This window comes from Streptomyces sp. SudanB52_2052, assembly GCF_964272415.1.
Taxonomy (GTDB): Bacteria; Actinomycetota; Actinomycetes; order Streptomycetales; family Streptomycetaceae; genus Streptomyces; species Streptomyces olindensis.
On sequence record NZ_OZ186796.1, the window covers coordinates 5,854,400 to 5,911,882 of the forward strand.

A 57,483-nucleotide genomic window follows, 5' to 3' on the forward strand; every position below is an offset into this window, starting at 1 on the left:
CGCAGTCCCGCTTCGGGCCCCCGTATCCGGCTGCCGGGTGCGGGGGCTTTCGCGTGCGCCGACAGCCTCCGGGGCGGGCGCGGGAAACGTAGAAGGCGCCCCGGAGCGCCGGTCCCCCCACGGGCCGACGACCAGGGCGCCTTCCCAGTCCCGGTTCGGATTCCCCCCACGGGATCCGGCCGGGCGTCTGTGAGGACAGCGCCTGAATCGCTGTGTGAGCACAACGAGCAAAACTCGCCGTACTCCTGTGTTGTGCGATCTGCCGGGACAGCGCACGCCCGGGAGGGCCGCTCAAAGCTTCCCGGTGTACGTGCCCCGGCAACGCATCTCTGGAGAAGTCCCCCAAGACATCTCCAGATGCCAGGTGGCGCCCCCCAAGACGCTCCCTGACATCGTCAACTTAGACCTTCGAACCCCTTGAATGGTTACGTTCACGTCACTGTGATCTGCGTCTCTTGCGTATGTCCGTTAGATACGCAAGAGCCCGGATATGGCGACCGGGGCTCAAGCGTAAGGATGATGCGCGAGCCTTGTGAAGAGCTTATGTGAGCCGGGCCCGGGACTCCAGAGGGGCTCAAATCACGTTCGCCGCGAACTTGGGGCGAATTCGGGCGATTTCACCGGAATGTCCGCAGTCGCAGACTGTTCGTGACGACGAAAACGGACGAGAAGGCCATCGCGGCCCCCGCGATCATCGGGTTGAGCAGGCCGGCGGCGGCCAGCGGCAGCGCCGCCACGTTGTAGCCGAAGGCCCACACGAGGTTGCCCTTGATCGTGGCCAGCGTCCGGCGGGACAGCCGGATCGCGTCCGCGGCCACCCGCAAGTCCCCGCGCACCAGCGTCAGATCGCCCGCCTCGATCGCCGCGTCCGTGCCGGTGCCCAGGGCCAGGCCCAGGTCGGCGGTGGCCAGCGCGGCCGCGTCGTTGACGCCGTCGCCCACCATGGCGACGACCCGGCCCTCGGCCTGCAGCCGCCGTACGGCGTCCACCTTGTCCTCGGGCAGGACCTCCGCCACCACCCGGTCGATCCCGACCGTGGCGGCCACCGCCTCGGCCACCGCCCGGTTGTCCCCGGTCAGCAGCACCGGCGTGAGCCCCAGCGCGCGCAGCTCGCGCACCGCCTCCGCGCTGGTCTCCTTCACCGCGTCCGCCACGGCCAGCACGGCCCGCGCCGCCCCGTCCCAGCCGACCAGCACCGCCGTACGCCCGGCGCGCTCCGCCTCGTCCCGCGCGCGGGCCAGCTCCGGCGGTACGACGTCGAAGAGCCGCCCCACGGCGACCTCACGGCCCTCCACACGCCCGCGTACGCCCCGCCCGGGGACGTTCCGGAACTCCTCGACCTCCGGGAGCCGCCCGGCCCTCTCCTCGGCGCCCAGGGCGATCGCGCGGGCCACCGGGTGCTCGGAGGCGTGCTCGACGGCGCCCGCGAGCCGCAGCGCCTGCTTCTCGTCCACGCCCTCGGCGACGTGGACCTCCTGGAGGGTCATCCGGCCGGTGGTGACCGTGCCGGTCTTGTCCAGGACGACCGTGTCGATCCGGCGCGTGGACTCCAGGACCTCCGGGCCCTTGATGAGGATGCCGAGCTGGGCGCCCCGGCCCGTGCCGACCATCAGCGCGGTCGGCGTGGCCAGGCCCAGGGCGCACGGGCAGGCGATGATCAGCACGGCGACGGCCGCGGTGAACGCGGCGACGCCGTCGCCGGTCAGTCCGAGCCACACCCCGGCCGTGGCGGCGGCGATCAGCAGCACGACCGGCACGAAGATCCCGGAGATCCGGTCGGCGAGCCGCTGCACCTCGGCCTTGCCGTTCTGCGCGTCCTCCACCAGCTTCGCCATCCGCGCGAGCTGCGTGTCGGCGCCGACCCGGGTCGCCTCGACGACGAGCCGGCCGCCCGCGTTGACCGTCGCGCCGGTGACCGTGTCCCCGGCCGTCACGTCCACCGGCACCGACTCGCCGGTCAGCATCGAGGCGTCCACCGCGGAGGCCCCCTCGACGACCGTGCCGTCGGTGGCGATCTTCTCGCCGGGCCGGACGACGAACCGGTCGCCGACGGCCAGCCGCTGCGCCGGGATCAGCACCTCGCGGCCGTCGCGGAGGACGGCCACTTCCTTGGCGCCCAGTTCCATCAGCGCCTTCAGGGCCGCCCCGGCGCGGCGCTTGGAGCGGGCCTCCAGGTAGCGGCCCAGCAGGATGAAGGCCGTGACGCCGGAGGCGACCTCCAGGTAGATCGAGGAGGCGCCGTCCCCGCGCGAGACGGTGAGCTCGAAGGGGTGCCGCATGCCGGGCATGCCCGCGTCACCCAGGAACAGCGCCCACAGGGACCAGCCGAACGCGGCCAGCGTGCCGAGGGAGACCAGCGTGTCCATGGTGGCGGCGCCGTGCCGGGCGTTCGTCCAGGCCGCACGGTGGAACGGCAGTCCGCCCCAGACGACGACCGGGGCGGCCAGGGTGAGCGAGAGCCACTGCCAGTTGTCGAACTGCAGCGCCGGGGCCATGGCCAGCAGGACCACCGGGACGGCCAGGGCGGCGGAGACGACGAGACGCCGGCGCAGCGCCGACAGCTCGGGATCCGCCTCCTCGGCCGCGGGCGCCTCCTCGCGCGGCGGCGCGGGCTCCTCGGCGGTGTACCCGGTCTTCACGACGGTGGCGATCAGGTCGGCGACCTCGGTGCCCGCGGGGTAGGTGACGCGGGCCTTCTCCGTCGCGTAGTTCACCGTGGCCGTGACGCCGTCCATGCGGTTGAGCTTCTTCTCGACGCGGGCCGCGCAGGAGGCGCAGGTCATCCCGCCGATGAGCAGCTCGACCTCGGCGAGGGCGGGCTCGGGGTCCGTCGGCGCCTTGGCGGTGGTGCTGGTCATGTCCGTACTCCAGGAGGTGCGGGGCGCCCGGGGAGCGGAACGGGCCGTACGGGCCGGGGCGGCGGCGTGTACGGCCCGTACCCGGGTACGAGTGCCAGGACTGGTGGCTCTCAGACCTGGCTGGTCGCCGGACCCGGCCGGCTCAGGCCCGGCCGGCCAGTTCGTAGCCGGCCTCGTCGACGGCGGCGCGTACGGCCTCGTCGTCGAGCGGGGCCGCCGAGACGACGGTGACCTCGCCGGTCGAGGCGACGGCCGTCACGGAACTGACGCCGGAGAGCTGGGAGAGCTCGCCGGACACGGCGCCCTCGCAGTGGCCGCAGCTCATGCCGCTCACCTTGTAGACGGTGGTGACGGAGCCCGTGGTATCGGTCTGGGCGGTCATGTCGTAACTCCTCGTCGAGGCAAGTGGGGCTGTGGGGGCCTGTGAGACCCCACCTCTCCAACTGTACCCCTAGGGGGTATCACTGCACGACGTCGCCACCACACCGGTTAGCGTCTGACTGCCCGGGAGCGAAGACGTCCAGCGGCCCGGGCGCGACAACGAACGGAAGGCGGGTGGGCCATGCGGGCCGTGGTGTTCGAGCGGTACGGCGAGACGGCCGAGGTGCGGGAGGTCGCCGATCCGGAGCCGGCGGAGCACGGGGTCGTCGTGCGGGTCGAGGCCACGGGGCTGTGCCGCAGCGACTGGCACGGCTGGCAGGGGCACGACCCCGACATCGCCCTGCCGCACGTGCCCGGGCACGAACTCGCCGGGATCGTCGAGGCGGTGGGCGCCCGGGTGGGACGGTGGCGGCCCGGCGACCGGGTCACCGTGCCGTTCATCTGCGCCTGCGGTACCTGTCCGTCCTGCGCGGCCGGGGACCACCAGGTGTGCGAGCGGCAGACCCAGCCCGGTTTCACGCACTGGGGCTCCTTCGCCCAGTACGTGGCGCTGGACCACGCCGACGTGAACCTCGTGGCGCTGCCCGAGGACCTGTCCTTCACGACGGCGGCCTCCCTCGGCTGCCGGTTCGCCACGGCGTACCGGGCGGTGGTGCGGCAGGGCCGGGTCGCGGCGGGGGAGTGGGTCGCGGTGCACGGCTGCGGCGGGGTCGGGCTGTCGGCGGTGATGATCGCGGCGGCGTCGGGCGCCCGGGTCGTGGCCGTCGACGTGTCGGCCGGGGCCCTGGACCTGGCGCGGAAGTTCGGCGCGGCGCGGTGCGTGGACGCGCGAGCCGTGCCGGACACCGCGGCGGCGGTCCGCGACCTCACCGGCGGTGGCGCCCACCTCTCGCTCGACGCCCTCGGTTCGCCCGCCACCTGCGCGGCCTCCGTGAACGGCCTGCGCCGCCGCGGCCGGCACGTCCAGGTCGGCCTGCTGCCCTCGCCGGACGGTACGACCCCCGTGCCGATGGCCCGCGCGATCGCCCTGGAGCTCGAACTCCTCGGCAGCCACGGTATGGCCGCGCACGCCTACCCGCCGATGCTGGAGCTGGTCCGCAGCGGTGTGCTGCGCCCCGACCTGCTCGTGACGTCCACGATCCCGCTGCACGAGGCCCCGTCCGCGCTGGCCGCGATGGGAACGGCGCCGGGAGCGGGGGCGACGGTCATCGAGCCGTGGAGCTGATGCGCCGGCGGACAACCGTGCCCCACGCGATGGTGGGGCACGAGGTCGGAGCGGGGGCGGATCAGTCGGCTCTTCGGGTGCGGTTGCCGGACCGAGCGGCGACCCAGGCCCGGACGGTGTCGGCGTACCAGTAGGGCTTGCCGCCCTCGACGTGGTCGGGCGGGGGCAGCAGGCCGTGCTTGCGGTAGGAGGGCGCCTTGACGCGGGAACACGGACCAGGTCGCGTCGAAAGCGCTGTCATGATCTGGTCCGAATGTCCGGACAAAACATTGACAGGGCTTCGTGAAGGGGGCTACAAAGCCGGGGAGAGCCGACACCGAGGGGACACCGATGGCGTACGACCTGATCACCATGGGGCGGATCGGAGTGGATCTGTACCCGCTCCAGACGGGCGTCCCGCTGCCGCAGGTCACGTCCTTCGGCAAGTTCCTCGGCGGCTCGGCGAGCAACGTCGCGGTCGCCGCGGCCCGCCTGGGACGGCGGACCGCGCTGATCACCCGCACCGGCGACGACCCCTTCGGCGCCTACCTCCACGAAGCCCTGAAGGACTTCGGCGTGGACGACCGCTGGGTCACCCCGGTGCCCGGCCTGCCCACCCCGGTCACCTTCTGCGAGATCTTCCCGCCGGACGACTTCCCGCTGTACTTCTACCGGCAGCCCAAGGCCCCCGACCTGGAGATCGACGCCCACGAGCTCGACCTCGACGCCATCCGCGAGGCCCGCGTCTTCTGGATCACCGGCACCGGCCTGAGCGAGGAACCCAGCCGCACGGCGACCCTCGCGGCCCTCGCCCACCGCGCCAAGTCCGGCACGACGGTCTTCGACCTCGACTGGCGCCCCATGTTCTGGACCGACCCGGAGGCGGCCCGCCCCTTCTACGAGGAGGCCCTGCGCCACACCACCGTCGCCGTCGGCAACCTCGACGAGGTGGAGGTCGCCACGGGCGTGCGCGAACCCCACGCCGCCGCCCGCGCCCTCCTGGACGCCGGGGTCGAACTGGCCGTCGTCAAGCAGGGCCCCAAGGGCGTCCTCGCGGTGAACAGCGCCGGGGAGAGCGCCGAGGTCCCGCCGCTGCCGGTGAACGTCCTCAACGGCCTCGGCGCCGGCGACGCCTTCGGCGGCTGTCTCGTCCACGGCCTGCTGGCCGGCTGGGACCTGGAGAAGACCATGCGGCACGCCAACGCCGCCGGCGCCATCGTCGCCTCCCGCCTGGAGTGCTCCTCCGCGATGCCCACCCCGGCCGAGATCGAGGCGGCCGTCACCGCGGGGGCCGTCCAGTGACCGTCGACGTCTTGGAACTCGTCCGCCTGCGCAGCCACCGCCCGGAGGCGATCGCCGAGGCCGCCGCCCGCCGCACCCGGCGCCCGCTGCTGAACGACAACGGCCGGCTGATGATCGTCGCCGCCGACCACCCGGCCCGCGGCGCCCTGGGCGTCGGCGGCCGCAGCATGGCCATGGCCAACCGCGCCGACCTCCTCGAACGCCTCTGCCTGGCCCTGTCCCGGCCCGGCGTGGACGGCGTCCTCGCCACCGCCGACATCCTCGACGACCTGCTGCTGCTCGGCGCGCTCGACGGCAAGGTCGTCATGGGCTCGATGAACCGCGGCGGCCTCCAGGGCGCCCGCTTCGAACTCGACGACCGCTTCACCGGCCACCGCCCCGAGGACATCGAGCGCCTCGGCTTCGACGCGGGCAAGCTGCTGCTGCGCATCGACTACGACGACCCGGGCTCGCTGACCACCCTGGAGTCCACCGCCCGGGCCGTCGACGCCATGGCCGCCCGCAAGCTCCCCGTGTTCGTCGAGCCGTTCATCAGCCGCCGCGACGAGACGGGCCGGCTGCGCAACGACCTGTCCGCCGAGGCCGTCACCCGGTCGATCGCCATCGCCTCGGGCCTCGGCGGCAGCTCCGCCTACACGTGGCTGAAGGTGCCGGTCACCGACAACCCCGACGACATGGCCGAGGTCATGGCCGCCTCCACACTGCCCGCCGTGCTGCTCGGCGGCGAGGTCGGAGGCTCCGCCGAGGAGCAGGCCGGGGCGTACGAGAAGTGGCGCGGCGCCCTCCAACTGCCCACCGTGCGCGGGCTGGTGGTGGGCCGCTCGTTGCTGTACCCGGCGGACGGTGACGTGGCCGCCGCCGTGGACACCGCCGTAGGACTGCTGTGAGGGCCGCTTCATGACCAGTGAGCTGTACGTCCCCAAGGGCACCACCGCCGACGTGAACTACGTCCTGGACATCGACCCCAAGCGGGCCGGCTGGACGCACAGCAGTCTGCGGATCGTGGAGCTGACACCCGGCGGCACGCACACCTTCACCACCGGGGACAGCGAGTGGATCGTGCTGCCCCTGTCCGGCGCGTGCACCGTGCGCGTCGAGGACGAGGAGTTCCCCCTCTCGGGCCGGGAGAACGTGTTCGCGTCGGTCACCGACTTCGCGTACGCGCCCCGTGACGCCCGGGTCCAGATCGCCTCCGGCGCGGGAGGCCGCTTTGCTTTGGCAGGAGCGAAGTGCGAGCGACAACTCCCCGCCCGCTACGGCCCCGCGCCGGAGGTCCCCGTCGAGGAACGCGGCAGCGGCACCTGCCTGCGCCGCGTCCGCAACTTCGCCTCGGCCGACGCCTTCGACTGCGACAGGCTCATCGCGGTCGAGGTGATCACGCCCGGCGGCAACTGGTCCTCGTACCCGCCGCACAAGCACGACGAGCACCGGCCCGGCGAGGAGTCGGAGCTGGAGGAGATCTACTACTTCGAGATCGACGGCCCGAACGGTTTCGGCTACCAGCGCGTATTCCCCTCGCGTGAGGGCGGATCCGACGTCCTCACGGAGGTCCGCTCCGGCGACGCCGTCCTCGTCCCCGACGGCTGGCACGGCCCGTCGATCGCCCAGCCCGGCCACGACATGTACTACCTGAACGTCATGGCCGGTCCGGGGGAGACGAGGGAGTGGCGGATCTGCTTCCACCCGGACCACACGGAGGGGTACCGATGACCACCCGCCTGACCGTCGCACAAGCGCTGGTCCGTTTCCTCGCCGCCCAGTACACCGAGCGCGACGGCGTCCGGCGGCGGCTCATCGGCGCCACCTGGGGCATCTTCGGCCACGGCAACGTCGCCGGCCTCGGCCAGGCGCTGCTGGAGCACGCCGCGGAGATGCCCTACCACCAGGGCCGCAACGAACAGGCCATGGTGCACGCGGCGGTCGGCTACGCCCGCCAGTCGAACCGCCTCTCCACCCACGCGGTGACGACCTCCATCGGCCCGGGCGCCACCAACCTGGTCACCGGCGCGGCCCTCGCGACCATCAACCACCTGCCGGTGCTCCTCCTGCCCGGCGACATCTTCGCCACCCGCCCCGCGGACCCGGTCCTGCAGCAACTCGAAGTGCCGTACGCCGGCGACGTGTCGGTCAACGACTGCCTGCGCCCGGTGTCGAGGTACTTCGACCGGATCACCCGCCCCGAGGCCCTGATCCCGTCGGCGCTGAACGCGATGCGCGTGCTCACCGACCCCGTCGAGACCGGCGCCGTGACGCTCGCCCTGCCGCAGGACGTGCAGGCCGAGGCGTACGACTGGCCGGAGGAGTTCTTCGCCGAGCGCACCTGGACCGTACGGCGTCCCGGCGCCGACCCGACCGAACTCCTGGACGCCGTGCACACGATCCGCGCGGCGAAGCGGCCGTTGGTCGTCGCGGGCGGCGGCGTCCACCACAGCCGCGCCGAGGAGGCGCTCGCCGAGTTCGCCGAGACCACCGGCATCCCGGTCGCCTCCACCCAGGCCGGCAAGGGCTCCCTGCGCCACGACCACCCCCAGGACGTCGGCGGCATCGGCCACACCGGCACGGCCACGGCGGACGAACTGGCCCGCACCGCCGACCTGGTGATCGGCGTCGGCACCCGCTACACCGACTTCACCACCGCCTCCGGCACCCTCTTCGCCCACCCGGACGTGCGGTTCCTGAACCTCAACATCGCCCCCTTCGACGGCCACAAGCTCGCCGGTCAGCCCCTGATCGCGGACGCCCGCAGCGGCCTCCAGGAGCTCACCGACGCCCTGCGCCTGCACGCGTACCGGGTCGCCGGCACCTACGCGACCGAGTACACCGAGGACAAGGAGCGCTGGGAGCAGCGCGTCGACGCCTGCTACGAGGTGGACGAGCCGGACACCCGCCCCACCCAGCCGCAGGTCCTCGGCGCCCTGGACGCCCTCGTCGACGAGTCGGACATCCTGATCAACGCGGCCGGCTCCCTCCCCGGCGACCTGCACAAGCTCTGGCGGACCCGGTCCCGCGACCAGTACCACCTGGAGTACGGCTACTCCTGCATGGGCTACGAGATCCCGGCCGCCATCGGCGTGAAGCTGGCCGCCCCGGACCGGCCCGTGTGGGCGCTGGTCGGTGACGGCACGTACCTGATGATGCCGACGGAGATCGTGACGGCCGTGCAGGAGGGCGTCGCGATCAAGGTGCTGATCATCCAGAACCACGGCTACGCGTCCATCGGCGGCCTGTCCGAGTCGGTGGGCGGCGAGCGCTTCGGCACCGCGTACCGCTACCCCTCCGAGGACGGCTCGTACACCGGCCCGCCGCTGCCCGTGGACCTCGCCGCCAACGCGGCCAGCCTCGGCATGCGCGTGCTGCGCGCGAAGACCGTGCGGGACCTGCGCGAGGCCCTCGCCGAGGCCCGGGCCGCCGACACTCCCACATGTGTCTACGTGGAGACCCAAACGGCAGACACAGTGTCGGGCGCGCCTCCCGCGCAGGCCTGGTGGGATGTACCCGTGGCCGAGACCGCGACACGGCCGTCCGCGGTCAAGGCACGTGAGCTGTACGAACGGCACGTCTCCACCCGACGCCGCCATCTGTGAAGGAGTTCCCGGCCATGACGAAGATCGTCAACCACTGGATCGGCGGCAAGACCGTCGAAGGCGCCTCGGGCACGCACGGGCCGGTGACCAACCCGGCGACCGGTGAGGTCACGACGAAGGTCGCGTTCGCCTCGGTCGACGAGGTGGACGCGGCGGTCGCCGCCGCCAAGGAGGCCTTCGCCACCTGGGGCCAGTCCTCGCTGGCCCAGCGGACCTCGATCCTCTTCAGGTTCCGGGCGCTGCTCGACGCCCACCGCGACGAGATCGCCGAGCTGATCACCGCCGAGCACGGCAAGGTCCACTCCGACGCCCTCGGCGAGGTCGCCCGCGGCCTGGAGATCGTCGACCTGGCCTGCGGCATCAACGTGCAGCTGAAGGGCGAGTTGTCCACGCAGGTCGCGAGCCGCGTCGACGTCTCCTCGATTCGCCAGCCGCTCGGTGTCGTCGCGGGCATCACGCCGTTCAACTTCCCGGCGATGGTGCCGATGTGGATGTTCCCCATCGCCATCGCGTGCGGCAACACGTTCGTGCTGAAGCCGTCGGAGAAGGACCCGTCGGCCTCGATCCGCCTCGCCGAGCTGCTGGCGGAAGCCGGTGTCCCGGAGGGTGTCTTCAACGTCGTCCACGGTGACAAGGTGGCCGTCGACCGCCTCCTGGAGCACCCGGACGTCAAGGCCGTCTCCTTCGTCGGCTCGACCCCGATCGCCCGCTACATCCACACCACCGCCTCCGCCAACGGCAAGCGCGTCCAGGCGCTCGGCGGCGCCAAGAACCACATGCTGGTCCTGCCGGACGCCGACCTGGACGCGGCCGCCGATGCGGCGGTGAGCGCGGCCTACGGCTCGGCGGGCGAGCGCTGCATGGCCATCTCCGCGGTCGTCGCGGTCGGCGCCATCGGCGACGAGTTGGTGGGGAAGATCCGCGAGCGCGCCGAGAAGATCAAGATCGGCCCCGGCGACGACCCGACGTCGGAGATGGGCCCGCTGATCACCAAGGTCCACCGCGACAAGGTGGCGTCCTACGTCGAGGGCGCGGCGGCCGAGGGCTGCGAGGTCGTCCTGGACGGCACCGGCTACACCGTCGACGGCTTCGAGGACGGCCACTGGATCGGCATCTCACTCCTCGACAAGGTCCCCACGAGCGCCAAGGCCTACCAGGACGAGATCTTCGGCCCGGTCCTGTGCGTGCTGCGCACGGAGACCTACGAGGAGGCCCTGGACCTCATCAACAACTCGCCGTTCGGCAACGGCACGGCGATCTTCACGCGGGACGGCGGCGCGGCCCGCCGCTTCCAGTTGGAGGTCGAGGCCGGCATGGTCGGCGTGAACGTCCCGATCCCGGTCCCCGTGGGCTACCACAGCTTCGGCGGCTGGAAGGACTCGCTCTTCGGCGACCACCACATCTACGGCAACGACGGCACGCACTTCTACACCCGCGGCAAGGTCGTCACCACCCGCTGGCCGGACCCGGCCGACGCCCCGGCGGGCGTGGACCTGGGCTTCCCGCGCAACCACTGAGGTTCTCCGGGGACTGCCCGCGGTTCCCGCAGGCGCCCCCGTCTTGGGGGCGCGGGGAACTGCGCGAGCAACCACGACGTACCCGCGCCCGGCAACGCAGAGGCCGAACCGAGCTCGACGCCGTACACCACCCGCAGTACGCCGAAGACCCCTCGTAGTCCCCTGGAAGGTCTCCCACTTCGGTCTCCGGTCGACAACTGTTCGACAGGTTCACCCCGTACCGTTGACGCATGGATCTTCGACTGCCCGGGCTGAACGGGCTGCTTCGGAGGCCCCGGAGGCTCCTCGCCGCCGGGGCCGCCGTCGTCGTGCTCGCGGGAGCGGGAACGTGGACGGCCGTCGCGTCCGACGAGGTGCCCCCGGTCGACCGCGCCGACCGGGTCCTGGACACGGGGAACGGGGTGCGCATCGACACCTCGTACTTCACCTCCGGCTCGGGCGGCCGCCGCCCCGCCGTCCTGCTCGGGCACGGCTTCGGCGGCAGCAAGAACGACGTACGGCAGCAGGCCGAGGATCTCGCCCGGGACGGCTACGCGGTCCTTACCTGGTCGGCCCGCGGCTTCGGCAAGTCGACCGGGAAGATCGGCCTGAACGACCCGAAGGGCGAGGTCGCCGACGTCTCGAAGCTCATCGATTGGCTGGCCGAGCAGCCCCAGGTCGAGCTCGACAAGAAGGGCGACCCCCGCGTCGGCATGGCCGGCGGCTCCTACGGCGGCGCCATTGCCCTGCTCACCGCGGGCCACGACCAGCGCGTGGACGCCATCGCCCCGGCGATCACGTACTGGAACCTCGCCGACGGGCTGTTCCCGAACGGCGTGTTCAAGAAGCTGTGGGCCGGCATCTTCGTCAACTCCGGCGGCGGCTGTGAGCGGTTCGAGCCCGTGCTGTGCCGGATGTACGAGCGGGTCGCCGAGTCGGGCACGCCGGACGCCGAGGCGCGCAAGCTGCTGGAGGAGCGTTCGCCGTCCGCGGTCGGCAAGGACATCAAGGTGCCGACGCTGCTGATGCAGGGCCAGTCCGACTCCCTGTTCCCGCTCGGCCAGGCCGACCAGGCCGCGAAGGCGATCCGCGCCAACGGCGCCCCCGTCGACGTCGACTGGATCGCGGGCGGCCACGACGGCGGCGACATGGAGACCAGCCGCCTCCATGACCGCGTGCAGAGCTGGTTCGACCGCTACCTGAAGGACGACAAGGGCGTCGACACCGGTCCAGCCTTCCGCGTCACCCGCACCCTCGGCCTCGGCTCCGGCGATGGCGAACCCCGCCTGACCGGCGTCACCTCGGACCGCTACCCGGGCCTGGAGAGCAAGCAGCGCTCCCTCGCCCTGGCCGGCCGCGAGCAGAGCTTCGACAACCCTCCCGGCGCCAGCCCGCCCGGCGTCTCCGCCCTGCCCGGCCTCGGCGGCGCCGGCGGCCTCAGCCAGCTGTCCACGCTCGGTATCGGCGTCTCCCTCGACTTCCCCGGCCAGTTCGCCGCGTTCGAGTCGGCACCGTTCCACGAGGACCTTCAGATCACCGGCTCGCCCACGGCCACCGTCCACGTCAAGTCCACCACCGACGACGCCGTGCTCTTCGCCAAGCTCTACGACGTCGGCCCGGGCGGCACCCAGCCGGTCCTGCCCTCCCAGCTCGTCACGCCCGTGCGCGTCGAGGGCGCCAAGGCCGGCAAGGACGTCACCATCACCCTCCCGGCGATCGACCACGAGATCGACGACGGCCACCGGCTGCGCCTGGTGCTCGCCTCCACGGACCTGGGCTACGCCTCCCCGACGGCCCCGGCGACGTACACCGTCTCCCTCAAGGGCGACCTGAAGGTCCCCTCGGGCCTCGGCCAGAGCAACACCCAGGGCCCGCTGCCCGCGTGGGTGTGGTGGCTGCCACTGGCCGGCGCCGGCATCGCGTTGGCGCTCGTCCTCACGGGCCGCCGCCGTACGGTGGCGGCGGCCCCGCCGGACCCCGCCCTGGCCGAAGTCCCGCTCCAGATCACCGACCTGACCAAGCGGTACGCGAAGTCCGCCGACCGGTACGCGGTCAAGGACCTGTCCTTCCGCGTGGAGAAGGGCCAGGTGCTGGGCCTGCTCGGCCCCAACGGAGCGGGGAAGACGACCACCCTGCGCATGCTGATGGGCCTGATCAAGCCGGACGGCGGCGAGATCCGCGTCTTCGGCCACGCCATCAGCCCGGGCGCCCCGGTGCTCTCCCGGGTCGGCGCCTTCGTCGAGGGCGCGGGCTTCCTGCCGCACCTGTCCGGCCGCGAGAACCTGGAGCTGTACTGGCGCGCCACCGGCCGCCCGCCCGAGGACGCCCACCTCGACGAGGCCCTGGAGATCGCGGGCCTGGGCGAGGCGCTTGCCCGCGCGGTGCGCACCTACTCGCAGGGCATGCGCCAGCGCCTCGCCATCGCCCAGGCCATGCTGGGCCTGCCGGACCTGCTCATCCTCGACGAACCGACCAACGGCCTGGACCCGCCCCAGATCCGCGAGATGCGCGAGGTGATGATCCGCTATGCCGCCGCCGGCCGCACGGTCATCGTCTCCAGCCACCTCCTCGCCGAGGTGGAGCAGACCTGCACCCACCTGGTCGTGATGGACCACGGACAGCTCGTGCAGGCGGGCCCGGTCGAGGACATCGTCGGCTCGGGCGACACGCTCCTGGTGGGCACGGCCACGCCCGTCGACGAGCCCGTCGTCGAGAAGGTCGCCGCCCTGCCGGGCGTCGCCTCGGCCGTCCGCGCCGACGAGGGCCTCCTCGTCCAGCTGGACGCCGACGGCACCCCGCAGCGCCTGGTCGCCGACCTCGTACGGCTGGACGTGGCAGTCCGGTCAGTCGGCCCGCACCGCCGCCTGGAGGACGCCTTCCTCACCCTGATCGGAGCCGAAGCATGAGCAAGCTCGCCGAGCCGCCCGTCGAGGTCGCCGACGGCTACCGCGCGGGCCGCACCCTGCCCTTCCGCGTCGAGCTGGTCCGGCAACTGAAGCGGCGCCGCACCCAGGTCATGGGCGGCGTCCTGTTCGCCCTGCCGCTCATCCTGCTCATCGCCTTCCAGGTCGGCGGCGAGCCGGGCGGCGGCAACCAGCGGGTGAACCTCATGGACACGGCGACCGCGTCCGGAGCCAACTTCGCCGCCGTCAACCTCTTCGCCTCCGCCGGCTTCCTGCTCGTCATCCCCGTGGCGCTGTTCTGCGGGGACACGGTCGCCTCCGAGGCGAGCTGGTCCTCCCTGCGATACCTGCTCGCGGCACCCGTGCCCCGGGCCAGGCTGCTGTGGTCCAAGCTCGTCGTCGGACTCACGCTCAGCCTGGCCGCGCTGGTCCTGCTCCCGGTCGTCGCGCTCATCGTCGGCACGGCCGCCTACGGCTGGGGCCCGCTCCAGCTGCCCACCGGCGGCACCCTCCCCACCGGCACGGCGGCCCAGCGCCTGCTGATCGTCGTCGTGTACATCATGGTGTCCCAACTGGTCACCGCCGCCCTGGCGTTCTGGCTGTCGACCCGGACCGACGCACCCCTCGGCGCGGTCGGCGGCGCGGTGTTCCTCACCATCATCGGCAGCGTCCTGGACGAGGTGACGGCCCTCGGCGACTGGCGCCACTTCCTGCCCGCGCACTGGCAGTACGCCTGGCTCGACGCCGTCCAGCCGCAGTTGCAGTGGACGGAAATGATCCAGGGCACGTCGATTTCCGTAACGTACGCGCTCGTGCTGTTCGCCCTGGCCTTCCGCGGTTTCGCCCGCAAGGACGTGGTGTCCTAACGAGCTCGTGCACGGTAACGGTGAGGCGTCGAGGATGGCGGCGGGACTCGGTTTCACCTCCGCCGCGCCGACGTCAGGTCCGCGGTCTGCTGATGGGACAGCAAACCGGCGACGGCCTGCACGGGGTGACTCATGCGCTCGCGGCGGCCGAGGCGGCGGGTCGGCGCCCGCCAGTTCTTCAGATGGGCGTTGCCGTGTTCGACCCGGATACGGCGTGATGAGTGTGCCTTGCGCTGGCGCTGCCGGTCTGCGCGCCCAGGCCCTGACAGCCGGCATCGGCGAGGATCTCCACGGCGGTGATGCCCGCGCGGCTTCCGGGCCTGGTCGGGCTGCAGAAGAGCACCCGGCCGTCCCCGTCCGTGACCACCATGGACTTGACGGCGTTCTGCTTGCTCTTACCGGAGGTGAGGTGCACGAGGGTGGTTCAGGAGCCGGTCGACGCAGACCCGGCTCACCGGCGCTGGACAGCACCGTCGCTTCCGGAGGGTCACCCACCGGTCTCGACGGGCCGCCTCCGTAGCCGCTTCGAGACGCTTCTGCAACTCTCCGTACCGCACGTTCCGGCCCCCTGCGCCGTCACAGTCGGAAGAAGCCGACGTCAACGGACCGAGGGGGCACGGACGATGGACCGGCACGAGGAGTACGGGCGGCACCAGCGGTTCCGGACACGGAAGCTGAGTGGCGCACTGCTGGCGCTCACGACGGTGGGCGGCCTGCTGCTCACCGGCTGCGGCGAGGGCGGCGCAGGCGAGGGCACCAGCGCCTCGGACAGTAGCGGCCACAACTCCGGCTTCCCGGCCCCGGCACAGCCCGAGGACCTGGACCGCGACCACGAGCACTCTTCACGGCAGCCGGCAGAGGACCACCTCTCCACCTTCGCCCTGGACGTGGACACCGCCTCCTATGCCTACGCCCGCCGCACCCTCGCCGGAGGGCGGCTGCCCGACCCGTCGACGGTCCGCCCCGAGGAGTTCGTCAACAGCTTCCGCCAGGACTACGAACGCCCCGACGGCGACGGCTTCTCGGTCACCGTCGACGGCGCCCGCACCGATCAGGAGGACTGGTCCCTGGTCCGCGTGGGCCTGGCCACCCGCACCGACGGGCGGACCGGCGAACGCCTGCCCGCTGCCCTCACCTTCGTCATCGACGTCTCGGGCTCCATGGCCGAACCGGGCCGCCTGGACCTCGCCCAGAAGTCCCTCGCCGTGATGACGGACCGGCTCCGGGACGACGACTCGGTCGCGATCGTCACCTTCAGCGACGAGGCCGAGACCGTCCTGCCCATGACCCGCCTCGACGGCAACCGGGACAAGGTCCACGACACCATCTCCGAGCTGGACACCCAGTCCTCCACCAACCTCGGGGCGGGCGTCGAGACCGGCTACGCCACCGCCGTCGAGGGCCACCGCGAGGGTGCCACCAACCGGGTCGTCCTGGTCTCCGACGCCCTCGCCAACACCGGCGACACCGATCCGGACTCCATCCTCGAACGCGTGGCGGACGCCCGCCGTGAGCACGGAATCACCCTCTTCGGCGTCGGCGTCGGCAGCGACTACGGCGACGCCATCATGGAACGCCTCGCCGACCGCGGCGACGGCCACACGGTCTACGTGTCGGACACCGACGACGCCCGCGAGGTCTTCTGCGAGCAGCTGCCGCGCAACATCGACCTCGCCGCCCGCGACGCCAAGGCCCAGGTCGCCTTCGACCCCCAGACGGTCGCCGAGTACCGCCTGGTCGGCTATGACAACCGCCGGGTCGCCGACGACGACTTCCGCGACGACGGCGTCGACGGCGGTGAGGTCGGCCCCGGCCACACGGTCACCGCCCTCTACGCGGTCCGCACCCGGCCCGCCGCCTCGGGGCACCTCGTCACGGCGACCGTCCGCTGGCTCGACCCGGACACCCGGACCCCGCACGAGGAGTCAGGCGACCTGGAGGCCCGGGCACTCCACGATGACGTCTGGGCCTCACCCGAGAGCCTCCAAGTCGCGGCGATCGCCGCGTACTTCGCCGACGCCCTCCGCCACGGTGACACCCGTCGGCCGCAACTCCCCGGCCGACCATCGCTGGAGCAACTCGCCGAGCGCGCTGAGGATGTGGCGAGGGACCGCGCGGACGAGCAACTGCACGACCTCACGGAGGCGATCAGGACGGCGGACCGGGCGTACGGGACCAGATGATCGGTTCTCCGCAGGACACTCCTGGAACTGGTCCCCTAGGGAACGAGTCTGAGGAGCCTGTTGGGTGAGCCGGGCCCGATGTTCCGAAGGACTCCGGTCGTTGCTCCGCTGACCAGAGCGCTGTGCACGGTCGCCGGGCTGGCGGTGGGGCGGGAGGTGAGGTACACGGCCGCCGCCCCTGCGACGTGGGGGGTCGCCATCGAGGTGCCGGAGAGAGTGGCCCTCGCCGTGTCACTGGTGTGCCAGCCACCGGGGATCGACACCCCGGGGGCGAACATATCGAGCGCGGAACCGTAGTTGGAGAAATCTGCCCTGTAGTCGGTGATGGTGCTGGCTCCCACGGTGAGGGCAGAACTCACTCGGGCTGGTGAGAAGTTGGCGGCATCGGCGTTCGCGTTGCCTGCGGCGACCGCATAGGTGATACCGGAGGCGATGGAGTTGCGCACCGCGGTGTCCAGCGCCGTGCTGGCGCTCCCGCCCAGTGACATGTTGGCGACCGCCGGCCGGTTGCGGTGCGAAGTGACCCAGTCGACACCCGCGATGACGCCGGCAACGCTGCCGTACCCGTCGTTGTCGAGCACCCGTACCGCAACGATCCTGGCGAGCTTCGCCACGCCGTACGTCCTGCCTGCGACGATGGTGGCGACGTGCGTTCCGTGACCGTTGCCGTCGGATGCGATGGTGTCACCGTCGATGGCGTCATACCCGTACGAGGCACGGCCGGCGATCTGCTGGTGAGTGATGCGCACACCCGTGTCGAGCACGTAGACGGTCGCGGCATTGCCCGCAGTGTTCGGATAGGTGTACGTCCGGCTGAGCGGAAGGCGGGCCTGGTCGATCCGGTCCAGTCCCCACGGCGGGTAGTACTGGGTCCCGTCGTAGTGGACCTTCTGGTTCTGCTCGACGGACGCGACGGCCGGGTCGGACGCGAAACTCCTCGCTCCGGAGGCGCCCACACGGACGGCGTAGCCGTTCAGCACGGAGTTGTAGGCCGTCTCCACCGTGGCGCCGTACTTGGTCGCCAACTGGTTGCCTTCCTCCGAGTCCGCCCTGAACCCGGCGGACTCCTTCAGTGTGACGATGTAGCTTTCGGCGATGGCGTTGGCGGAATCCTCATGGAGCACTTCTCCGGCGGCCGGGGCGGCCTCGGCGGGGAGGGCGGTACCGCACCCGATGACGGCGGCCGCGGCCGCCGCGGCGATCGCCGCGGCGATCCGCCGCCGGGCGGTGAACATTTCTCGCATCCTGAAGAGCCTTCCTCGGGCGGACCCGTGACGGTGTTCGCTGCTGCTGATCCGAGGATGGCCGGGCGCTTCATCGTCGAAATGCCCTGTTAGCACCTTTCACTCCTGATTGGAGCTGATTACCGCGTATGGTCGAACCCTGGGGCGGGGCATCCGACGACATGACCGTCACTCACAGCCAGGCCCGTGCTCGGCCGGTCGGCATGCGAAGGTCCGTCGGCCCGGGAGCGGTGCGCCGGTGAGGGGCGCGGGAATTTCCGGGACGGCGTCCGGCACCCCGAGCGGTGACCTGACGCGCACTCCGGCCCTCGCCCAACCGACGGCGACCAGCAGCATCGCCGACTGCCCTTCGGCGACCTGATCGGACGCTCATAGTGCAAGGACCCCTCAGCCTCTTCTTCACTCCTGTGGGGGAGCGAGTGATCAGCTGGGCGTGGCGGATTGCCGGGCTCACGCGCCCGTGATCACATCTCACCGAACGGCGCTAAAGGGACATTTATGCGCTGCGATCGAGAGTGCTGACCGCCTATGGGGCGATCAGCTCGATTGACATCTGGAGGACCGATGCATCATCACATGCTCCGTTCGGCGGCCACTGTGCTGCTGGCTTCCGCGCCGCTTTTCGCCGCCGCGCCCGCGCAGGCCGCTCCACAGCAGAACTTCCCCTGCTCCCTCGGCCTCCAGAAGGCCAGCAACAACGTGACCAGTACGGTCAGCGTCAGCGTTACATGCGACCAGACGCGGACCGTCGGCGTGAGACTCACGGCGGGCGACACCGAGCTTGCGAACGTCCAGAAGACCGTTCAGGCCGGTGTTCAGGAGAGCGTCACCGTCACCGTGCCCAGAGTCGAGGAGGTCTGTGCCACGCTGCAGACCGGCGGTGAGAGCGCGACGATCTGCTCCTCCTGACGGTACTCCCCAGTCGGCACCTGACTGACGGACACGGCCGCCGTCCATTCCGCGACCCTTGAGGTCTGGGTGGACGGCGGCCGACCTTGTGGGGCATGCCGCCGGCGAACTCATCAGGTCCTGAGCGTTTTCCAACCTCAGTTTGAGCAGACCAGGTGCAGGGTGAGGGCGGCCTGAACAAGGCGGGTGATGTGGGTGGTGGAGCATCGCAGCTCGCGCAGAAGCCGCCAGGCCCTCAGGGTGGCCATGGCCTGCTCGACGAGCGCACGGATCTTCGCGTGGGAGCGGTTGGCGGCCTGCTGACCAGCGGACAGCGTCTCCCATCGCTCCCAGTAGGACTCGCACTGCTCCGGGCAGCGCGGGAGATGCCCATAGCAGTCGCCCCTTGCGGGTCGGCGATCACTTGCACGTCCATGCCGTGCTTCTTGTGTGTCCCGGAGTGGAAAGGTCGGTCGGCGGCGATCCTTTCGATCGGCAACAGCGTGCGTCCAGGATCACGAACGCCTGGTGGAGGCGACCTTCACCGCCTCGGTGAGCGTCGGGGCGAAGGAGGCCGGGACGTCGACGGCCTCGGCGACGTACCGGTAGGCGGTGGTGGTGCCTAGCCGAACCCGGCAGCGAGCTGGGACAGATCGGCGCCAGCTGGGCAGGCAAGCACGCGGAATTCTCTTTCGCCCACGGGGCGTCGAATTACCGCTCCATAGAGAACGATGCACAGCAGCGGCGCCGGTTGCTTCTGGAGCAGGCTCCGCCCTGTCCGCACTGGGTGATACGGCTGTGCAGCGATGCGCAGCGTCAGCCCTGACAACGGCCGTACGTACGAGGCAATTTGGGAAGTGCCCGGACGTGCGGGCGTGGATCTGGGGTGTTCGCGACACGCGTACAGCGCGAAAGCCGGCGGCAGTGCTGCGGGAGAACTCCCGATGACGGACGACGACTACATGATTCCGGGTGAAGAGGGACACCGCCGCGGTCGCCCGGCGTCTGCGCCGACAGTCCCGGTTCTCGCAAGGTCCGCGAGGTGATTGCACTCTGTTGCTCAGACGGTGTGTCATTACTCCATTGGGTGACAGGTGTACCGTGACCTGGGAATTCTGTATTTTTTATTGCTCGCCCTTTGGGGCCAAGCGGATGAAGTTCCGGAGATGGGAACCTTCCAAGTGGTGCCTGCTTGGGTGGTGGGGCAACATCAGTTCTGTTCCTTCCAACGGGGAAGGGACAGAACGGAGATATCAAATGCGCAAGAGCATGAAGCGGGGTGCTGCCGCGACCCTCGCGGCAGTGGCCCTCCTCGCCGGATCCGCCTCCGCTGCCAGCGCCGGCGAGGAGGACTTCGACGGTCCCGTCGTCGTGGAGAACACCAACACCAACGTCAACGTCAACGACAACGACAACACGAACACGAACACGAACACGATCACGATCGACATCACTGAGGCGCTTTGATCCCTCTGGGCGGGTCGTGATCGTTTGATTCCAGTTCGACGGTCAGGGGTCTTTCTCGATTCCCTAGGGGGATCGTGGCCCTAACCTGAAAGCGCCTCTCCCTCGCGTGCGGATCAGGTGACATCCTCATCTGCCCAGGGAGAGGCGCTCCGCTTATCGGTCGCGGGGTCAGGGCATTGTGCAGCATCAAGCCTGGCTTTTCGCCGCTCGGCGGATTCCGAAAGCGAGGGAGTGGGTTGAGCCCTCAGTGCCGCACCTGCGGCAGGCCTCGCAGACGCGGTCGACGAGACGTCTGCGGCTCCCTGCGACCGCTGGGCGAACTCGGCGAAGCGACAGGTGCTGACAAGCGAACGCGCCATCGCCGAACGCCGGCCTGTCGTCCACGGCCTGCTCGGCAGGGGAGTGGCTTTCGGTCAGATCGGGGAACGCGCCGTCGCCCACGGCAGACAGGTGATGCCGCCGACGTACGTCGTGTTCGGCGCTGTGGCGGCGAAGTCCCGCCGGAACAGGTCCGGCACCGGCGTGGCGGACGGATCGAGTACGGTCGTCGTCACGCGCCTGCGCCGCCGCAGTCGGTTCGGTGGTGACCCTGGGATGGCCCCAGGCGCCGTCCCGCTCGGTGTGAATGGCCCGGATCCGCTCGGCGAGTGCCGCATCACCCCGCTCGCGCGGCTCGGGCCTCGCCATCGGCCCACCACGTTCATAAGCCGGAGCGGGCGGCCTCCAGCGTCCGTGCGCGCCTCTTCAGCTCCTCCCGCAGGACCGCCATCTCAGCCTCCAGTCCCTGCCTCGTGGCCCCGCTCACCGGGACATCCTTCGTGTTCGTGGTCGTCGGGTGGGTCCTCCCGAAGCTGCTGGAGGCACCAACTCGGCCGTCGCCGGGTCCGTCGTCAGGGCGACAGGCATGCGCAAGAAGGACCATCGTGCGCCACACCATCCGGTGACTTCTGGTCTAGCTCGAGCTGTGACGCATCGATATACACCATTTATCCATGTATACAGGTCTTGATACGAGGCCGACGTTGCGTCACCCCATCTGACCTCACTCCCGAAAGGTGCAGTAAATGAGAACCTCACCGCTGTGGCGGGTTGCCCTGGCGTCGGCGGCATCCGCTGCTGTCATCGCCGCGCCGCTGGTGGGCGCAGGCACAGCCCACGCCCAGTACCCGCCCCCTGGCCCGAGCCTGACTCTCTCCCCGGACACGGTGGAGGCCGGAGAAGACGTCAGCTTCACAGGAACCGGCTTCGCCCCCAACCAGTTCCCCGTCACGGCAGCGCTGTTCTCGAAGAAGGTCGTGCTCGGCCGGTTCCAGGCCGACAGACAGGGAGTTGTCGAGGGCACGGTGACCATCCCCGAGTGCACCAAGCCCGGCCTTCACACCTTCAAGCTGTTCGCGCACGACCCCGATCTGACCCTTCGTGCGCCCCTCGAGGTACTGCCCCCCGCCAACGGTGTCGACTGTCCCGACGACGATGGCCGCGACGACCACGACGACCACGACGGCCACGACGGCCACGACGGCAGAGGGGACCACCGCGGCCACCATGGCCAGCTTGCGGACACGGGCGACGACGACAAGACGCTGATGATGATGGGAGGTGCGGCGGCCGGGCTGGCCGCACTCGGTGGAGGCACAGTGCTCGCCATGCGCCGTCACCGCAGGTCCTGACGGAGGGACAGGTACACACCGTAGTCCGGTGACTTCGATTCCGGCACCGTGCCACAGATCCCGGAAAGCGCGGCTGACCGCAGCTGCGCTTTCCTTGGCCGGCGCCGCCTGGATCGGGGTCACCGCACTGCTGCCCCGCTTCCAACAGCTCGCGGACGCTGAAGGATCCGGAGGTCCATACTGCGGCGGTCGCCCTCGACCGCTACCCGCCCCGTGGGTGTGCCGCAGACACGTCCCTCAGTTGCAGACCGATGGGTGGCGGCGCCGGCAAACGAAGCCGTGTGCAACGGCGCACCTCCACTCGTTCCCTTGCTCCCTCTGGACGAACCGAGCCCTTCCCTTCTCTCGCCTCACTTCTCACCAGTTGTCGCCGCAGGCGCGCCGCTCTCGTCCAGATGGGCCGACACGCGCGGTGCGGGCAGTTCGCCGTATCCCCTGTAGGCGTCGTAGTCGGCGCCTTTCGGTGCCGGGGCCATGCTGAAGACGGTGCCCAGGACGCGACTGCCCACGCGCTCCAGAGCCTCGACGGAGGCACGGACCTGGTCACGGTTGGTCCTAGAGGCGCGGACGACCAGCAACGTGCCCTGAGCCAGCGGAGCGAGTCCGAGGGTATCGGCGACCGGCAGCAACGGCGCCGTGTCGGTGATCACTACTTCATAGGTGCTCGCGAGCTCATGCAGCAGTTCGCTCATCCGGGTCGAGGCAAGCAACTCGGTGGGGTTCGGTGGCTTGGGGCCACTGGCGAGCACCGCGAGCCGATCGTCGGCTTGCTGGATGACGTCCCCGACGCGGGCCTGCCCGATCAGCACGGTGGTCAGTCCGGCGTCCTGGACGAGGCCGAAGGTCTTGGCCACGCAGGGGCGCCGCAGATCGCAGTCCACCAGGCAGGTGGAGGTACCCGCCTCCGCGAGGGAGAGAGCCAGGTTCGCCGCGGTGTTGGTCTTGCCCTCGCCAGGCACCGAACTGGTCACCATGATGATCCGAGGACGATCGTCGACCTGGGCGAACTGCAGGTTCGTGCGCAGCTTCCGGAACGCCTCGGCGCGCGGGGAGTGCTGCCCCGCTGTGGTCACGAGCGGCCGTTTGGGTGCTTGCTTGTCGTACGGGATGGACCCCAGGCCTGGCAGCCCGGAGAACTCGGCGAGCGCCCGACCGGTCTTCAGGGTGGTGTCGAGAGTCTCACGCAGGATCACAAGCCCGGCCCCGACCAGCAGCCCACCGAGCACTCCGACGGCCAGGTTGAGCAACGGACGTGGCGAGACAGGGGCGGAGGGGGTGGCCGCCTTCTCGGTGATGCCCAGCGAGACGGGCGAGACGGGCGGGGGAGGCCGGCGGTCGTCGGTCTGCCTGGGGGGCGTCGGGCTGGGTGGTGTTTCCAGTTGTTCGACGACGTACGTGAAACGCCTGGCTACGGTGTTGGCGATCGCCGCGGCACGCTCGGGGACGGTATCCCGGACGCTGATGTTGATGAGCACGGTGTTGAGCGGGGCTTCGGCGCTGATCCGGGACGCCAGCTCCTCCGGTGTGGTGCGAAGCCTCAGCGCACGTACCACCGGCTGGGTCACCTGACTGGTGGTGACGATCGAGGCGTACGACTGCACACGCGCCTGGGAGAAGCTCTGCCCCTGAGTCAGCTGAACCATGTCCTCGCTATTGCGGGTAGCGACGAAGAGCTGAGTCCGCGCCTCGTAGACGGGGGTGCTCAAGCCGGTAGCGGAGCATGCGGCCCCGACACCGATCACCAGACAGACCACGGCAGTCGGCCAACGTCTGGCAAGAGCCTTCAAGAATCCTCGGAGATCCAAACTGCACCTCTCATTGAGCCAGGCGAATTGCCCGAAGATGACACACTGTTACCTTTATGTAGTGGTAAAGGTAGGGGATCGAACACCTCAGTCCGGGTAGCCACCCCAATGTCGCCCCGACAACAGCCCTGTAGGCAGGCACCGGTCTGCTGAGGGCACTTGATCCACCCTGCCGATCGAGCGCTGCACCATCTGGTGGCTTTTCCGCAGTGCGGCACGGATTCGGCAGTCATGCTCGCCGTTCGTCGGTGTATGCAGTCTTGGTCAGAGGCCGCCGCTCAAGGTCACCGTCAAGCGAGGAGTCTGCTGTGCCTGAACGCCTGCTGTTCGCTGCGGTAGCCGCGATTTCGGGCGCGCTGCTCGTCTCCTGTGCGGCGGAGGGAGCGAGGGAACACGCGGCTGCCGGCGCGGTCGCAGGGACCAGGGCAGCGAAGGCAGAGTCGGTCTCCGTCGACGGCGTGGAGCAGTTGCGCGTCATGGTGCTCGAGGTTCTTCCGCACGATCCGCGGGCTTTCACTCAGGGATTGGAAGTGGCCGGCGGCACGTTGTACGAGAGCACTGGCCTGGCCGGTCGTTCCTCGGTGCGGGCGGGCCCAATCGGCCGGCGCCCGACACGCCAGAAGGCGCTGCCCGCACCGTTGTTCGGCGAGGGCATCACCGTGGTCGGCAGGAAGCTGTGGCAGCTCACCTGGCGGAATCGGATCGCCATCGAGCGCGACGCCAGGACGCTGTCGGAGGTGCGTCGTGTCCCGTACCCCGACGAGGGCTGGGGCGTGTGCCACCAGCGGTCCAGCAATCGGCTGGTGACGAGCGACGGATCATCGCGGCTGACGTACCGGGATCCGAGAACCCTTGCGAGGAGAGGCGACGTCAACGTCACCCAGGGCGGCCGGCCGGTGACGAAGCTGAACGAACTCGAGTGTGTCGGCGAGGCGGTGTACGCCAACGTCCTGTTCACCGATCGCATTGTGCGCATCGACTCCGCCACCGGTGCGGTGACAGCGAGCATCGACGCCTCGGGCCTGCTTCGCAAGGACGAACGCGTGCACGGATCCGTGCTGAACGGTATCGCGGCCGTGCCTGGCACCGACCAGTTCCTGGTCACCGGCAAGCTCTGGCCCAAGACGTTCCGCGTGGTCTTCGTTGCGGCCGGGCGCACCGGCGACTCCAAGGGCTGAACGGCTCTGCCGTTCCAGTGAAGATCGGCGGGGCGAGCGGGAGAAAGCGCGAAACGTCGCGATCCTTCAGTGTGTCTATTCAGTCGAGGTCGTGGGCGGTTGTCATCGGTGACAGCGACGCCCTGCCGACTGTCGATCCGTCACACAAGGTGGAGCAACGCGGCGATGCACATCGTGCGGGTAAGCTACCGGATCCCTCCCCTGCAGGGCGGAATGGAGCGTCACGCCGAGCGCCTGACGCATCATCAGGTGCGGGGCGGAAACCGGGTGACGCTCTCGTTCCGGCATGGCGCGACGGTACCGGTCGGTGCCACGCGGCTGCCGTTGCGAAGGACTGCCCCGTCCCGGATGCTGGCGCCGACGTCCGACCGGCTCGCGTTCGCGGCGGCAACGGCTGCCGCGATCACGGACCTCTGCGCAGGCTCGACAAGACGTGTCGTGGACTTGGTGCACCTTCACGGCGACCACGTCGAGGCCGCCTGGCTGGGGCCCGTCTGCCGACGGCTGGGAATCCCGCTGTTCCTGACGGTCCATGCGGCACTCGCCGACCAGCATCAGTGGCTCGCCCGACGTGCCTTCCGCAGTGTGGAGGCGTTCATCGCGCTGGGGTCGGTGACCGCTGCCGGCCTTGTGGCGCGTGGCGTGGATCCGAGACGCATCCTCACCATGTCCAGCGGCCTGGAACTGTCGGCCATGCCACCTCCCGTCTACGGCCGGGCTCGTGAGCGCGGCCTGGTCGTCAGCGTCGGCGCGTTGAACCCGATGAAGAACCACGGTCTGCTCATCGAGGCGTTCCACGAACTGGCGAGCAGCCGGCCGGGGGTGCGACTCGTCATCGCAGGCGAAGGGCCGGAGCGTGACCGCCTGAGCCGGCTCGCGGCGGCGGGTCCGGGCGTCGCACTCCTCGGCCCTCTGCCCCGGCAGGAGGTCTACGACCTGGTCCGGCGAGCCGAGGTGTTCGTACTCGCCTCACGGCGACTCCCCGGAAAGGGTGAGGGCGTGCCTACGGCGGCGCTGGAGGCGCTGGCGCTCGGAACGCCCGTCGTGGTGTCCTCGGACGCCCTGCTCGATCCCGTGGTGACCGTCCGCGAGGCGTACCGGGTCTTTCCGTCCGGGTCGAGGCAGAGCCTGGTGAACACCCTGAGAACCGTGCTCGACGACGAGGCGGGCCGTCACCGGATGAGTGAACTCGGGCTGCGCGCGGCCGCGGAACTGGACTGGTCCCGGGTCGCCCGGCGCGTGGACGACTGGTACCAGGTGGCGCTGGGACGGCGGCGCGCCCTCGCCGGACACTGAAAGGAGCAGACCATTGCCGACAACCATTCCTGGGATGGTCAGACTGGCCTGGGAGCATCCCGCCAACCGCGGGCGGCGGGCCCGGGCTCTGGCCGGCATGGCCGGGTGGCAGGCCTGGAAGCGACTGGTCCGGCGGCCGGTCGACCTGTCCGTGTACGGCGACTTGTCGTTCCGTGCCTACCCCGACAGCACGCAGCCGGGGCGCTTCGTCTATTTCGGGGGACTTCCCGACTATGAAGAGATGACCTTCATGAAGCGCTATCTCCGTCCAGGGGACGGATTCATCGACGGCGGCGCCAACGAGGGAATGTTCACCTTGCTCGCCGCGCAGCTCGTGGGTCCGAGCGGAGCGGTGCACTCCTTCGAGGCCGTCCCCGCGTTCGCCCAACGGCTGCGGGACAACGTGGATGCGAATTCCCTCGGGTGCGTGACCGTCCACGAAATGGCGATCGGAACGGAGCCGGGTACGACGTCGTTCGTCATCAGGGGTACGGGCTCGCGTATCCGGACGGATGCCGACAGCGACAACACCGTGCGGGTGAGGCTCGGCCGACTCGACGACACCCTGCCCGAGCGTCCCTTCGCCATGGGCAAGCTCGATGTCGAGGGTGCGGAGCACCTGGCGCTGCGCGGCGCGGGCCGCCTCGTCGCCCGGGGCGAGCCGGCGGTGTGGATGCTCGAACTCGTCGACACGTTCCTCCGCCGCTTCGGCTCCACGGCGCGTGAGGTCCGGCGGTGGCTCGGTGACCACGGTTACGACGTGGTGCTCTACGACCCGCACGGCAACCGGCTTGTCGGAGCTCCGGATCCGCTGCGCCCGGGGCAGCCCGACGTTCTGGCGGTGTGCCGTCAGCGGCGGCGGGAAGTGGAAGCGCGGCTCACCGGCAGGGTCTGACCGCGGACAGAAAGCGAAGCGGTGCCGACGCTCGGCTCCCACCCGAAGGCGCAATCGCAGAAGTGCCCAGAATGTCTGAACCGAGAATATCGCCCAATTCGGTAAGAATGTGGCGTTCGGTTCACTGGCGACGGTCCGTGGCCGCTGATGCGGCACGGGCCGTGCCGACGGAAGGGGATCCGTGATGAGTACGGCGCACTGCGTCGAACGTGCTGTTGTGACCGGGGCGGCGGGCTTCATCGGCTCCCACCTCGTGGACGCCCTGCTGCAACGTGGGACCACCGTTCTGGGCGTCGACCGGCGTTCACCCCGTGACAACGCCATGGCGGCGGAGAACCTCGCGAGCGCGCTGGGCCGCCCGGGCTTTCGGCTGGTTCAGGGCGACCTCGTCACGGACGAGATCAAGCCATGGGTCGACGGCGCGGACGCCGTCTTCCACCTCGCCGCCATCCCGGGCGTCCGACCCTCCTGGGGGGACGGTTTCGGCGAATACGTCGCGTGCAACGTGCTGGCGACGCAACGCCTGCTGGACGCATGCGTGTCCTGCGGCGTCCCCCGCCTGGTTCTCGCCTCCTCCTCCAGCGTGTACGGGGACGCGACGGGCAAAGGGCCCCTGCACGAGGAGTGCCTCACGGCTCCGCTGTCGCCGTACGGGGTGACCAAGCTCGCGGCCGAACGTCTCGCTCTCGCCTACGCGCTCGCTCCGGCAAGCCCCACCAGCGTGGTCGCACTGCGCTACTTCACGGTGTACGGCCCGCGCCAGCGGCCGGACATGGCCATCGGCCGGATGCTGCGCGCGGTCCGCACGGGACAGCCGCTGCGGCTCTACGGGGACGGCCGCCAGCGCCGGGACTTCACCTACGTTGCGGACGCCGTCGCGGCCACCGCTGCCGCGGCGACCGCGGAGGCGACCGCGGAAGCGGTCAACGTCGGCGGCGGGAACAGCGTTTCCGTGCTCGACGTGCTCAGCCGCATCGCCGAGATCACCGGCGCCGAGGTTCCGGTGCACGGCGACACGCATCAGCCAGGCGATGTGCAGGTGACCGAAGCGGATCTCACGAAGGCGCGTGAGCTGCTCGGCTATGAACCCTCGGTCACGCTGGCCGAGGGTATCCGGCGCCAGTGGCGGTCGCTGTCCGTCGTCGCGCCGGACGACACATATGGACCGAAGGAGTCTCGATGACTTTGATCATGGACATCGCAAAAATCGATGGAGGGACGGCCCTGGACAGACTGTCTGGAATCGTTCATACGTACCCTTCCATGTGGAAGGGCACCGTGATTGACGTTGGGTGCCGCACGCGCGAACTCGAGACGGCGCTGAAAGGCCGCCAAGTGAGCTACGTAGGCGTGGACGTCGACCCTACGGCAGGAGTAGTGGCCGATCTCGGCGATCGTCTGCCGTTCGAGGACAGATCGGCAGAGGTGGTCACCGCCTTCGACGTTCTCGAGCACACCGACGACATCTACCGAGGTTTCTCGGAACTGTGCCGGGTCGCCCGAGAGGACATCCTCATCACCCTTCCCAACTGTTACGAGGTGCGCACCCGCGTCAGGCATCTGCGGGGGAAGCCCATCTCCGGAAAGTACGGACTGCCCACCGCACCGCCCGGGGACCGGCACCGCTGGTTCTTCTCCCTGGACGAGGCACGGAAGTTCGTGCGGAACTCGGCTCGCGAGCACGGATGGCGGGTCACGGACGAACGAGCCCTGATCGGACCGAAGTTCCAGCGCATCGGATGGGCAGTGTGCCGGTGGCCCAACCTCCTGTGCGCGAACTATCTCGCGCGCCTTCAACCCGGTCGGTGAAGGGCCGCGGTCCGGCGCGGCGCCTCGTCCTAGAACCAGCGCCGCACCGCTGTGCCGTGATCGCCCATAGGGCGTTGCATCGGATCACCCGGAACGAGGTCGGTGACAGGCAGCGATCAGAGAATCGCCTCGAACATCTCGGCAACGCGCTCCGGTGAGAACTCCTTCTGCGCGCGCCGTCGCAGCAGCAGGCCCATGGCACACCGGTCGGCGTAGGGCCTGTCCATCACGGAGCGGACATGGGTGGCCAGCGCGTCAAGGTTGCCGACGCGCGCCACGTAGGGGTAGCCGGCTCCAACTACGTCGGCGGACCCCCCTGCATCAGTCGTCACGACAGGTGTACCGCAGGCCATCGCCTCCAGCAGAACCCGCGGGAAGCCTTCCTCGTAGCTCGGCATGACGACGCAGTCCGCCGCCGCGTACAACTCGGGCAGGTCGCGATTGGGGACCGCACCCAGCAGCAGCATCCGCCCGTCCAGCGCGGGGTCCGCTGCCTCGCGGGTCAGAAGGGGCCGGTCAGGGCCGTCTCCGACGACGATGAGCCTGACACGTGCACCGCGCGGATCTTCGGCGCCGGAAAGAAGAGCCTTGAGCAGCGGCGCGAGGAGGCGGGTCCCCCTTCGGAACGACAGTCGATGGACGAACAGCAGGATGAACTCGCCTTCGGACCAGCCAAGCCTCGCTCGTGCCTCGGCCCGTGCTTCAGCGGACAGGGGAGAGAACCGCTCGGTATCAATGTCGTTGTAGAGAAGTCGCATCCTGTGCCGTGGCACGCCCCAGAGACCAGCCATGCGCGGGACCATGGTCTCAGGGCCGGTGACCAGGCAGTGCACCAACCGTGCCGTCACGAGGTTGACGGCATGTTGGCCTCTCTGCCGCAACGACGTGCGCTGCCCCGGTTCTCGCAGTTCGGCGAGGCCGCTGCGCCACAGCAGGATGCGGTTGCGGTACAGCGGGTAGGTCAGGATCAGGACGATCACGAAGAGCGTGGAGTAGCGCAGAAAGTAGGTCCGGTAGCCGGCGCGGGACAGGCGGTGGACGGTGAGTGCAGTGCCGATCATCCGGCCGACCCGGCTCCGGCCGGGGACGCGCATCAGGAGTCGGACCCCGGCGAGCCGTGCCGGCGGAGTGCCGCGCTCCACGGCGACCGCGACATCGACGCGGTTCCCCAGAGCTGCCAGCAACGCCGGGATGTGCGCGAAGTGTTCGGACTCGTCCTCGGACAGATGAGGGATGACGTAGACGAGTCGCGGACGCGAGCCGGACATGGCGGAGTCCGGTTCGCCGTCCGTCCTGCCCTGCGTCACGTCGGCCATCTAGACCACCCGCTGGAGTTGTTCAGTGCGCCGCTGTGGAACGCCCGGCAGCCTTACCGCGCCAGTGATCTTCCTGGAGTCGAACAGGAAGGCCGGGCGTTGACGGTGGTGCCCGCAGAAGTCCAAAAAGGCCCTGCTGCAGTTGACGTCGTCGCTGGCGAAGACGCCGCCCTGGGCCATCCTGGGCCAGGCCTGCCCGTACTCGAACAGCTGCGGAAGGTACAGATGGTCGCTGTCGTGGAAGAAGAAGTCGATGGATCCCACGCGCTCCAGCGCCTGACCGAAGCTCGCCGCGGGATCCTTATGGTTGAGGATCTCCAACTGCCACTGGGGGTGTTCGCCGACCAACCGACCGGCCGTGTGGTTGATGTCAAAGCTGTGCAGCACCCCTGAGCCATTGCGCTCGAGTGCGGCGAGGATCAGCCAGGAGGATCGACCGTCGGCCACACCGGTCTCCACCACGGACTGAGGCCTCAGCAGCCGGCTCAGTCCGTACAGCACCGCGCTGGTCTCCGCCTCCACGCCGTGAGTCCGGGGGTAGCAGAGCGCCGTGTCGGCGTAGCGGGCGGCCAGTCCCTCGGTGACCTCCTGGTACTCGTCCAGGACACCCGCGATCTCGGTCGCGTCCCAGCCCAGGTCCCGCAGGAATGTCGCCGCCGATGTGGTCAGCTTGCCTCCGGAGCAGGTGAAGTCCATGACGCTCGGCGGCGTGTACCGCCGGATGCCGGTTCCGAGGGTGCGCATGGCGACGTACCCACCCAGCACTGACGCGACAGGCCTCAACCCGGAGTGCCTGACCCAACGACGAACGGTCGATACTCGGCCCACGGCGCCCTCCTCAGGGTTACGTAGTGTCTGCGCCACATAACGTATCGGTTCATATCGGGTTTATCGCCTCAACACGGGGTCCTGAAAGTCGGTTCGGTACGGACGGATCCGGAAGAGTGCGGCCTTCAGTGCCGCGTCCGGGCGCGGATTGCCCCTTCCCAGCATGTCTGAACCGGAAATATCGCCTCCAGCGTTAAGAATGGGCTGATTTCTCGGCGAAGATCGCCCACGACTGCGCGGTGCAGCGGGGTCGCGACGAAACGGAGAGTGCTCCATGACTACGGGGGAACGCGTGGAACGCGCCCCGACTGGTGGAGGCATGAGAGCAGGAGCAGCGACGGACATGCGTATCTTCCTCGATGTCGGCGGTCACTACGGCGAGACCCTCGACGTCGCCCTGGACCCCAGATGGGGCTTCGACAAGATCTATTGCTTCGAGCCGGCCGAGCCCTGCCGACGCATCCTGCGCGGCTTCCGCGACACCAGACTGCAGCTCGTGCCCGCAGGGCTGTCCAGTAAGACCGGAGAGGCGACCCTGTACGGCACAGGCCTGCTGGGGGCCAGCGTGTACGCCGACAAGGAGCAACGCGCCGCGTACGTCCAGGCGGAGACCATCACCCTGGTGCGGGCCAGTGACTGGCTGTCGGCGAACACGAGTCACGGCGACGAGATCTATCTGAAGCTCAACTGCGAGGGCAGCGAGTGCGACGTACTCGAGGACCTGCTCGACAGCGGCCTGACCGAGCGGCTGAAGAGCATCTACGTGGACTTCGACGTGCGGAAGATCCCGAGCCAGGTCCACCGGCAGGAGACCGTCGAGCGGCGGCTGCGCGAGCGGAACCTGCACTTCGTCACTCCGGACGCCCTGGCCGGCCCCGGTGGCAGTGGCACGGTGAGGAAGTGGTTGACAGTGGTGAGCAGCCCGCGGAGCACGAGCGGTCCGGCAGCGGTGCGCTACCGTCTCGGGCTTCACCGGCCGCCGTACGTCTGGGCGGTCTCCGTTGCCCGAAAGGCTCTGCCGAGGTCCGTCTACGAGCAGGCCGCACGACGTGTCGGCGTTCAGGCACGTAGGCGGGCCAGGGCGCACCGCGGCTGAGGCCGTCGAAGGAACCAGCAGGCTGGTGGCGTTTCATAAGGGGTTGGTGCCGTGAGGTGGCTACGGGCATGCGCCAACATTCCCCCTCGGCTGCGCGGCGCGCGCATCGGAACCGGTGCCTACGTCTCTCCGCGGGCAGTGCTCCAGGAACATGACCGCATCGCCATCGGGGAGCGGACTCTCGTCGGCCGCCACGTGGAACTGGTCCCGCAGGGCGGCTCCATCACAATCGGCAGCGATTGCTCACTGAACAACTATGTCGTTCTCTACGGCGCCGGCGGGATCACTGTGGGGGACGGGTGCCGCATCGCGACGGGCGTCGTCATCGTCGCCTTCAATCACGGGGTCGACGATCTGACCCTCCCCATTCGCTGCCAGCCGATCACGGCCCGGGGCGTCGTCGTCGAGGACGACGCGTGGATCGGGGCACGCTCGATCCTGCTGGACGGTGTGACCGTCGGATCGGGCAGCGTGATCGGGGCGGGGTCGGTCGTCACGCGCGACGTCCCCGCGTACGCCATGGTGGCGGGCAACCCAGCGCGCGTGCTACGTCGCCGCGGCGTATCGCGGTGGACGGCAGTCCCTACGCCGGAGTCCGGGCCGTGACATGGCGATAGAGGCGTCCGAGCGCCTCCAGGTTGGTGGAGAAGGAATGGACGGCGAGAACTTTCCGGCGTACGGCGGCCAGGTCCTCCGGCCGGGGTGGGGACGCCGCCACACGGAGCAGACCCTCGGCGAGCGCCCCGGCGTCGGGCGGGACCAGTGCGACGCCAGGCCAGCCGGACACGGCAGCCGGAATGCCCCCGACACGGGTCGCCACGACGGGGACGGCCGCGGACGCCGCTTCCAGCAGGGTTCTAGGCAGCCCTTCGTCCCTCGACGAGATGACGAAGAGGTCGGCACGCGCGTACTCCTTCCGCACGTCGTCGATGCCGCGCGTCCCGAGGAACGTGACCCTGTCCGCCAGGCCGAGCCGTTCGGCAAGGGCCACGAGCCTTGCCTTCTCGGGACCGTCACCGACGATACGCAGCCGGGCCGTCGGAACCTTCTCGACCAGCGTGGCCAGCGCCGTCAGGAGGATGTCGTATCCCTTGGACGGCACGAGCCTGCCAATGGCGAGGAGGGACAGACCGGGGCCGGCCAGCGGCGGACGACTGCGCACCGGCGGATCCTCCCAGACCGGCTGGAGCCGCGGCGGAACAAGAGCGGACGGGACGCCGCGCTGCGACAACGCGTCGGCCATTGACTGGGCTACCACTCTGCACTCGGTGGCCCGGCGCGCGAATGCGAGGACGGCCCGCTCCAGGACAGCTTTCCGCCAGCGGCCGAGAGAGGCGACCGGCAGGCCGAGATAGTCGCCGTGGACGTCCATGAGCCAGGGGCGCCTGACAACCAGTGACACCGTCCAAGCCGCCAGCCAGCCCCAGGGCTCCGCCCCGTTGAGGACGACGGTCTCGCCCCGACGTACGGCCGCCCGCGCGAAGCGCACCCCGAGACGGACCGATCCGGCGACCCAGAACAGGGACTGCGGCCCCGGGCGGCGCGGTCGCCGTACCACGTGCATCGAACCGCGGTCGCACTCCAGGTGCGGGCCCGCCCAGATGCACCAGGCGTGACCGAGCCGGTCGGCCAGCGCGTCCCACGACCGGAAGTCGGCGGAGTCCTCCAAGCCCGGCTGCCGGTGGCCCGAAATGGTCACGACGGTGATGTGCTGCCCTTCCACGCGGGTGGAGTGGGTCGCCATCAGACGTCCCGGAGCCGGTAGCCGGACAGCAGCGGCGGCAGCTCCGCGGGGGTGAGCCGCGACCAGGCGTCGAAGGCCGACAGGCACGGTACGAAGGGGTCGCGTCCTTGAGCGTACGTCGGGTGGTCGAAGTCGAAGAACCGGACCGTCACCCTGTGTTCGGCGAATACGTCGAGGTCGAGGTAGTCGCGTCCTGAGGGGCCAGCGAGGTATTCGTCGGCGCCTACCGCCCGGCACAGGTTGACGATCAGTTCGGACTTGGTTCCTGTGGCGTGGAGCTCGGAGGAGCGCACCATCGGGACCTTTACGTCGAACTGCGACAGCAGGTAGTCGGCGAGGTCGAGATTGAGGTCGGCCAGCAAGCCGCCAGGCGGTGCCGCGTCGATCACCGACAGCAGGTCCCCGACCCGGTCCGCCGAACGGGTTCCGGACACCGCCTGGATCAGGCGTCCACGGTAGCGCCGACGCCAGGAGGGCACCTCGCACATCCGCACGTCATGGATCAGAGTGCCGAACGGCGCGGTCACCGGCACGGTCAGCCACGTGGGCTGTCCGTTCACCAGGACCCGGTTGCGGTTCTGGAAGTAGTTCTTCCGGTATGGCACCGAGTCGAGGATGATCCACAGATCCGACGCGGCGACCTTGGCCAGGAGACCGAGCCACGGCAGGTGCTCGGGCTGGTGGATGGTGACCCTCATACGAGCGCGCCTTCCAGCCGCGACACCTCGAACGCCTCTCCGTACCGGGCACGCATCTCGTAGCCGCGGTACCGGGAGCGAGCCTCGACGCCCTCGATCCACTGCTCGCCGTACTTGGCGTACTCCGACTTGTGCTGGCGTAGAGCCTGCAGCTTGTTCTCGATGGTGTCGTCGATGTTGATGTAGAGCTGTGGGCGGAAGCCGACGTAACTGCGTCCTGACGGAGTGATGGGCTCGTACATGACGACGGAGTTGTAGTACCGGCTCGCCGCGATGGTGGCCAGTGCGGTGTTGGCGTGAGACCGGTGGGTGTCGAACGGCCAGTGCGTGAAGACCATCGTAGGCCGGAACTCGTCGACGACTTTGTTGATCGATTCCACGACGGTCGAGTGGTTCTCCACGTCCTTGGCGGGAAACGACAGGACATCGATCTCCTTGACCCCGAGTGTCGCGGCGGCTTCCCGACCCTCCGCCACTGCCACATCGGCGTCGCGGAAATGGCTTCCGTCATAGCTGGTGTAGTCCGATGGGCTCATCACGAGAAAGCGCACCTGTGCTCCCGCCGTGACGAGGCGGGCGGCCGTGCCTCCAGCCGCCAGTTCGATGTCGTCGAGATGAGCCCCCACGAACAGGCTGCGCTCGAACATCGGGTTGCTGCAGAACATCATGTCTTCCTCTCGCGAAACGACCACCGACGGAGTGCGGTGCCGGTCGCCAAGAACAACTTGCCTTCTGGCGTGGTGCTGGTGACACGGAACCCCGCACGTGCGTAGAGAGCGAGCGCCGATCGGTTGCGCGGGTCACAGACGAGGGTGACGAGGCCGGGAGCCTGCGCCAGGAGCCGGCCGAGCAGCCCGGAAGCGATACCGCCGCCCCGGTGGCATGGGGCGACGGCCACGCGGTGAATGTGCACGCCTTCAGGACGTCGGGAGGCGATCAGGAATCCGACCGGTTCCCCGGCCACCGTCGCGACTAGACTCAGCTCCCGTTTTCCGGGCAGGTCCAGGGAGAAGTTCTCGGCCTGCCACGGCTCATCGTCGTAGTAGCTGCTCGCTTGGTGCACGCGCTGTTCCAACCCGACGAGCGGCACGAGCAGTTCGTCCATCACATCGCCAAGGCGATGCAGTTCCCTGGCGGGCCGCCGACTGGCAGCATGTCGATCTGTGCTGTGCATCCGAGGCCCCCGGGCTCGCGGCGTTCGCCTCAGCATCACACTGCCAGGAAGCGCGACGACGCCGACGAGCCGCTGTGGAAAGTCGATGCACCCCAACGGCGTACGAGCACGTCACGGCGGATTCCAGGGGCTGCCGGATCACGCCCCGGGTCCCATGCGACGGAGGACCGGTTGTCTCTCGAGTTGACGCACCCCGCCCGGAGTCTCGGTGGCCGACCTCGACCGATACGCCGGCGCAGGTCCTTTCATGCGAACCGACGCGGCCGGGTCGGTGACCATCACCGGAGCGACGCCGTCCGGGGTGGCGGCTGACCTGACACAGGCCGCCACCACCAGGCCGAGGAGCCCCCAGCCCACGCCCGGAAAGGCGCCCGTGGTGTTGAACCAGACCGCCACCGTGACAAGCACGGCACGGGTGAGCCGGTCGCTGGAGCGCCATGCACACCACAACACGAGGAGGAAAAGCCCCAGTCCGACAACACCCAGGAAGACAGCGATGTCCAGGTACACGTTGTGCAAACCCAGCAGATCCGTCCGCCGGTAGGCGTCCACCAGCGCCTGGCTGTCCCCCTCCGACCACCCCCCGCCGATCAGGGGGTTGGTCGATGCGAAGGTGGACCAGAAGGACTGGGCCTGAGTGGTGTGCACATAGATGGTCACGTCCAGGTCGGGTCGGATCCGCGGAACCACGAGACAAGCAACGATCGCCGCGCAGGCGATCGTGAGCGGGTGGACCAGGCCCTTTTCGCCGCGCTGAGTGCGCAGGCGCCGGCCCAGGCTGAGCACGGCCAGTCCGGTCAGCGCGGCGGCCGATGCGATGATCCCGCGTGTTCCGACCAGCCCCCACAGGCCGCTCAGAACGAGCAGTGATCGGGCCGACTTGCTGGTGGCCGCGGCGCCGAGGACCACGAGTACGGCAGCGACCAGAGCCACCTCGTTCGGTCCGCCGGGCAGCCCTGACCAGCGGATGTGGGTGTCCCCGACGAAGGGCACCGTCGCGAGCACGCCCAGCAGCGCCCAGCGCGCGGTGCGCCACAGGCCGAACCCGCGGGGCAGGAGCAGCCCCACTGCGGTGCCCGCCAGGACGGGCTCCACGATGCGCAGAAAGGTCACGGTGCTCTCGGTGGCGCTGCCCAGCATGCCGCGAACCAGCCCGTAGAGCACGAACGCGGCGACCGCTCCCAGGACAGGCATGCCGCGGTGATGACGGACTCGCAACAGCGCTGCCAGGCCGAACAACAGGAGGAAAGCATCGCCCAGATATACGTCGGCTCCGCCCAGCTCGCCGAGGTGCGGCCAGGCCGTCGGGCTGATGACCAGCACGACGGCGGTCATCAGGACGAGCAGTCCGGGCGGGGCGATCACCATGAACAGCACCACCGCCGGGGGGAGCAGAACGCTGATGGCGATTTCGGCCCGCCCCGCGCAGACCAGAGTGACGAGCAGTGCCGAAGCGACAAACCCGGCGACGTACAAAGCGACTGTCGTGACTGCGGTCCGCCTCACTGGGGCCCTTCCGTGATCCGTGCCAAAGGCATCACACGTGGATCGTCTGTCTCTGGCGATCTGACAAGGCGCAGGCGAAAGCGGCGCCTTGGGCATTCTGGCGCCGGAACGGTCTAGGACGGGTCGACCGGCACGCGGACGTGTAGGCCATAGGCGTGCACTCATCCGGCGGGCGGCGCGTCGACGTCGTCGCTCCGCCCCCTCAGGTCACCATGAGCGCTCGTCGGGGGGCATGCATCGGTGCCCGACTCAACGGTTGGCCAGGAGCGCGGTGAGGCTGCATGGTGATTGCCCGAGGTCCCACCACCGACGCCGGTCCCTCCAGAATCCGGGTGATGAGAGTCATCGCCCGGATGAACGTGGGCGGCCCGGCCCTTCAGGTCTCCACGCTGATGCGCAGACTCGACAGCGAGGTGTTCGACCAACGCCTGTACGCAGGGTTCGTCGGCCCGGACGAGGCCGATTATGTGGATCATCGGGCCCGGGACATGCCGGTCTGCCGGGTTCCCACGCTGGGCCGCGCCGTACGGCCGGCCGACGACCTGCGCGCGCTGTCAGCACTGGTCGCCGCCATGCGCCGGTTCCGGCCGCACATCGTGCACACGCACACCGCCAAGGCGGGAGCACTCGGACGTGCTGCAGCCGTGCTCGCAAGGGTGCCGGTACGTGTGCACACGTTCCACGGCCACCTCCTGCACGGCTATTTCCCGCCGGCGAAAACCCGTCTGGTGATCCAGGCCGAGCGCGGTCTGGCAGCCGTCACCGACCGGCTCGTGGCGGTGGGGCGCAGCGTCCGTGACGACCTCCTGGCCGCCGGCATTGGCCGGCCCGGGCAGTACGCCGTAGTGCCCCCCGGCACCGCACTGCCCGTACCTCCCGGGCGCTCGGAGGCACGCAGGAAGCTCGGCGTCCCGGAGGACAGCCTCGTCGTGGCGTACGTCGGGCGCGTGACCAGGATCAAGCGGCCCGACCGGTTCCTGGCGGTGGTCCGCGGGGTGCGTCGCGCCGTGCCGACCGCCCGATTCCTGGTGTGCGGGGACGGAGACCTGCACGGCGATCTGGAATCGGCCGCCGATCTCCGGGACTCGCTCCATCTGCTGGGCTGGCGCACCGATGTGGAGACCGTCTACGCCGCCTCGGATGTGGTGCTGCTCACCTCGGACAACGAGGGCATGCCGGTCAGCCTCATCGAGGCCGCAATGTCCGGAGTGCCGAGCGTGGCCACGAACGTGGGCAGCGTGGCAGAGGTGGTCCGGGAGGGGACGACCGGGCTGCTGGCCGGCCTCGACGCCGATGAGCTCACCCACCACACCGTCGGGCTTCTCCGCGACGAGGAGCTCCGTCGTCGGATGGGGGAGCAGGCCCGCGCCTGGGCAGCACAGCAGTTCGGGGCCGAGCGCCTGGTGCGGGACACCCACGATCTCTACGCCTCCATCGCCGTCGCGCGTGGCTGGTGGCCGGCCCCCCTACCGAAAGGTGCGAACCGTTGAACGTTGTGGTGACCGGAGGAGCCGGGTTCATCGGAGCGAACCTGTGCCGCGAGCTGACCTCCCGCCCTTCCATCGGCAAGGTCGTCGCTCTGGACGACTTGAGCACCGGGGCAGCGGTCAACCTCGCGGGCACGAACGCGGAACTGGTCGAGGGCAGCATCCTCGACCGCGACCTGCTCGACGATGTGGTCGCCGGGGCCGACGCCGTGGTCCACCTGGCCGCGCGACCGTCCGTGCCGCGCTCCCTGGCGGATCCCTTGGCCAGCCATGAAGTCAACGCCACCGGAACCATGCGCGTACTCGAAGCGTGCCGCCGCAGGCACACCCACCTGGTCGCCGCATCGTCGTCATCGGTGTATGGCTCGGTCTCCGACCTGCCCAAGCACGAGGGCCTGCCGACCCGCCCGCTGAGCCCCTACGCTGCCAGCAAGGTCGCAACCGAGTCCTATGTGCTCGCGCACCAGTCGGCCTTCGGCCTTCCTGCCCTTGTGTTCCGCTTCTTCAACGTCTACGGCCCGCTGCAGCCCGCCGGACACGCCTACGCGGCGGTCGTTCCGTCCTTCGTCGACGCGGCGCTGCGAGGAGAACCGCTGACGGTCTTCGGCGACGGCCATCAGACCCGCGACTTCACCTACGTCGGTACGGTCGTGCGGGTGCTCGCCGACGCGGTCCTGCGCAGGGTCACGTACGCGAACCCGGTCAACCTGGCCTTCGGCACCCGGGTCAGCGTTCTGGAACTGGCGCATCACCTGGCCAAGACGCTGGAACTGGCGATCGAGATCCGCCACGAGGCACCGCGCCGCGGCGACGTGCGTGATTCCCAGGCCGACGACAGCGCGCTGCGTAGTCTGTTCACGGGTCTCGCGGCGGTTCCGCTGGAACAGGGACTGTCGGAGACCGTCCGGTGGTTCCGCTCCCTGCCGACGTATGCGTAGGGAGTCCCCGTACGGAGCGCAGGCATCGTCCCGGCACCGGCAGTCGGTCCGCTGACCGCCGGCGGCTGCTCCTCCCGGCATCGGTGGGCACGTCGCTGAGCCGACCGGGTCGCCCTCGCGGGACACGAGGGCGTACCCGAGCAAGGTTCTCTCGACGGCATCGACCCCGACGACGTCCCTTTCGACCTGGATGTGCTGGTTCGGCGGCCTCGGACCGACGCTGTGTCCCCCTCAGGCGTTCGGGTCAGCATCGGGTACCAGCCGAACAGCGGCAACACCCGGGGCGGCGCCGGGAGTGGCCATCGCCCGGAGGAGAAACCACAGGACGAGGAACCAGCCGACCGCGCTCAGTGACAGCAGGACCAGCGAACCCCATGCGAAGGCCAGCATGCTGCACATCGCAACCGCGCAGACATGGATGACGCCGACCAGCAGCCCGAGCTGACAGAGGGCCTCGGCGGTGAGAAAGACCAGCCTGACGCCTGGGAACCCAAGAGCCGAGGGCAGCACCTTGGACCAGACCACGGTGCCACGCAGCGCGGCCCCGGCCAGCATCACCGCCGCCGCCGTGGACAGCACCGTGTATTCGGAGCCGTAGACCAGGCCGAGGAGCAGGCTGAGGAGGGGAGCCGCGATCACCACGGCGACCAGTGCGGTGCTTCCAATGAGGGCGCTCGACCGGAGGATGTCACGCATCACCGTCGCATGGCACCCATGGGCTGCGGCCCGTGCCAGGCGCGGGTGAAGCTGTGCCGCCACCGGGTTGACGAAGCTCCCGAAGAGACGGCCCGGGGCTCCGGCGATTTTCAGGTACGTGACGAGGGCGGGACCTCCGAGCAGACCGGCCAGCAGGGAGGCGCCGCTGTCCGCGGCCAGGGCGACGGATTGGGTCGCCGAACTCTTCACCAGGAAGGGAACCATTCCCGGTGGCGTGGGGACGGCGCCGTCGCAGGGCGGGCCACACGCCCGGTACACCTGCCGCCAGGCGAGCAGCGTGAAGACCACCGTGGAAACCAGACCGCTGATCGCGGTCGCCACCAGGTAGCCGACGACGCCGGCCGCCACCAACGCCGACAGCGTCGCCAGGCATCCGAAGACGGCGAGCACCAGACGAACCACTCCGAGCCGCGAGAGTTGGTCGGCGATCGCGAAGCCGACCGAGGCGCTCCCCATGGGCGTGACCGCTCCCGCTGCCAGCAGGGCCGGCACGAGGAGCGTGAGCCTTTCGGCGGAGATCCATCCGATGGCTGCGGCAGCCAACGCCGCAACCACACCCACGACCGTTGCAATCAGTCCCGCCGCTAGGTCCAGCCGGAGAAGCCGGCGGTACAGTCGGGTTCCGCGGCCGGAGCCGTGACGTTGTTCCATGGGGACGAACCGCTGCTGGGCGTCTTCGAAGCGGGGATCCCACAGCAGGAACCAGATCGATGCCATGGCCTGGACCAAAAGCACCTCTCCCGCCCCCGTGCTGCCGACCTGCCGGACCAGCACGGCTGTGGTGGCGAACGACACCGCCGCCTCGACCTGGCTGGCCGCGGTGAGTGAGCCGAACGTCCGCAGGTGCCGTTTCCAGCGGTGGAGCCCTGCCCAGCACCTCGCGCGCGTCTGGTGGTTGGCCCCGCAGTGGCGCCCGTGCGTCAAAGCCCCTTCACCTGCCGCTGCACCTCCTGGCAGCCCGTACGCGGTCAGAGAATCTCGACACGCTCGCCCCGGCAGCGGTTACGCGTGTCGAAAACGTACGCCCCGGCCCGTTCGACGAGTGCATAGTCGAAGGCGTCGTGGTCGGTCGTCACCAGGACCACGTCGGCGGTCCGGATCTCCGCCTCGGTGAGCTCCACCCGGGTGATGTCCGGGGGAACGAGATACGAGTCGGTGTGCGGCTCCGCCACGACCAGGTGGGCGCCGAGAGCGAGCAGCGACCGGGCGATGACGAGGGCGGGCGACTCTCGGATGTCGCCGGTGTTCTTCTTGTAGGACAGGCCGAGTTGCAGCACGCGGGAGCCATTGACCGACTTGCCGCGCTTGTTCAGCCCGTGTGTGATCCGCCGGACGACGTGGTCGGGCATGTGGTCGTTGATCTCGTTGGCCAGGGTGACGAACCGGACGTCCTGCCTCAGCAGTCTCTTGACCTGCCACGACAGATAGGAGGGGTCCACCGGCAGGCAGTGTCCGCCCACACCCGGCCCGGGACTGAACGGCATGAAACCGAACGGCTTGGTACTCGCGGCCTCGACCGCCTCCCAGATGTCCGCCCCCAACTGCCTCGAGATCATGGCCATCTCGTTGACCAACGCGATGTTGACGTGTCGGAAGGTGTTCTCCAGCAGCTTGGTCAGTTCGGCGGTGCGGCACGAGCTCACGGGCACGGTGCGCTCCACGATGGAGGCATAGAAACGCTCGATGCTGCCGAGCGATGCCTCGTCGATCCCCGAGATCACCTTGGGCGTGTTCTCCAGGTGCCAGTCGGGGTTCCCGGGGTCGATGCGCTCCGGGGAGTAACCGAGGTGGAAGTCCCGACCGGCCTCCAGCCCGCTGCCCGCCTCCAGCAGCGGCCGCAGCAGGCACTCGGTCGTCCCCGGGTACGTGGTGGACTCCAGGATCACGGTGGAGCCGGGGCCGAGGTGGGGGGCGATGCTTCGACCGGCGCACTCCACGAAGCCCAGATCGGGTACGCCCTCGCGCAGCGGGGTCGGCACGGTGATAACACAGACGTCGACACTGTCGATCGTCTTGTAGTCGGTGGTGGCGTGGAAGAGGCCGCTGTCCGCCGCTGCCGCAAGGCTCGCGCTGTCGACGCCCTCGATGTATGAGTCGCAGGCGCCCAGGCGCTTGACACGCAACTCATCGGTGTCCACGCCGATGACGGAAAAGCCGGCTTCGACGGCCCGCATGGCCAGTGGCAGACCCACGTACCCCAGGCCGACAACGACCAGCTTGCTTCCGCTCGTACGGCTGCTCTGACGCACTCATCACTCCGATTTTTTTGCAACCGCCATTATGTCAAGCCAATTTGATACACATACGGCCGCTTCGATCGGCATCTGCTGTGCATGTCTGGCTCGCATCACTCTAATTCCGTAACGACAAGACGCGTCGAAGGGCGTCAACATGGCGTGACGATGTTTCAATTACGGCTGCCGATCGCATAGGTGAACGTTGGCTCGGTGATGCGACCGAGCTCTGCCAGGGGACCGAGACCCACCATCCGAACCGGAGTGACGGCGCATGGAACATTGTTCGAAATACCTGGTTACTGGCGGGGCTGGCTTCATCGGCTCCCATCTCGTCGACGCACTGCTCGCCGAGGGGCACCGCGTGGTGGTTCTCGATGACCTTTCCACCGGGCAACCGGGAAACATCGCCCGGGCGGAGGCGAATCCGCTTTTCCGCTTTGTGCGCGGCTCCGTTCTGGACGCACCGCTCGTCGACAGGCTGGTGCAGGAGTGCGAGACCGTCATTCATCTGGCTGCCGCCGTAGGGGTAAAGCTCATTGTCGAACAGCCGTTGACATCCTTCATCACGAACACGAAGGGCACTGAAACAGTCATCGAGTCCGCGCATCGGCATGAACGCAGGATCCTGATCGCCAGCACGTCGGAAATCTACGGAAAGAACTCCTCCGGACGGCTGACCGAGACCTCCGACCGCATCCTGGGCAGCCCTTCCGTGGCCCGCTGGTCGTACAGCACGGCCAAGGCGGTGGACGAGATCATGGCCTGCCTCTACCACCGTGAGCGGGGGCTGCGGTCGACCGTGGTCCGGTTCTTCAACACCGTGGGGCCCCGCCAGAGTCCGGCGTACGGGATGGTCATCCCACGCTTCGCCCGGCAGGCGGTGCGGGGGGAGCCCCTCACGATCCATGCGAGCGGCCGTCAAAGACGCTGCTTCCTGCATGTCGCCGACGCCGTCGCGGCCTTGCTGCTCCTGCTGGAACGCCCGGACGCGGAAGGACAAATCTTCAACATCGGCGCGGACGACGAGATCAGCATCCGGGAGCTCGCCGACCGGATCATCACCCAGGCCAAGAGTGTCTCCCTGGTGGAGCATCTGTCGTACGACGACGCGTACGGACCGGGCTTCGAGGACATGGAACGCCGGGTCCCGGATACCACGAAGCTTCGCGCCCTGACCGGCTGGCGGCCTCGGCGTACGCTCTCCGACATCCTCTCGGACGCGATCGCGGACGCCCGTGCCGAATGGCACGGGCGGCCGCCGGCGACCGTACCGGCGGCGTTGGAGCACTCGGGACAGCGTGTCCCGCCGGCCGGCACACCCGTTTCCGAGACCGCCCTCGCAGCACCATGGCCGGCGTGAGTTCGGCGCTCTGGATGGCGGGAGCAGGTGCTGCGGCGCTGCTGCTCGCACTCGTGCTGACGGAGCCCTTGCGGCGCTTCGCCGTGCTCCATGGGATCACCGACCGGCCCAACGCCCGCAAGGCGCACACCCGGCCGACGCCCTATCTGGGCGGTGTCGCGGTCGCGGTCGCCACCCTTACCGCGGGTACGGCCGCCGCGCTCGCCCGCAGTGTCCTCGACCCGGCTCTCGCGGTGCTGCTCGGTTGCGGGACGATCGTGTGTGCCCTCGGGCTCATCGACGATCTGCGCCAGCTCGGCCCGGGCATCCGGCTGTGCGTCGAGACATCGGCTGCCGCGACGGTGGTCCTGGCAGGGGGGCATCCGACGCTCTTCGGCAGCGCGATCGACGCGGTGCTCGCCGTCCTGTGGATCGTCTTCATGACGAACGCATTCAACCTGCTGGACAACATGGACGGCGTGGCTTCGTCGCTGTGTGCCGTCATCGGCGGGCTGGTATGCCTCACCGTCGCGTCCGACGGCCCGGGTGTAGTGGTGGCGGCCCTGGCCGGAGCCTGCCTCGGTTTCCTCTTTCACAACCGGCACCCGGCACGCATCTTCCTCGGGGACGCGGGGTCGCTCTTCCTCGGCTTCACGCTGTCCTCGGCGGTGCTGGTGCTCCACCGGGGAGCCGACGGCCTGGCCGGTCCCGTCGCCCTTCTGCTGGCCACGCTGATCCCGACGGTGGACACCACCCTGGTGATGACGTCCCGCTACCGCGAGTCGAGGCCGCTGCTGCAGGGCGGCACGGATCACATCACCCACCGGCTGCGCCGGATGGGGATGACGGTCCAGCAGGTCGTACGTGTCCTCTGCGTCGTCGCGGCGCTCGGCTGCCTGTGCGGAGCGCTCGTGACGCACGGGGCGGTCGCTCCAGGGGTCGCGCTTGTCGCGGCCGTCCTGGTGGGCGCCGCAGCGGTCCGGCTGCTGCTCGGAGTCCCCTCCATGGCAGGCCTTCCCGCGCGCGCCGAAGCCCGGGCCGGTGCTCCGGGACGCATGGCGCGTTCTGCCAAGACGCTGAGGCGCAGCGGAACGCTCGGGCGTCGCGTCCAGCCGGCAGACGTACCGCACAGTCGGGAAGTCGGCAAGACCAGCGCGATGTTCCCCGCGGCCAGCGGCCCGTCGGCACCGGACTCGAGCCGAGGCTGACGGGCGATCACACAAGTTGGCTCGACCTGGGAGAGCGGTGTGGGGAAGACGACCCGTATCTGCGAAGTGATCAAGACCCTGGACGTGGGCGGTGCCGAGGTTCTCCTCGTGAACCGCCTGCGCCAGGCACCGCGCACTGGCCGCGACTACACCGTGGTCTTCCTGCGGGCGGCGACGGACGAACTGGTGAACGCGCTCCGGGACTGCGGTGTGACGGTCGTCGACCTTCGGTCCTCTCCACGGTGGCGGCGCTACCTCAGGATGGTGGGCGTGGTGCGGCGGCTGGCCCCCGATGTGGTCAATGTGCACTCACCGTTGCTCGCTGCGGTGCTGCGCCCGGTCCTGCACCTGAGGCGCCCGCGGCCGGCGCTGGTCTCGACGGTGCATTGTGTGTCGTGTCACCCGCTGACCGGACTGGTCAACCGGACGACCCGCCGTCTGGACGACCTGACAGTGGCCGTCTCACCGCAGGTGGCCGCTTCCAGGACCGTGCGGGGCGCCCGTGCGGTCCGCACTCGCATTCACGGCGTGGACGTCGCCGTCCAGCGTGGCTGGGCCCGGCAGGCGGACCAGCTACGAGCCGAGTTCGGGATCCCGGGCGACGCCTTCGTCCTCGCGTTCGTCGCGAACTTCCGCGCGGTGAAGAACCATCCGATGATGCTCGACGCGGCCGAAGTCGTGCTGAGCCGGCGTCCTGACGCGCTGTTCGTCCTCGCCGGGGACGGGCCGTTGCGAGAACAGGTGCTCGCGGACATCGACCGACGTGGGCTGGGCGACCGGGTGCGCTACCTGGGACGGGTGCGGCAAGCCGGCCGGCTGGTGGCGGCGGCCGACGCCCTGGTGCTGTCGTCACATCACGAGGCGATGCCCGTGGTCGTCATGGAGGCCATCGCGTCCGGCGTGCCCGTGGTGGCCCCGGCGGTCGGAGGCATCCCCGACCTGGTCCACGACGGTGGCAACGGCATCCTCGTCGAGCCCGGATACCCGCAACGGCTGGCCGAGGCCATCCTGCGCGCCATGCGCCCCGAGGTGCACGCGGCGCTCTCCACCGGAGCGCTGGCCGGCACACCTTCGGTGGACGTGGCCGCCACCGCCGCGTGGTTCGACGACGTCTACGCGGCCTTGGCGGACGGGGCTCGCAGGCGGCGGGCAGCGCTGGCCGGAAGAGCGGCGCAGGCCGGCTGATCCCTTCTGGTTTCGTCCCTGGCCCGCTGGTGTGCCGCCGTCAGTCGCCGCACGCCGGGTAGGGCCCCACATGCGCCCGCAGCGGTGTGACCAGCGGCTGGCGCCACAGTACGGGTTCGCGGTCGCTGATCGGCTCGACCAGGTCGAGCGTGAGGGTCCGGGTGCCTTGCGCGGGCAGTTCCACATCCAGCGTGTAGACCGGGTGCCGCCGCTCCACGCCACTTTGCAGCATGGCGGGCCGGCCGTCGAGGGACGCGCCGGTGAGGTGTGCGCCGACGCTGGCGTAATAGGAGAGCAGCAGCCGGTTGTCGCCCGGCCGGGTCCTGTACGACGGCTTGTCACCCCGCTGGGTGACATACGCGGGAAGTCCCGACGTCGGAGCCATGTTCCTGAGCGTGATCCGTGCGCTGACGAGCCGGCCACGAGAGGTACAGGGGCCCGGGTTCCAGCTCAGCTCGCGCTCGAGGTAGTAGTCGAGCTTCCCGCCGGCGGCGTTGTTGACGACGAGTCCGGCGAAGGGACCGGGATCCTCGGGAAAGGTGCCGCCCCAGGGACGGGTGGCCAGAAGACGCTGCTCGTTCTCCCGGGCACTCCACATCTTCAGCCGACCCTCGGCGGCGTCGCCATAAACGGCCCTGACCAGCCCGGCGAGCCGCCGCGGGTCCTGGAGGGCATTCACCAGGCTGCCGCTCGCCGTGCGCGCCACATCCAGGAGGAACGCCTTGCGCTGCGCGTCGTCGGGGTAGCGCGCGTAACCGGTGCGCTCCGCGAGGTCCAGCACATTGTCGGCGGTGAGCTGCGTGCCGTCGGCCAGCCGTCGCGGACCTGTCACGCGGAGCAGTCGGGACAGAACGGTGGGGTCCAGGCCTACGACCCCGTCCACCTGCCGGCCGCTGCGCTGGTGCCAGGTTGCCGACCAGATACGGGCGGCGTGCGGGAAGTGCGGGCTGAGGTTGGAGTTGGCCCAGTACCGGGTGGGCTGGGCCCGGCCGTAGCGGGCGGTGAACTCGGCTCCCAGATCGACCTCGGGGTTCGAGCCCGTCACCGCGTCGTCGTTGCCGAGGGCCTCGAAGCCCAGTTGTCCCCGGTCGGCGGTGATCACGGCGAAGGCCCCTGGCATGCCGCCGGTGCCACGAGCTTCCGCTGTGTTCTGCACCACGACGAAGTACCGCCGCGGGTTGTGCTGTCCCAGCACCGGTGGCAGCACCCGCGCGGCCACTGCGGCATCCGCCGTGGCGGGCACGATCCGGTCGAGCAGCCGGACGAGTCGCGTGTGCGCGTGACCGACCGCGTGGGGCCAGGGGCTGCCGGGCAGTTGCCGGACCTCCGCGCGCGTCTCTGTGGCGATACTCGCCGCCCGCTCCAGAGCCGGAGCCTGGCCGCCCAAGGCGGGGAGCAGGGCTGCGAAGCCTCCGCCCCGGGAGCCACGCGCGACGTCGGAAGCGATGTTCACGACCGGCGGAAGTACATCGTGAGTCAACCGGTCGGTGGCCTTCGTGATGCCGCGGATGGTTTCTGCGGGCCGACCGAAGTACGGGGTGTGCGTGAGGAGATACCAGGCCGGTCCGCTGGTGATGCGATGCGCCCGGGCCGCGTGCGCCGCCGCGGAGCGCATCGCGGCTTCCGGGTCTGGGGTCCCTGCCTCCGGGCCCGCGGTCCCCGCGACCGGAACCGTGTGCCCCGCGACACCCATGGCTGAAGACCGAAGCGTCTCCAGCGACCGCTGGGCAGCCATGAGCTCCGCCCGAACAAGCAGGCTGGTACCCACAATCCAAGCCACCCCGGCGAGGCACAGGAGGGCGGCGGCCCACAGGATTCGCCGGATCCGGAGCCTCGGGAAGCGGCGCGTCGATGCGGCGAGTACGGACCGCCCTGTACTTCCGGGGAGCCTGAGGCGCCGTCGCCAGCGCAGGAATGAATCAGTGATCCGTGATTCTTCAGCCATGGGGCGGACGTCACCATCCTTTTCCAGTGAATTCTTCGCGCTGACGACCCCTTTCACGGTGCCGTCTCCGTCGGCGGTGCGGTGAGATCAGGTCGGAGCCTCGGACGAATACGGCTGGAGGTGAGCAGGATGCGCATACAACTGCGATCACGGGCAGAACCGCGGAGGCTGCTGTGAGCGTGAAGGCCACCTGAGGACGGTACGTCCATGGGCAGCGCCGAATAGTGCTTGTTGAGCATGTCCGGGAGATAAGGCACTGTATGGCGTAGGGCGATCGCCGGATCGCTGTCGGTCTCCTGACCACCGAATTCACGCATAGACCAGTGGAGACGCTGACCTCGATCTTTCAGGGGGCATCTGATGGGTCTCCGTGGAAGAAGGAGCGGCGTTCGGTGCGTGCTCTCGGCGTGCCGTGCGTCGCGACGCCGCAGAGATCCATCAGAAGCCCCCTGACCCGACACGAGGGGTGACGCTGCCCACGCGCACATTCCGATTGGTTATCCTGCGTCGATGTTCTCGACAGCGGTTCGCTGGGCGGCTTCGTCGCGATGGTGTTGAGTTCTCCGATGCCCAGGGCACCAACCGCTGCTGCGGACGAAAGGCTTTGAAGTTCCGCCCTGTGACCCCCTGGAGTGTGTGTGCCCCCGTTCCGCGTACTCGTGGTGTGCACTGGCAACGTCTATCGGTCTCCGCTTGCCGAGTGCCTGCTCAGGCATCGGCTGTTCGAGCATCGGCGTGTGCTCCACTTGAGCAGCGCGGGAACCGGTGCCGTTGAGGGCACGCCCATGGCGGCTGCTGTTGCCTCCTTCCTCCTCGGCCGTGGCGCACAGCCCTGCGGGACGGGTTCCCGCCGCCTGACCAAAGAGATGGTCGAGAACGCGGACCTGGTGCTGGGCGCTGCCACGGAGCATCGTGAGGCCGCTGTGCGGCTGTCCCCTGTACGCGCGTTGTCCCGTGCGTTCACCGCCCGGGAATTCGCTCAGCTGGTGCGCTCAGAGGACGCCGCAGGCGTGGTAGATCCCACCGCACGGTTTCCGGCTCTGGTCAAGGGCGCGGCCGCTCGCCGCGGTGTCATGTCGGCGCGCGCCGGTGACATTGAGGTGATGGACCCTCTCGGTGCTCCTGCAGAACAAGTACATCGGTGCCTGGTCCAGATCGACGAGGCGGTGGAACGGATCGCCTCTGCCATGCGGACCGGATAGCGGTCCAGGGGAGCATGCGCCGAGTACTGTCAGCCGTACCGGGTCGTACTCCACGTGTGTGGGTCCACGGCTACGGATGTCGAGGCGAAGCTGGCCGAGTGACGCCGCGGGAGCTGCCGTGAAGAGCCGGTGCGATGTCGGTGGCGGCAGCCTGGTGGCCACTGCCACTGAACTGACGGCAACGCCCCCAGGCTGCTTCGGGATCGCTGATCACCGGCGCTTCGCTGGCCGGGTTGGCGGCCGGGACGCCGACGAGCGGAGGGGCCCGGCCGCGTTCCGCAGGATGCGTATCGGCCCTCGTCCCTGTCCTGTTCAGTCGACTTCCGCCGCACCATGTGTGCCATGGTCCGGTGTGTCTCGGTGGCCACTGCCTGAACTGGCGGTGCACCCGCGTCGTGTCCGTGATCGAGGGACGAAGTCCAGCGAACGGATCCGGGCCAGATCCGGTGGGTGCTGAGCGTGTCCTCATCCGAGGATGCGGTGGTGCAGGAGGGGAAAGCCGGCTCTGTCGTACATCTGACTGACGCTTCCGACGCGAAGTCGTCCACTCTCAGGACCCCGTGTACCTGCGGTCGCGGGCGCAGCAGCAGACGCAGCGCGGTGTTCCGTGACAGTCGCACGGACAGCACAGACACACTCGCGCCGCCGCCCAGCCCGCTGACTCCCGCATCATTACGTCGAGGGCAGCCGGGGCGCGCGCCGCTGCAACCGTTCAAATTCGTACACCACTGCCATGGGCGCAACCGTGAGAAAGGACCTTTCCGTGAACGGACCACGGTGTGCAGCGGGGGGTGAACTCATAGCTCTGCAGGGAGTGCTCCGGGGCCTTCGCCCAGTCCCGCTCGATTGCGGGCGACCGCCGGTTCGCACGCCGGCCGGTATTGATGCGGGCGAACAGCTGGGCCTCGGTGGCCGGTACAAGCGCGTGGTCGTATGCGGTCATCGAGACTCCCACCTTTCTCTGTGGTGCATTGCCGGTGTGGGCCCCACCAGTCTTCTGCTCCCGCTCGGAGCCCGTCCATGGAGGCTTCCGGTGCCCTTGATCGGTGATGACGGGCAGCTCTCACCGTGAGCGTCGGCCGGACCAATCAGCTGACGCCACTGCTTCGTCGGTGGCCGCCGCACAGCACTGCGGCGGCCACCGACGACGTTGTCTTCGGCAGCGGCTAGAGCCCGACGCCGAAACCGAGGCCCAGGACGGCATTGAGGCCGACAGCGAGGCCGGCGTTGACGGCCGTTGCGAGGCTGGCGATGATTTCCATGTCATTCTCCTTCTGCGAGATGAAGGGGCTGAGCGCCCTGTCCAGCCGATCTTCAGGCGTCGCACATCGCGGGGCCACCCGGACGTGACATCCGGGTGATCGCGCACGTTGGTCGTGGCTACCACGCGGAGAGTCCTGACAGGCACAGCAGTCCACCGCCGAGCAAGGGCCCTGATACTGCGGTGGTTCGTCGGCGGCACCCGACTTGCCCGACTCGCCGCCTCCGTCCGCGGGGATCGCGCCCCAGCTCACCGACGCCGAGCCGTCACCCTCGCGATGACACAGACCATGCTCGGGTTCACCTCGGCCCGGTGGCTCCGGCATGCCCTGGCCCACCTGCGGCGCCTCTTCCCTTCCTGGCCGGGACGGTTTCGGTGCCGCTGCCGGACGGGCCGTTGGCGGATCTTCGGTGCTGTCCAGCCGAGGGTCTGCTTCATCAGCCGCAAGGTGTGCTCCAGGTCGAAGCGGCGCAGGAACGACTGCCACCAGTGGTCGATGTCCGTGGGTGTGGCACTTGTCTGCCGAGGACCACAGCCAGACGGGTTTCGGGTCGCGGTCGCCCGGCAGGTGCTCGACCTTCAGCCGGATCAACGTGCCGTGGAGGGTGGGCAGTTCCTCGTTGGCGTGCTCCAGCCAGGGGCCGCGGTGGGTGAGTCTGGGGTGCGTTCGGTCCCAGGAGGTCGCCTCGGCGGTGCCGTAGCGGGTGGTTGCGCTGGAGGTGGTGAGGTCGGGGGTGTGCCAGGTGTCGGGCTTGGCGAGGGTGAGGACACAGCCGTGGCGGCGCGGGCGTCCGCCACGAGGCCAGGAGCGGGCGGGGCCGGCGTCGCTGAGCATGACGCGGTCCGAGCGCAGACGTCCGGCCAGCACCACCGGGAGATCGGCCAGGATGTGGGAGAGGTAGGCGGTGTCGTAGCCGGAGTCCATGACGATCAGGATCTCGGGATCGCCCGGCTGCCAGTGCCCGGCCGTGGCCAACCGGACCACCACGTCCCGGAGTTGGCGGGCGGTGACCTGGGTGGCGTCGTCCGCCCGGCCCAGGCGGACCGCGTCCAGGAGAGCGACCCAGGAGGTGCGGCCCGTTTCCAGGGCGGCGCCGAGGGAGTACGGCCAGCCCGGTACGGACTGGTCACTGCTGCGGTCCCCGCGTCCGTAGACGTGGCGGAACAGCCGCTCGTCGCTGGTCGGCGCGTCGGGCCGCAGCCAGTGCGAACCATCCACCGCGAGACGATCCGCCCGTCGGCCGCCCTGGGCACCGGCAAGCCGGCGAGCACGCGGCGCAGCCGCGCCGGCTCCAACCAGCCCCGGTCCAGCGCGGCGTACAGGGCCCCGTGCCCGCGCCGGTACTCGGCCGCCAGCGACAACTCGACCAGCGTCTTCACCGGCCCGTCCGCACACAGCACCGCGTCGGTGAGCTCGAAGAGCGCATCCGCCCGCTTGTGGAGACACTCGTAGAACTCGACCCGAAAGCGGGACAACAGACCCAACGTCTCACTTCCGGGCATATCGACAGGCAGACTCGTACGCAGCGGCCGTTCTCTCGCACTTCGTTACTCGACATCTCGAAGCGTGGAGAACGGCCGCCTCCGCTATCCCTGGAAGAACCGCAGGTCAGCAGGACGAGTGACCGGCGATGTTAAACGCCAAGCCGAGGTGGACCGCTCGCGGTGGAGCGCGGTTGTCGGTGGCGGTGCATGCCAAAGCGTCCGCCAGTTCCTGGCGCCATGAGTAGGCCGGTGGCGGAGAGACAGCTTCGGCCGTGCGGCGTTGATGGCGAAGTGATGGGAGGAGGACCGGCCGATGGCGTATCGAGCGGCGTGCGGCTTCGGCGGTGGGACATCCGATGGAGAAGGAGGCGTGTATCCCGCGTGAGCGAAGGGCGCGGATGTGGGCCAGGAACCTCTTGGCGGATCCAGCGCTGTCGGCACGGAGGAAGATATCGGTGTCGTGGCGATGGTCGTCAGGCAGTCGGGCGAGCGCGGCACGGAGAACGCTGATGTGGTCGACGGCGGTGCCGACCACGGTGTTGCCGGGCCGCAGCGCACCAGCCAGGGCCTCGCCGGTGTTCTCCAGGATGCGCAGCGGCAGGTGGTAGCGGAAGCCGTGCTTGTCAGGTCGGCGCCGCGTGCTCCTTCTCGGAGTGGGAGGTGACGAGCCTGGCGTCGGTGTCCAGGACCAGGGCCCGGGCCGTTCTCGCCCGCCCGCATACGCGCCGGGAATGCGGCCCCGGCCGGGATCCCCTACCTGTAACCAGGCGATCACGCGGGCGGTAGTACGGCCCGCGCGCAGGGAACCGAGGCCAGCGGGTCGATGCCGGCCAGCAGCCGCCAGGTGGGATCACCTGAACGAGATAACAAACGATGATAAAACTCACCGAGAACGGGCCGTGGTAATAGGGAACAGCTGCTGAAGTCCTGGCCAGTGGCTCGCGTGTGTCATTGCTGTATGGGATGGCCGACCGGATGCGACCTGGGAGGTCGATAAAGCATATCACATGCAATGCGGGGCCATATGGATGAAGTTCCAGGGCTTGGACCATTTCAAGTTGTGTGGCCTTCCACGTCGAGGGCAATATCGGTTTCGTTCTTCCAGAGGGGAAGAAACAGAACGGAGAATCAAATGCGCCAGAGCATGAAGCGGGCCGCTGCGTCGACTCTCGTGGCGGCGGGCCTCCTCGCGGGATCCGCCTCGGTGGCCAGCGCCTGCGAAAAGAAGGAGCCGGCGGTCGACCAGCCCGTTGTCATTCTCAACGAGAACACCAACACGAACACCAACGACAACGACAACGACAACACGAACACCAACGACATCGCCATCACCATCGGCCTGGCGTAACGAGGCGGCCGAACCCTCGGGAGCCGGCTGGTGATCGGTCGAGTCCACTACGGTGCCCAGGGGTATTTCTCGATTCCCTCGGGGGTCGTGGCCTAACTTGAAAGCGCCTTTCCCTGGCGGGCGGATGAGGCCATCCTCATCCTTCGAGGGAGAGGCGCTTTCCGTTTACCCAGGTGCCCGTCACGGGAAAACAGCCGTGCCGTAGGCGATCGCACAACGTAGCGCATTTCGGAGGGGACATGAGTGACACAGTCATTCTGCCGCGCTGTCCGGAAACGGGGAAGGCGTCATTCCGCTTCGAGAGCGAGGCTCGCGCCTGGCTCATCAGGCAGCCTCTGATCCAAAAGATTCCGGACCGGATTTATCGGTGCCCCGGCTGCCGGTACTGGCACTTCACCGGATCCCATCATCTGACCAGTCGGAAAATTCAGTGGCGACGAAACTACGGCAGGCGTGAAGCAGCTCCCCGGCGCAGCCGGAAGAACAGGGGGAGGAACTGACGAGACGATCAGTCCGAACCAGCACCTCACCACTCGGGGCACGGTCCGAGGGATCGGTCTGGCAACGTCTGGAGTTGACGGAATGCCGGCCTAGCTGCTGCGGACCGGCCGACCCTGACCAGTCCCCTTCGGTTTCAGGGTCAGCTTTTCCCACCTATTCGAGCAGGAAGACGAACAGATTGCGACAGAACCTGAGCAGGGGAATGGTCGTGGCCGCCGCCGCGACGAGCATTCTGTCCCTGTACGGCACCCCGGCGTTCGCGGACTCTCACTCCGAGGGAACTTCCGGGGTATCGCCCACTGCCCAGTCGGGCCGCACCGCCGAGGTGCCTGCGGACATCGCCGCGAACGCCGACGGCAACCCCATCAGCCTGGGTGCCGAGGGCAACTCGTCCCTCCGGAACGCCTGGACCAGCCTCCCGAGCTCACGCGGGTCCAATGGGGCTTCCCCCAGCGCCGACCCGGAGCAGCACCGCAATGCCAGTAGCTACCGGGAAGATTCCGGGCGCAGGGATGACCCCGGGTACGGGGATGACTCCGGGTACGGGGATGACTCCGGGTACGGGGATGACTCCGGGTACGGGGACGACTCCGGGTACGGGGACGACTCCGGCTACGGATACGGGGACGACTCCGGGTACGGCGAAGATGCGTCCACACCGCCCAAGGAGCCGCCGACGTCCCCGCCCACGTCGCCGCGACCGGCCAGCCCGGCCCCGAAGCCCCCGACCCAGCCGCCCACGCTCGCGGAAACCGGCGGCGGCGAGCAGGTGCTCATGGCCTCGGGTGCGGCCGTGCTGTTGACGAGCGGCACCGTCCTGTTCCGACGAGGCCGAGCCATGGCCCGTCGTACACGAGAAGTCCCCTCGGCAGCGTCCCCGGAGTAGTTGCCGACCTCGGGTGCCAGACGCATCGCGTCCGGCACCCGAGGCCGCGCGCAAGGCCAAGGAGGCCGCGAGCCGCGACGCCAAGCGCGCCCAGGGGGTCGTTCTCGGCCACCGTCAACGCACTGTCGCGTTGCCGTGAGTCTTCCTGGCCATGGCTCACTCGTGGGTGTGGTCACAGGGTGGCTGTCTTCAGAACCCGGCTGTGGTCTTGCGGCGTAGTCCGCGATGACCCCGCCGGCGTCCTCCCTACGGTCACGGGCGAAGTACAAGGGCTTGTGTACGCCGTCGCCCGCACACCGAGTGGTGCCAGCCTGCCACTTCCCAGCCTGCCGCTCGATCAGCCTTCCGGAGAACCGGTGCTGTCCCTGATGCCAAGCAGGCACAGCTCGGCCGGTACGACGTATGTTTCTGAGACGGATTCACCTCTTGCCGCGTTCAGTGCCGGGTGTCGGGACTTTCCGTGTGCGGGTTACCGCAGCGTCTGGGGCTCGTTAGAGGCGGTGAAGAGCCTCCCTCTGCTGGCATGGGCGTTCCAGAGGAAAGGAACACGATGAATTCCCTGAAGGCTGCAGCCGTCGTTTCCGCTCTGTGATTGCAGCCGGTGTCGCAGCGCCCGCTGCCGCCCAGGGCGTCATGGAAACCAAGGCCGCTGGCCTCACGGGAGCTCTATCGGCTTGGACTTCCGCTCGGACTCTCAACCAGGGCTTTCCGCCGGACGTGCGTATCGGACGCCTGTGGCCGTTCCTGGGCCGATTTCGCCGTCTGCGGGGTCGGCCCTTGAGTGTGCCGGGTGTCCGCCGTGAAGAGGAGGAGACAGACCGTTGCCCATGAGGAAACCACCCCGGTACCTACCGGAACACAAAGAGGCCGAGCCCGCTGACTGCTGCCCGTCAGCCGTCGCCGGCCTCACGGAGGCCACGGGGCGGCGGCGAGTGCTGCGAGGGCTGTTCGCGTCGTTGACCTGCGTGGCGTTCGGGCCGTTCCTGGTGGCGTCGAGGCCGGTCGGGGCGGAGGTGACGCGGTTCGACGAGACGTATCGTGGCCGCCGCATCGTCGGTGTCAGACACGGCGATGAGCGGTCCGGGGACGACGGTTCAGGCGCGTGGCACGTCACCGTGGACGGGCGACCGCTGCATCTGATGCGCCGGGCGGACGGCAGCTGGATGAGCATGATCGACCACTACTGTTCGTATCCGACCCCACTCGCCGCCGCGCGCGCGGCGGTCGACGAACTCGGATCCACGGCACGGCTGGGCGCACCGGACGACCGGGGCGGCCGCATGGGGAACAACCGTACGCCGAGCGGGGGCAAGGGAGCCGAGGGGAGTCATTGCTGTGGTGTACACGCGTAAGGACGTCAGCAAGCTCACCCGATCCGAGCGGCGCCGGTTCGTCAACGCGCTGCTTCAGCTCAAACGCCGGGGCGAGTACGACGAGTTCGTGCGCATGCACATCCAGTACTACGTCGCCGACGGCGAGCGTGGGCTGCGGACCGCCCACATGGCACCCTCCTTCCTCCCCTGGCACCGCAAATTCGTGATGGACCTGGAGAAGGCACTGCGTCGCGTGGACGAGTCGGTGACCGTGCCGTACTGGGACTGGACACGCAACCGCACCCCCACGGGCCTGCCGTGGACCGAGGACCTGGTCGGCGGCACGGGGCGGCGGTCCGACCGGCAGGTCATGACCGGCCCCTTCGCCTACCGCAACGGCGAGTGGACCATCAAGGTGGGGATCACCGATACGGAGTTCCTCACGCGCGAGCTGGGCCGACCACGGGACCCGATCGCGCTGCCCACGGGCAGGGATGTGCAATGGGCCCTCGATGACCCCGTCTACGACACGACCCCCTGGGGGTCCACGTCGGCCAAGGGGTTTCGTAACAAGCTGGAAGGGTGGGGGCCGGGGCGGGGCGCCGCTTCGTGGCGCAATCACAACCGGGTCCACCGTTGGGTCGGCGGTCACATGGTGGGCGGCGCGTCCGTCAACGACCCCATCTTCTGGATGCACCACGCCTTCGTCGACCTCCTCTGGTCCCGCTGGCAGCGGCGGCACAAGGGCGCCCGCTATCTCCCCGCCAAGCCGCTCGCCCGGGGCAACGCCCAGCACGGCCGGGTCGTCGCGCGGCACGAGAGGATGCCGCCGTGGGACGTGACGCCGGACGAGTTGGAGGACCACCACCGGATCTACCGGTACGCCTAGACGAGTAGTTCCGATTGCGGGGTTCACGGACGCAGGGGGGTGTCCACCATCGGGTTGTGACGACCGAGTCAGACACCCTCTTGACCGCACTGTACGTGCACATCGACGACCGCTTGAAGACCTCGCGCCGACGTGGCCGACTGCCCCGGCT

46 protein-coding genes and 5 pseudogenes (1 of these 51 running past the window's edge) are annotated in these 57,483 nt (G+C 69.3%); 31 read left to right on the top strand and 20 right to left on the bottom strand.

Annotated features, from left to right (window positions below; translation table 11 throughout):
- Positions 1–617 precede the first annotated feature (617 nt).
- Positions 618–2,858, bottom strand: coding sequence for a heavy metal translocating P-type ATPase (locus tag ACSUPV_RS26235; protein ID WP_382609421.1), 2,241 nt, complete (start codon positions 2,856–2,858; stop codon positions 618–620).
- A 142-nt stretch (positions 2,859–3,000) separates the two neighbouring features.
- Positions 3,001–3,240, bottom strand: coding sequence for a heavy-metal-associated domain-containing protein (locus ACSUPV_RS26240; protein WP_031121085.1), 240 nt, complete (start codon positions 3,238–3,240; stop codon positions 3,001–3,003).
- 180 nt (positions 3,241–3,420) lie between these two features.
- On the opposite strand from ACSUPV_RS26240, the gene ACSUPV_RS26245 reads away from it, so the two are divergent.
- On the top strand, positions 3,421–4,464 hold the full coding sequence (locus ACSUPV_RS26245) for a zinc-dependent alcohol dehydrogenase family protein (protein WP_359789917.1): 1,044 nt from the start codon (positions 3,421–3,423) through the stop codon (positions 4,462–4,464).
- A 61-nt stretch (positions 4,465–4,525) separates the two neighbouring features.
- Here the strand turns inward: ACSUPV_RS26245 and ACSUPV_RS26250 are convergent, their stop codons facing one another.
- Positions 4,526–4,705, bottom strand: a complete 180-nt coding sequence (locus tag ACSUPV_RS26250) for a hypothetical protein (RefSeq protein WP_078650967.1) — start codon at positions 4,703–4,705, stop codon at positions 4,526–4,528.
- 89 nt (positions 4,706–4,794) lie between these two features.
- Between ACSUPV_RS26250 and iolC the strand changes: the two genes are divergently transcribed.
- The 7 genes from iolC to ACSUPV_RS26285 all read left to right on the top strand — a co-directional run bounded on the left by iolC (position 4,795) and on the right by ACSUPV_RS26285 (position 14,594).
- Positions 4,795–5,745: a 5-dehydro-2-deoxygluconokinase gene (gene iolC / locus ACSUPV_RS26255; protein WP_037765995.1), complete on the top strand. Its 951-nt coding sequence runs from the start codon at positions 4,795–4,797 to the stop codon at positions 5,743–5,745.
- On the top strand, positions 5,742–6,632 hold the full coding sequence (locus ACSUPV_RS26260; protein ID WP_037765993.1) for a Cgl0159 family (beta/alpha)8-fold protein: 891 nt from the start codon (positions 5,742–5,744) through the stop codon (positions 6,630–6,632). Before iolC ends, ACSUPV_RS26260 begins: the two co-directional genes overlap by 4 nt.
- 10 nt (positions 6,633–6,642) lie before the next feature.
- A complete protein-coding gene (gene iolB / locus ACSUPV_RS26265; protein ID WP_382609410.1) occupies positions 6,643–7,455 on the top strand; it encodes a 5-deoxy-glucuronate isomerase in 813 nt (270 codons plus the stop codon).
- Positions 7,452–9,329, top strand: coding sequence for a 3D-(3,5/4)-trihydroxycyclohexane-1,2-dione acylhydrolase (decyclizing) (gene iolD, locus ACSUPV_RS26270; protein ID WP_359789919.1), 1,878 nt, complete (start codon positions 7,452–7,454; stop codon positions 9,327–9,329). Before iolB ends, iolD begins: the two co-directional genes overlap by 4 nt.
- A 14-nt stretch (positions 9,330–9,343) precedes the next feature.
- Positions 9,344–10,846 carry a CoA-acylating methylmalonate-semialdehyde dehydrogenase gene (gene mmsA / locus ACSUPV_RS26275; protein ID WP_436948672.1) on the top strand — a complete coding sequence of 501 codons (1,503 nt, stop codon included), beginning with the start codon at positions 9,344–9,346 and terminating at the stop codon, positions 10,844–10,846.
- Between the two features lie 230 nt (positions 10,847–11,076).
- Positions 11,077–13,731, top strand: a complete 2,655-nt coding sequence (locus tag ACSUPV_RS26280; RefSeq protein WP_436948673.1) for a CocE/NonD family hydrolase — start codon at positions 11,077–11,079, stop codon at positions 13,729–13,731.
- Entirely contained in the window at positions 13,728–14,594 is an 867-nt protein-coding gene (locus ACSUPV_RS26285; protein WP_359789923.1) for an ABC transporter permease, read from the top strand. Before ACSUPV_RS26280 ends, ACSUPV_RS26285 begins: the two co-directional genes overlap by 4 nt.
- A gap of 178 nt (positions 14,595–14,772) precedes the next feature.
- On the opposite strand, the gene ACSUPV_RS26290 is transcribed toward ACSUPV_RS26285, so the two are convergent.
- Complete coding sequence (locus ACSUPV_RS26290) at positions 14,773–15,009, bottom strand: hypothetical protein (protein WP_436948674.1); 237 nt, start codon at positions 15,007–15,009, stop codon at positions 14,773–14,775.
- Positions 15,010–15,217: 208 nt separating this feature from the next.
- On the opposite strand from ACSUPV_RS26290, the gene ACSUPV_RS26295 reads away from it, so the two are divergent.
- The gene (locus ACSUPV_RS26295) at positions 15,218–16,777 is read left to right on the top strand and encodes a YfbK domain-containing protein (protein WP_436948675.1); all 1,560 of its coding nucleotides are present in this window, start codon (positions 15,218–15,220) and stop codon (positions 16,775–16,777) included.
- A gap of 35 nt (positions 16,778–16,812) precedes the next feature.
- On the opposite strand, the gene ACSUPV_RS26300 is transcribed toward ACSUPV_RS26295, so the two are convergent.
- Positions 16,813–18,021 (bottom strand): S8 family peptidase, encoded by a 1,209-nt coding sequence (locus tag ACSUPV_RS26300; protein ID WP_037765976.1) that lies wholly within the window; start codon positions 18,019–18,021, stop codon positions 16,813–16,815.
- Between the two features lie 564 nt (positions 18,022–18,585).
- On the opposite strand from ACSUPV_RS26300, the gene ACSUPV_RS26305 reads away from it, so the two are divergent.
- Positions 18,586–18,930, top strand: coding sequence for a hypothetical protein (locus ACSUPV_RS26305; protein WP_436948676.1), 345 nt, complete (start codon positions 18,586–18,588; stop codon positions 18,928–18,930).
- A 137-nt stretch (positions 18,931–19,067) separates the two neighbouring features.
- Here the strand turns inward: ACSUPV_RS26305 and ACSUPV_RS26310 are convergent.
- Positions 19,068–19,570, bottom strand: a pseudogene (locus tag ACSUPV_RS26310) (transposase family protein); the annotation flags it as partial.
- 596 nt (positions 19,571–20,166) lie between these two features.
- Here ACSUPV_RS26310 and ACSUPV_RS26315 point away from each other — a divergent pair.
- A complete protein-coding gene (locus tag ACSUPV_RS26315) occupies positions 20,167–20,376 on the top strand; it encodes a hypothetical protein (protein WP_436948677.1) in 210 nt (69 codons plus the stop codon).
- Between the two features lie 413 nt (positions 20,377–20,789).
- Here the strand turns inward: ACSUPV_RS26315 and ACSUPV_RS26320 are convergent, their stop codons facing one another.
- Positions 20,790–20,930 carry a hypothetical protein gene (locus tag ACSUPV_RS26320; protein WP_436948678.1) on the bottom strand — a complete coding sequence of 47 codons (141 nt, stop codon included), beginning with the start codon at positions 20,928–20,930 and terminating at the stop codon, positions 20,790–20,792.
- 510 nt (positions 20,931–21,440) lie between these two features.
- On the opposite strand from ACSUPV_RS26320, the gene ACSUPV_RS26325 reads away from it, so the two are divergent.
- Positions 21,441–22,046 carry an LPXTG cell wall anchor domain-containing protein gene (locus ACSUPV_RS26325; RefSeq protein WP_436948679.1) on the top strand — a complete coding sequence of 202 codons (606 nt, stop codon included), beginning with the start codon at positions 21,441–21,443 and terminating at the stop codon, positions 22,044–22,046.
- Positions 22,047–22,396: 350 nt separating this feature from the next.
- Here the strand turns inward: ACSUPV_RS26325 and ACSUPV_RS26330 are convergent, their stop codons facing one another.
- Positions 22,397–23,851, bottom strand: a complete 1,455-nt coding sequence (locus ACSUPV_RS26330; protein ID WP_078650966.1) for a polysaccharide biosynthesis tyrosine autokinase — start codon at positions 23,849–23,851, stop codon at positions 22,397–22,399.
- A 308-nt stretch (positions 23,852–24,159) separates the two neighbouring features.
- Between ACSUPV_RS26330 and ACSUPV_RS26335 the strand changes: the two genes are divergently transcribed.
- From ACSUPV_RS26335 to ACSUPV_RS26355, 5 genes are all read left to right on the top strand, one after another.
- On the top strand, positions 24,160–25,029 hold the full coding sequence (locus tag ACSUPV_RS26335; RefSeq protein ID WP_436948680.1) for a glutaminyl-peptide cyclotransferase: 870 nt from the start codon (positions 24,160–24,162) through the stop codon (positions 25,027–25,029).
- Between the two features lie 213 nt (positions 25,030–25,242).
- Entirely contained in the window at positions 25,243–26,325 is a 1,083-nt protein-coding gene (locus tag ACSUPV_RS26340) for a glycosyltransferase family 4 protein (protein WP_436948681.1), read from the top strand.
- Between the two features lie 34 nt (positions 26,326–26,359).
- Positions 26,360–27,220, top strand: coding sequence for an FkbM family methyltransferase (locus ACSUPV_RS26345; protein WP_037765969.1), 861 nt, complete (start codon positions 26,360–26,362; stop codon positions 27,218–27,220).
- A gap of 184 nt (positions 27,221–27,404) precedes the next feature.
- Positions 27,405–28,403 carry an NAD-dependent epimerase/dehydratase family protein gene (locus ACSUPV_RS26350; RefSeq protein WP_436948682.1) on the top strand — a complete coding sequence of 333 codons (999 nt, stop codon included), beginning with the start codon at positions 27,405–27,407 and terminating at the stop codon, positions 28,401–28,403.
- Positions 28,400–29,029: a class I SAM-dependent methyltransferase gene (locus tag ACSUPV_RS26355; protein ID WP_436948683.1), complete on the top strand. Its 630-nt coding sequence runs from the start codon at positions 28,400–28,402 to the stop codon at positions 29,027–29,029. Before ACSUPV_RS26350 ends, ACSUPV_RS26355 begins: the two co-directional genes overlap by 4 nt.
- A 116-nt stretch (positions 29,030–29,145) precedes the next feature.
- On the opposite strand, the gene ACSUPV_RS26360 is transcribed toward ACSUPV_RS26355, so the two are convergent.
- Both ACSUPV_RS26360 and ACSUPV_RS26365 read right to left on the bottom strand, forming a co-directional pair.
- Positions 29,146–30,345, bottom strand: a complete 1,200-nt coding sequence (locus tag ACSUPV_RS26360) for a glycosyltransferase family 4 protein (RefSeq protein ID WP_436948684.1) — start codon at positions 30,343–30,345, stop codon at positions 29,146–29,148.
- Positions 30,346–31,089, bottom strand: a complete 744-nt coding sequence (locus ACSUPV_RS26365) for an O-methyltransferase (RefSeq protein ID WP_436948685.1) — start codon at positions 31,087–31,089, stop codon at positions 30,346–30,348.
- Positions 31,090–31,516: 427 nt separating this feature from the next.
- Here ACSUPV_RS26365 and ACSUPV_RS26370 point away from each other — a divergent pair, with 427 nt between their 5' ends.
- Positions 31,517–32,269, top strand: a complete 753-nt coding sequence (locus ACSUPV_RS26370; RefSeq protein WP_037765956.1) for an FkbM family methyltransferase — start codon at positions 31,517–31,519, stop codon at positions 32,267–32,269.
- A 138-nt stretch (positions 32,270–32,407) separates the two neighbouring features.
- Positions 32,408–32,875: an acyltransferase gene (locus ACSUPV_RS26375; RefSeq protein WP_051649108.1), complete on the top strand. Its 468-nt coding sequence runs from the start codon at positions 32,408–32,410 to the stop codon at positions 32,873–32,875.
- Here the strand turns inward: ACSUPV_RS26375 and ACSUPV_RS26380 are convergent.
- The 5 genes from ACSUPV_RS26380 to ACSUPV_RS26400 all read right to left on the bottom strand — a co-directional run bounded on the left by ACSUPV_RS26380 (position 32,853) and on the right by ACSUPV_RS26400 (position 37,361).
- On the bottom strand, positions 32,853–34,013 hold the full coding sequence (locus ACSUPV_RS26380) for a glycosyltransferase (protein WP_436948686.1): 1,161 nt from the start codon (positions 34,011–34,013) through the stop codon (positions 32,853–32,855). The two genes, ACSUPV_RS26375 and ACSUPV_RS26380, sit on opposite strands and share 23 nt — an antisense overlap.
- Entirely contained in the window at positions 34,013–34,711 is a 699-nt protein-coding gene (locus ACSUPV_RS26385; RefSeq protein ID WP_436948687.1) for a WbqC family protein, read from the bottom strand. Before ACSUPV_RS26385 ends, ACSUPV_RS26380 begins: the two co-directional genes overlap by 1 nt.
- A complete protein-coding gene (locus ACSUPV_RS26390; RefSeq protein WP_436948688.1) occupies positions 34,708–35,379 on the bottom strand; it encodes a PIG-L deacetylase family protein in 672 nt (223 codons plus the stop codon). The genes ACSUPV_RS26385 and ACSUPV_RS26390 overlap by 4 nt, the downstream gene beginning before the upstream one ends.
- Positions 35,376–35,816: a GNAT family N-acetyltransferase gene (locus tag ACSUPV_RS26395; protein WP_051649104.1), complete on the bottom strand. Its 441-nt coding sequence runs from the start codon at positions 35,814–35,816 to the stop codon at positions 35,376–35,378. The genes ACSUPV_RS26390 and ACSUPV_RS26395 overlap by 4 nt, the downstream gene beginning before the upstream one ends.
- A gap of 207 nt (positions 35,817–36,023) precedes the next feature.
- Positions 36,024–37,361, bottom strand: a complete 1,338-nt coding sequence (locus ACSUPV_RS26400) for a hypothetical protein (protein ID WP_436948689.1) — start codon at positions 37,359–37,361, stop codon at positions 36,024–36,026.
- A 365-nt stretch (positions 37,362–37,726) separates the two neighbouring features.
- On the opposite strand from ACSUPV_RS26400, the gene ACSUPV_RS26405 reads away from it, so the two are divergent.
- A complete protein-coding gene (locus tag ACSUPV_RS26405) occupies positions 37,727–38,881 on the top strand; it encodes a glycosyltransferase (RefSeq protein ID WP_436948690.1) in 1,155 nt (384 codons plus the stop codon).
- A gap of 5 nt (positions 38,882–38,886) precedes the next feature.
- Positions 38,887–39,816 carry an NAD-dependent epimerase/dehydratase family protein gene (locus tag ACSUPV_RS26410; RefSeq protein WP_359789981.1) on the top strand — a complete coding sequence of 310 codons (930 nt, stop codon included), beginning with the start codon at positions 38,887–38,889 and terminating at the stop codon, positions 39,814–39,816.
- A gap of 231 nt (positions 39,817–40,047) precedes the next feature.
- Here ACSUPV_RS26410 and ACSUPV_RS26415 read toward each other — a convergent pair whose 3' ends face one another.
- Together ACSUPV_RS26415 and ACSUPV_RS26420 are read right to left on the bottom strand one after the other, a co-directional pair.
- Complete coding sequence (locus ACSUPV_RS26415) at positions 40,048–41,328, bottom strand: hypothetical protein (protein ID WP_436948691.1); 1,281 nt, start codon at positions 41,326–41,328, stop codon at positions 40,048–40,050.
- A 173-nt stretch (positions 41,329–41,501) separates the two neighbouring features.
- Complete coding sequence (locus ACSUPV_RS26420; RefSeq protein WP_359789951.1) at positions 41,502–42,782, bottom strand: nucleotide sugar dehydrogenase; 1,281 nt, start codon at positions 42,780–42,782, stop codon at positions 41,502–41,504.
- A gap of 259 nt (positions 42,783–43,041) precedes the next feature.
- Between ACSUPV_RS26420 and ACSUPV_RS26425 the strand changes: the two genes are divergently transcribed.
- The 3 genes from ACSUPV_RS26425 to ACSUPV_RS26435 are packed head-to-tail and all read left to right on the top strand — an operon-like array spanning position 43,042 to position 46,502.
- Positions 43,042–44,130: an NAD-dependent epimerase/dehydratase family protein gene (locus ACSUPV_RS26425; RefSeq protein ID WP_063740798.1), complete on the top strand. Its 1,089-nt coding sequence runs from the start codon at positions 43,042–43,044 to the stop codon at positions 44,128–44,130.
- Positions 44,127–45,317, top strand: a complete 1,191-nt coding sequence (locus ACSUPV_RS26430; protein ID WP_436948692.1) for an MraY family glycosyltransferase — start codon at positions 44,127–44,129, stop codon at positions 45,315–45,317. Before ACSUPV_RS26425 ends, ACSUPV_RS26430 begins: the two co-directional genes overlap by 4 nt.
- Before the next feature lie 39 nt (positions 45,318–45,356).
- Entirely contained in the window at positions 45,357–46,502 is a 1,146-nt protein-coding gene (locus ACSUPV_RS26435; protein ID WP_436948693.1) for a glycosyltransferase, read from the top strand.
- A 40-nt stretch (positions 46,503–46,542) separates the two neighbouring features.
- Here the strand turns inward: ACSUPV_RS26435 and ACSUPV_RS26440 are convergent, their stop codons facing one another.
- The gene (locus ACSUPV_RS26440; RefSeq protein ID WP_436948694.1) at positions 46,543–48,117 is read right to left on the bottom strand and encodes a DUF4012 domain-containing protein; all 1,575 of its coding nucleotides are present in this window, start codon (positions 48,115–48,117) and stop codon (positions 46,543–46,545) included.
- A 992-nt stretch (positions 48,118–49,109) separates the two neighbouring features.
- Here ACSUPV_RS26440 and ACSUPV_RS26445 point away from each other — a divergent pair.
- Both ACSUPV_RS26445 and ACSUPV_RS26450 read left to right on the top strand, forming a co-directional pair.
- Entirely contained in the window at positions 49,110–49,649 is a 540-nt protein-coding gene (locus ACSUPV_RS26445; RefSeq protein WP_359789983.1) for a low molecular weight phosphatase family protein, read from the top strand.
- A 1,485-nt stretch (positions 49,650–51,134) separates the two neighbouring features.
- Positions 51,135–51,274: pseudogene (locus ACSUPV_RS26450) on the top strand (IS982 family transposase); the annotation flags it as partial.
- A gap of 351 nt (positions 51,275–51,625) precedes the next feature.
- Here ACSUPV_RS26450 and ACSUPV_RS26455 read toward each other — a convergent pair.
- A pseudogene (locus tag ACSUPV_RS26455) lies at positions 51,626–52,129 on the bottom strand (transposase); the annotation flags it as partial.
- Positions 52,117–52,413, bottom strand: a pseudogene (locus tag ACSUPV_RS26460) (transposase); the annotation flags it as partial. The pseudogenes ACSUPV_RS26455 and ACSUPV_RS26460, both read right to left, overlap by 13 nt.
- A gap of 1,114 nt (positions 52,414–53,527) precedes the next feature.
- Here ACSUPV_RS26460 and ACSUPV_RS26465 point away from each other — a divergent pair.
- From ACSUPV_RS26465 to ACSUPV_RS26485, 5 genes and pseudogenes are all read left to right on the top strand, one after another.
- Positions 53,528–53,743 carry a hypothetical protein gene (locus ACSUPV_RS26465; RefSeq protein WP_031120436.1) on the top strand — a complete coding sequence of 72 codons (216 nt, stop codon included), beginning with the start codon at positions 53,528–53,530 and terminating at the stop codon, positions 53,741–53,743.
- 703 nt (positions 53,744–54,446) lie between these two features.
- On the top strand, positions 54,447–55,130 hold the full coding sequence (locus ACSUPV_RS26470) for a chaplin family protein (RefSeq protein ID WP_436949944.1): 684 nt from the start codon (positions 54,447–54,449) through the stop codon (positions 55,128–55,130).
- Between the two features lie 932 nt (positions 55,131–56,062).
- The gene (locus tag ACSUPV_RS26475; protein WP_031120434.1) at positions 56,063–56,482 is read left to right on the top strand and encodes a tyrosinase cofactor; all 420 of its coding nucleotides are present in this window, start codon (positions 56,063–56,065) and stop codon (positions 56,480–56,482) included.
- Complete coding sequence (locus tag ACSUPV_RS26480; RefSeq protein WP_359789957.1) at positions 56,466–57,332, top strand: tyrosinase family protein; 867 nt, start codon at positions 56,466–56,468, stop codon at positions 57,330–57,332. Before ACSUPV_RS26475 ends, ACSUPV_RS26480 begins: the two co-directional genes overlap by 17 nt.
- Before the next feature lie 56 nt (positions 57,333–57,388).
- Positions 57,389–57,483, top strand: a pseudogene (locus ACSUPV_RS26485) (IS982 family transposase); it runs 801 nt beyond the window's last position.

Excerpts from the sequence above, each read along its gene's own strand:
- ACSUPV_RS26465 (WP_031120436.1), top strand. The coding sequence starts at position 53,528 with ATGCGCCAGAGCATGAAGCGGGCCGCTGCGTCGACTCTCGTGGCGGCG.
- ACSUPV_RS26300 (WP_037765976.1), bottom strand. The coding sequence starts at position 18,021 with ATGCGAGAAATGTTCACCGCCCGGCGGCGGATCGCCGCGGCGATCGCC.
- mmsA (WP_436948672.1), top strand. The coding sequence starts at position 9,344 with ATGACGAAGATCGTCAACCACTGGATCGGCGGCAAGACCGTCGAAGGC.
- ACSUPV_RS26390 (WP_436948688.1), bottom strand. The coding sequence starts at position 35,379 with ATGATGTTCTGCAGCAACCCGATGTTCGAGCGCAGCCTGTTCGTGGGG.
- ACSUPV_RS26360 (WP_436948684.1), bottom strand. The coding sequence starts at position 30,345 with ATGGCCGACGTGACGCAGGGCAGGACGGACGGCGAACCGGACTCCGCC.
- ACSUPV_RS26295 (WP_436948675.1), top strand. The coding sequence starts at position 15,218 with ATGGACCGGCACGAGGAGTACGGGCGGCACCAGCGGTTCCGGACACGG.
- ACSUPV_RS26325 (WP_436948679.1), top strand. The coding sequence starts at position 21,441 with ATGAGAACCTCACCGCTGTGGCGGGTTGCCCTGGCGTCGGCGGCATCC.
- ACSUPV_RS26365 (WP_436948685.1), bottom strand. The coding sequence starts at position 31,089 with ATGCGCACCCTCGGAACCGGCATCCGGCGGTACACGCCGCCGAGCGTC.
- ACSUPV_RS26345 (WP_037765969.1), top strand. The coding sequence starts at position 26,360 with ATGGTCAGACTGGCCTGGGAGCATCCCGCCAACCGCGGGCGGCGGGCC.
- iolC (WP_037765995.1), top strand. The coding sequence starts at position 4,795 with ATGGCGTACGACCTGATCACCATGGGGCGGATCGGAGTGGATCTGTAC.
- ACSUPV_RS26470 (WP_436949944.1), top strand. The coding sequence starts at position 54,447 with ATGGTCGTGGCCGCCGCCGCGACGAGCATTCTGTCCCTGTACGGCACC.
- ACSUPV_RS26245 (WP_359789917.1), top strand. The coding sequence starts at position 3,421 with ATGCGGGCCGTGGTGTTCGAGCGGTACGGCGAGACGGCCGAGGTGCGG.
- iolB (WP_382609410.1), top strand. The coding sequence starts at position 6,643 with ATGACCAGTGAGCTGTACGTCCCCAAGGGCACCACCGCCGACGTGAAC.
- ACSUPV_RS26380 (WP_436948686.1), bottom strand. The coding sequence starts at position 34,013 with ATGGCGACCCACTCCACCCGCGTGGAAGGGCAGCACATCACCGTCGTG.
- ACSUPV_RS26240 (WP_031121085.1), bottom strand. The coding sequence starts at position 3,240 with ATGACCGCCCAGACCGATACCACGGGCTCCGTCACCACCGTCTACAAG.
- ACSUPV_RS26405 (WP_436948690.1), top strand. The coding sequence starts at position 37,727 with ATGAGAGTCATCGCCCGGATGAACGTGGGCGGCCCGGCCCTTCAGGTC.
- ACSUPV_RS26425 (WP_063740798.1), top strand. The coding sequence starts at position 43,042 with ATGGAACATTGTTCGAAATACCTGGTTACTGGCGGGGCTGGCTTCATC.
- ACSUPV_RS26350 (WP_436948682.1), top strand. The coding sequence starts at position 27,405 with ATGAGTACGGCGCACTGCGTCGAACGTGCTGTTGTGACCGGGGCGGCG.
- ACSUPV_RS26280 (WP_436948673.1), top strand. The coding sequence starts at position 11,077 with ATGGATCTTCGACTGCCCGGGCTGAACGGGCTGCTTCGGAGGCCCCGG.
- ACSUPV_RS26395 (WP_051649104.1), bottom strand. The coding sequence starts at position 35,816 with ATGGACGAACTGCTCGTGCCGCTCGTCGGGTTGGAACAGCGCGTGCAC.
- iolD (WP_359789919.1), top strand. The coding sequence starts at position 7,452 with ATGACCACCCGCCTGACCGTCGCACAAGCGCTGGTCCGTTTCCTCGCC.
- ACSUPV_RS26340 (WP_436948681.1), top strand. The coding sequence starts at position 25,243 with ATGGAGCGTCACGCCGAGCGCCTGACGCATCATCAGGTGCGGGGCGGA.
- ACSUPV_RS26370 (WP_037765956.1), top strand. The coding sequence starts at position 31,517 with ATGCGTATCTTCCTCGATGTCGGCGGTCACTACGGCGAGACCCTCGAC.
- ACSUPV_RS26285 (WP_359789923.1), top strand. The coding sequence starts at position 13,728 with ATGAGCAAGCTCGCCGAGCCGCCCGTCGAGGTCGCCGACGGCTACCGC.
- ACSUPV_RS26355 (WP_436948683.1), top strand. The coding sequence starts at position 28,400 with ATGACTTTGATCATGGACATCGCAAAAATCGATGGAGGGACGGCCCTG.
- ACSUPV_RS26235 (WP_382609421.1), bottom strand. The coding sequence starts at position 2,858 with ATGACCAGCACCACCGCCAAGGCGCCGACGGACCCCGAGCCCGCCCTC.
- ACSUPV_RS26385 (WP_436948687.1), bottom strand. The coding sequence starts at position 34,711 with ATGAGGGTCACCATCCACCAGCCCGAGCACCTGCCGTGGCTCGGTCTC.
- ACSUPV_RS26305 (WP_436948676.1), top strand. The coding sequence starts at position 18,586 with ATGCATCATCACATGCTCCGTTCGGCGGCCACTGTGCTGCTGGCTTCC.
- ACSUPV_RS26250 (WP_078650967.1), bottom strand. The coding sequence starts at position 4,705 with ATGACAGCGCTTTCGACGCGACCTGGTCCGTGTTCCCGCGTCAAGGCG.
- ACSUPV_RS26440 (WP_436948694.1), bottom strand. The coding sequence starts at position 48,117 with ATGCGCTCCGCGGCGGCGCACGCGGCCCGGGCGCATCGCATCACCAGC.
- ACSUPV_RS26315 (WP_436948677.1), top strand. The coding sequence starts at position 20,167 with ATGCGCAAGAGCATGAAGCGGGGTGCTGCCGCGACCCTCGCGGCAGTG.